Here is a 57,240-nt window from a genome sequence, read left to right as displayed (position 1 = left end):
TTTCGTCGTGGCTGGCCACCGCCAGGCGGGCACTCAGGTCGCCCGCGCCCAGGGCCTGGGCCTGACGCACCAGGTCGGCCAGCGGCCGCAGCTTGCGGCGCAGCAGCCACAGGGTGGCGCCCACCGCCAGCATCATGGCCAGCAGGCTGCCAATGGCCAACCTTGCGCCCACGCTCCAGGTCACGGCACGAATCTCGGCCTTGGGCATGCTTGCCAGTACTGTCCACGGGCCGTCGGCAAAGGGCATGGCCACGCTATAGAGGGTTTCGACCCCATCGTTCCAGAAGCGCCCTTCCCCTGCATGCGCAGCAAACCCGCCCAGTTGGTGGGCAGCCAGTGCCGTGTCGCTGACACCTGCCGGCGCCACCAACCAGTGTTGCTGTTCGTCCAGCAGCGCCAGCGACCCCGTCTGGCCGATACGGAAGCGCCGGAGGTTGTCGAACTGGGCGTTCTGCGCGTCCGTATAGTCGAAGCCGACGAACAGGACCGCGATGACCCGACCCGACACGTCACGCACCGGTGTGTACTGGGTCATATACGAGCGCTCGAACAGCACGGCACGCCCCACGTAGGGCTGCCCAGCCATCAGCCGCGCGTAGGCCGGGTGCTGGTGATCGAGCTGAGTGCCGATGGCGCGGCTGCCGTCCTGCTTGGTCAGCGATGTGCTGATACGAATGAAGTCCTCACCGCTGCGCACGAACACGGTGGCAACACCCGCCGTCATCTGGCGAAAGTCGTCAACCTCGCGAAAATCGTTGTTCAGCGCATGGTCCGCCAGGTACAGCGCCGGCGTGGCCACTCCGGCCACGCTGAGTGACTGGTCGGAGGCAAGCCGCAGCCCGCCGGCAAAGCGTTTTTCGAACAGGCCACTGAGGCGCTGGGTACTCTCGCGCAAGGTGCTGTGGAACGTGTCGAGCTGGTCGGCGAGCAGCCGTGCCTCGCTGGCCAGGTGTTCCTGGCGGGTGATCAGGTTGGCGCTGTCGAGCGAGCGCAGGGCAAACAGCGTACTGCCGGTAATGACGACCGCCAGCACGGCGGCCAGGGCAATACCGAGTTGCGAGGCAATTCGGGCACGGGGTTGGGACATGGAAGCTCCTGGCAATGGGGGCCGGATCATCCTGATCACGCTGCACCGTCGGCATGGGGAAGTGGAGCCATTCTGGTTGTGGCTCTCGACCCCACTGATTCGGCGGCGTCATCGATTACTTGAGTGCATCACAGGGATATTCTGCGCAAACGTTCAATCGCCGATGTTTGGCTCATTTGCCCCCAGTATCTGCACCTTGGGCAGGTCCATCGCACGGGCCTCGCCCTGCAGGAAGTCGCTGAGCCGGCGCAGACGCTCGCCACCGGGACGCGTGCGTGGCCACACCAGGTAGTAATTCAGGCCGCTGGCCACCGCCGTCGGCCAGGGCAGGCTCAGGCGCCGCTGGGCGACATCCTCGGCCACCATCAGCAAGTCCCCCATCGACACACCATACCCTCGCGCGGCAGCGATCATGCCCAGCTCGAGGGTATCGAACACCTGGCCGCCCTTGAGCGAGACCTGTTCGGTCAGCCCCATCTGCGCCAGCCAGCTGCGCCAGTCGCGCTTGTCGGGCGTGGGATGCAGCAGTTCGCAGGCCTTCAACTGCTCCACGTCCCAGGGCGTCTGATCAAGCAGCGCGGGCGCACCCACCGGTATCAGCAGTTCGGGGAACAGCGGGCTGACCTCCCAGTCCGGCGGAAAATGCCCGTCGCCCAACAGCACTGCGCAATCGAAGGGCTCATGGTTGAAATCCACATGGTCGACGTCCATCCAGGCACTGGTGAGCTGCACCTCGTTGCCCGGCTGCAAGTGGCGAAAACGGCTCAGGCGCGCCAGCAGCCAGCGCATGGTCAGGGTCGAAGGGGCCTTCATGCGGATCACCCCATCTTCGCTGTGCAGGGTGTTGCAGGCACGCTCAAGTGCGGCGAAACCCTCGCGCACACCGGGCAACAGCAGGCGCGCCGCCTCGCTCAACTGCAGGGTGCGGCCATTGCGCAGAAACAGCCGGCAGGCGAAGTGCTCCTCCAGCGTGCGGATGTGCCGGCTGACCGCACTCTGGGTTATCGATAACTCATCGGCGGCACGGGTGAAAGAACTGTGCCTGGCAGCGGCCTCAAACGCCCGCAAGGCGTAGAGAGGCGGTAAACGGCGTGACATGCGGGCGTGCTCCAGCAAGGAAATACGGGTTGGCACGGATCATACTCACATGAGTTTTAATCATGCCAATGATCGTTTTTATCCTTTTGTGCAATGGCCCGCAAAGGCCGAGAATCCACGGCTCACCCTTCCCTTTTCAGGAGCTGCATCATGCAGGCTGCGCCCGTTACCGAACTCAAGGCATTGCTACGGCTGGCCGGGCCGCTGATCGCCTCGCAGTTGGCGCACATGCTGATGCTGCTCACCGACACCCTGATGATGGCCAAAATCAGCCCCGAGGCCCTGGCTGGTGGCGGGCTGGGCGCGGCCAGCTATTCCTTCGTGTCGATCTTCTGCCTGGGAGTGATTGCCGCCGTCGGTACCCTGGTCGCGATTCGCCAGGGCGCGGGCGACAACCCCGGTGCCACGCGCCTGACCCAGGCCGGGCTATGGCTGGCCTGGGGCATGGCCATCGTCGCCGCGCTGGTACTGTGGAACCTGTCGCCGGTGCTGCTGATGCTGGGCCAGACACCGGGCAACGTGGCCTTTGCCAGCCAGTTCCTGCTGGTGCTGCCGCTGGCCCTGCCCGGCTACCTGAGCTTCATGGCGTTGCGCGGGTTCACCAGTGCACTGGGGCGTTCGACGCCGGTGATGGTGATCAGCCTGGTCGGCACCGTGGTCAATTTCCTGCTCAACTACGCCTTGATCGAAGGCATGTTCGGCCTGCCGAAGCTGGGCCTGATGGGCATCGGCCTGGTGACCGCGTTGGTGGCCAATGCCATGGCCATCGCACTGGCGCTGTACATCCGCCGCCACCCGGCCTACGCGGACTTCCCGATACGCCAGGGCCTGAGCCGCCCGCACCTGCCGGCGTTGCGCGAGCTGTGGCGCCTGGGCCTGCCGATTGGTGGCACCTACACCGTGGAGGTCGGGCTGTTTGCCTTCGCAGCGCTGTGCATCGGCACCATGGGCACCACCGACCTGGGCGCGCACCAGATCGCCCTGCAGATCGTCTCGACCGCGTTCATGATCCCGGCGGGCCTGTCATACGCGGTGACCATGCGTGTGGGCCTGCATTACGGCGCCGACCGCCTGCTGGCGGCGCGTCAGGCCGGGCGCGTGGGCATCGGTTTTGGCGCGGCGATGATGCTCGGTTTCTCGCTGCTGTTCTGGCTGATGCCCGAGGCGCTGGTGGGGCTGTTTCTGGACCGCCAGAACCCGGCCTTCGCCGATGTGATCCGGGTGGCGGTGAGCCTGTTGATGGTGGCGGCGTGGTTCGAGCTGTTCGACGGTATTCAGACCATCGCGATGGGCTCTATTCGCGGGCTCAAGGACGCCAAGACCACGTTCCTGGTGGGGTTGGCCGGGTACTGGCTGATCGGCGCACCGGCGGCGTGGGTGTTCGCGTTTCCCATGGGCGGCGGCGCGGTAGGCGTGTGGTGGGGGCTGGCGCTGGGGTTGGCGTGTGCGGCAATCGGGCTGACGGTGGCGTTCGAGTGGCGGATGCGGCGGTTGCTGGGCAGTTCGCAGATGGCACAGATTTCTGTACAACCTTGAGGGCCTGTTCGCCGTCAAGGCCGGCTCCTACCCTGTTTCGCGCATGCCGGCGACGGGGGCTACAGCGCCACTGCGCCCTGCCCCGCCCCCTGCACCAGATACTCGACCAGTTGCTCGATCGGCAACGGCCGGCTGATCAGAAAGCCCTGCACCTGGTCGCAGCCAAAGCTGCGCAGCAACGCCAGCTGTTCCTCGGTCTCCACGCCCTCGGCCACCACCTCCAGGTTCAGGTTGTGCGCCAGGTTGATCATGGCGTGCACCAGCTTGCGGTTCTCTTCGCGCTGCTCCATGCCACCGACAAAGCTGCGGTCGACCTTGAGCAGGGCGATCGGCAGGCTGTTCAGGTGCACGAACGACGAAAAGCCGGTGCCGAAGTCATCCAGCGAAAACCGCACCCCCAAGCGTCCCAGCGCGTCCATCGTCTGCTTGACCAGGTCGTTGCGCCGCATCACTGCGGTCTCGGTCAGCTCGAACTCCAGCCAGCCCGCATCCACCCCGTGCTCGACGATCAGCCGCCCCAGCGTGGCCAGCAGCTGGCTGTCCTGAAACTGGCGAAATGACAGGTTGACCGCCATGTGCAATGGCGCCAGCCCCTGCTCGCGCAGTGCCTGCATGTCGCGCAGGGCACGCGAGATCACCCAGTACCCCAGCGGCACGATCAGCCCGCTCTGCTCGGCCAGCGGCACGAATTCGCTCGGTGGCAGCAGGCCACGCTCGCTGTGGCGCCAGCGCACCAGTGCCTCCAGGCCGACGATGCGCCCGTCGCTCAGGTCCAGGCGTGGCTGGTAGTGCAGTTCCAGTTCGTCGCGGCGCAGGCCTCGGCGCAGCTCGCTTTCCAGGTCGGCCAGGCTGCGTGCGTTGCGGTTGATGCGCTCGTTGAAGATGTGAAAGGTGCAGCCCTGGGTGCTCTTGGCCTGCTGCATGGCGATGTGCGCGTGCCACATCAGCGGGTCGGCACCAGCCTGCGCACGGGCATGCGCCACGCCCAGGCTGCACCCCAGCAGCAGGCTTTCGCCGTCTATCCAGTAGGGTTCGGCCAGGGCCTCGGTGATGCGCTCGGCCATCCACTCGGCACGCTGCGGCTCGCGCCGGGTGTCGATCAGCAGGGCGAACTCGTCGCTGCCCAGGCGCGCCACCTGATCGCCTGCCTCGAGCTGGCGCTTGAGCCGGCTGACCACCTGCAGGATCAGGCGGTCACCGGCCTGGTGGCCGAGGGCATCGTTGGCGTGGCGGAAGTTGTCCAGGTCCAGGTGCCCGAGGGCCACACCGCGTCCGTCGTTTTCGGCCAGGCGCGCGGCCAGCAGGGTCTGGAAGCCCTGGCGGTTGGCAATGCCGGTCAGCGGGTCCTGCTCGGCCAGGCGCTGCAGGGTGGCTTCGAGCACACCTCGCTCGCGCACATGGCGCAGGCAGCGGCGCAGCATGTCGCCGCTCAACTGCTCGAACACCAGCCAGTCGCTCACACCCGGCGGCGCCTCGCTCGGCTCCTGCTCCAGCAGCAGCACCATGGGCAGGTCGCAACGCCCGGGCGCCGGCTGCAAGCCCGGGGTGGCCAGCACCAGCGCGTTGCGGTCGCGGGCGAACAGGCTGTCGACCGCGTCCCAGCCGGGTGCGGTCACCAGCACCGCGCCACCGCCCAGCGGCAGCAGGCATTCACCAAGGGCAACGGCCCAGTGCGGCCCGTCCGCCAGCAGAAGCAGACGCAACGGTTCGACAAGCGTAGACAAGCTGGCTCCTTAGCACGAGAACGCGGTCAATGACGATGTGGGCGGGATGCTCGATCCTGAACCATCAAATGTAAATGGTTTTCACTTTAACTCACGACATTCCTTCGTCCTGATCCCGCGGTATTTCGCCACGCATCCTGCGGGAAAGTATCAAAAGCGGCAAATTAAGATCGCGTGGTACGTCACACTGTCAGACGGTCGCGGCACAATTGCTCTGCGCCTGCTAAAATGCCCGGCTATTTTTCAGCGACCCCCGGTTAACGTCATGTCCCGACTCAACCCCCGGCAACAGGAAGCCGTGAGCTACGTCGGCGGCCCTCTTTTGGTGCTCGCCGGTGCTGGCTCCGGCAAGACCAGCGTGATCACGCGCAAGATCGCCCACCTGATCCAGAACTGCGGCATCCGTGCCCAGTACATCGTGGCCATGACCTTCACCAACAAGGCGGCGCGCGAGATGAAGGAGCGCGTGGGCACCCTGCTGCGCGGCGGCGAGGGGCGCGGCCTAACGGTATCGACCTTCCACAACCTTGGCCTGAACATCATTCGCAAGGAGCATGAACGGCTGGGCTTCAAGCCGGGTTTCTCGATTTTCGACGAAACCGACGTCAAGGCCCTGATGACCGACATCATGCAGAAGGAATACTCCGGGGACGATGGCGTCGACGAGATCAAGAACATGATCGGCGCCTGGAAGAACGACCTGATCCTGCCGCCCGAGGCCCTGGAGAACGCGCGCAACCCCAAGGAGCAGACCACCGCCATCGTGTATGCGCACTATCAGCGCACGCTCAAGGCGTTCAACGCGGTGGACTTCGACGACTTGATCCTGCTGCCGGTCAAGCTGTTCCAGGACCACCCCGACATTCTGCAGAAGTGGCAGAACAAGGTGCGCTACCTGTTGGTAGACGAATACCAGGACACCAACGCCAGCCAGTACCTGCTGGTGAAGATGCTGATCGGTACGCGCAACCAGTTCACCGTGGTGGGCGACGACGACCAGTCGATCTATGCCTGGCGCGGCGCGCGCCCTGAAAACCTGATGCTGCTCAAGGACGACTACCCGTCCCTGAAGGTGGTGATGCTGGAGCAGAACTACCGCTCCACCAGCCGCATCCTGCGCTGCGCCAACGTGCTGATCTCCAACAACCCCCACGCCTTCGAGAAGCAGCTGTGGAGCGAGATGGGCCACGGCGACGAGATCCGCGTGATCCGCTGCAAGAACGAGGAAGCCGAGGCCGAGCGCGTGGCCATGGAGATCCTCAGCCTGCACCTGCGTACCGACCGCCCGTACAGCGACTTCGCCATCCTCTACCGCGGCAACTACCAGGCCAAGCTGATCGAGCTGAAGTTGCAGCACCACCAGATCCCCTACCGCCTGTCGGGCGGCAACAGTTTCTTCGGGCGCCAGGAAGTAAAAGACCTGATGGCCTACTTCCGCCTGCTGGTGAACCCGGACGACGACAACGCCTACCTGCGCGTGATCAACGTGCCGCGCCGCGAAATCGGCTCCACCACCCTGGAAAAACTCGGCAACTACGCCACCGAACGCAAGGTGTCGATGTATGCCGCCAGCGAGGAGCTGGGCCTGGGCGAGCACCTGGACAGCCGCTTCACCGATCGCCTGCAGCGCTTCAAGCGCTGGATGGACAAGGTGCGCGAGCAGGTCGCGCTGGAAGACCCGATCGCCGCGCTGCGCAGCATGGTGACCGACATCGACTACGAGAACTGGATCCGTACCAACAGTTCCAGTGACAAGGCCGCGGACTTTCGCATGGGCAACGTCTGGTTCCTGATCGAGGCGTTGAAAAACACCCTCGAGAAGGACGAGGAAGGCGGCATGACCATCGAGGAAGCCATCGGCAAGCTGGTGTTGCGCGACATGCTCGAACGCCAGCAGGAAGAGGAAGAAGGCGCCGAGGGCGTGCAGATGATGACGCTGCATGCCTCCAAGGGCCTGGAGTTTCCCTACGTGTTCATCATGGGCATGGAAGAGGAAATCCTCCCGCACCGCTCCAGCATCGAGGCCGACACCATCGAGGAGGAGCGGCGCCTGGCCTACGTGGGCATCACCCGCGCACGCCAGACCCTGGCCTTCACCTTTGCCGCCAAGCGCAAGCAGTACGGCGAGATCATCGATTGCGCGCCAAGCCGCTTCCTCGATGAATTGCCCGATGACGACCTGGCCTGGGAAGGCCTGGACGATACACCCACGGAAGTCAAAGCCGTGCGTGGCAATACGGCCCTGGCCGATATCCGCGCCATGCTCAAACGATAGATAATCCACCTTTGCCCTGGCTTGTTGCCGGGGCCTTTTGGCTACATCGAGGAATTACACCAGTGGAAGCACTGCACCAGAAGATTCGCGAAGAAGGCATCGTGCTTTCCGATCAGGTTCTCAAAGTCGATGCGTTTCTCAACCATCAGATCGACCCTGCGCTGATGCAACTGATTGGCGACGAGTTCGCCCGTCTGTTCGCCGATGCGGGCGTGACCAAGATCGTCACCATCGAGGCCTCGGGGATTGCCCCGGCGGTGATGACCGGTTTGAAGCTGGGCGTGCCGGTGATCTTCGCCCGCAAGCACCAGTCGCTGACCCTGACCGAGAACCTGCTGGTGGCTTCGGTGTACTCGTTCACCAAGCAGACCGAGAACACCGTGGCGATTTCGCCGCGTCACCTCAACAGCAGCGACCGCGTGCTGGTGATCGACGACTTCCTGGCCAACGGCAAGGCGTCGCAGGCGCTGATCTCGATCATCAAGCAGGCCGGCGCAACCGTGGCCGGGCTGGGCATCGTGATCGAGAAGTCGTTCCAGGGCGGACGTGCCGAGCTGGACAGCCAGGGCTATCGCGTCGAATCGCTGGCCCGGGTGAAGTCGCTGGACGGTGGTGTGGTCAGCTTTATCGAGTAAGGCTTACCGACCGCTTCGCCAGCAAGGCTGGCTCCTACAGGTGCTCCACCGCCTGCAGGAGCCGGCCTTGCCGGCGAAAGCGCTCTACGCGGTAGCCTGCAAAGCCGCCAGCAGCAACCGCTGGTACAGGTCCTCCTTCAGCCCGTCCGGCTCGCTCAGGCCCATGCGCCGCAGATGCTCGGGATACCGCTCCGGCCCCGGCGCATCCAGTGCCGCCTTGCCCAGCTCCAGCGCCTCGCTCAACTTGAACTTGCTCTTGAGCCAGTTCAGCGCGCGCAGCAGGTCCTTCTCTTCAGCGGTGAAATCGCTGCCCAGCGGATACTCGGCAAACAACCGCGCATGCCGCCCACGCAATGCCTCAAGCCGCTGCGGCGTGTTCTGCGTGAAGCGCGCATCCAGCTCGAAATCCTGCGCCAGCTTGCCGGCCTTTTTCGCCTGCTCCATCAGCCCGGGCTGAAACCGCGAATCGCTGATCGCCAGCAACCGCGCAATCACCTCGGCGTCGGTCTGCCCGCGCAGGTCGGCAATGCCGTACTCGGTCACCACGATATCGCGCAGATGCCGCGGGATGGTGCAGTGCCCGTAGGTCCACAGCAGGTTGGAACTGACCTCCCCGCCGGCTTCGCGCCAGCTGCGCAGCAGCAGGATGGAACGCCCGCCTTCCAGCGCATGGGCCTGGGCGACGAAGTTGTACTGCCCGCCCACCCCGCTCAGTACGCGACCGTCCTCGAGCTGGTCGGCCACCCCCGCACCCATCAGGGTCATGGTGAACACCGTGTTGATGAAGCGTGCATCGCGGCGCTGTTCGCGCTTGAGGGCCTCGTCGCCGTACAGCTCGTTGATGAAGCTGATCGCGTGCATGGCAAAGGATTTGCGCTGCGCCAGCGGCATCTCGCGCAGGCGCTGGTAGAACGCCTGCGGCCCGAGGAAGAAACCGCCATGCACCAGCACCCCGTCGGCCACCGGCCGGCGCACCACGCCCGCCTCCGCCAGCGCGAGCAATCCGTTCACGAACATCTCGCTGCAGCCATACAGGCCCTGGGCAAACGGCGCAGTGCCGCCTTCACGCTCGATCAGCACCTGCCAGGGCGCCAGGTCGAGGTCGGCGAGCAGCGCCTGGTACTCCGGCGCATCCCCCTGGCGCGCCAGCAACGCGGCGGCCAGCGCATCGCCCATGGCGCCGATGCCGATCTGCAAGGTGCCGCCGTCGCGCACCAGGGTGCTGGCGTGCACGCCGATGAAGTGGTCCTGGGTGGTGACGGGCATGTTCGGCGTGGAGAACAGCCGAGTGGTTTCCGGGGCGTCGATCAACAGGTCGAAATCGTCCTGCGCCAGTTCGCTGTCGCCCGGCATGTAGGGCAGCTCGTCGTGCACGTGCCCCAGCATCAGGATGGTTTCGCCGGCTGCACGCCGGCGCGCGATCATCGGCAGCAGGTCGAGGGTGATGTCGGGGTTGCAGCTCAGGCTCAGGTGCCCGGGGCGCTCGGGGTGGGCGGCAACGATCTGCGCCACCAGGTTCAGGCCCTTGGCATTGATGTCGCGGGCCGCATGACTGTAGTTGCTGCTGACGTAGTCCTGCTGGGCCATGTGGCTGTGCAGCATGCTGCCCGGCTGCATGAAGAACTGCTCGACGCGGATGTTGGCCGGCAACCGGTCGCGGCGCAGGTCCTGCAGGTAGTCGAGTTCGGGGTAGTCGGCGAACACGCGCTCCACGAAGGGTTCGAGAAAGCGCCGCTGCAGGCCATCACCCAGGTCCGGGCGGCCCAGGCTCAGTGCGGTGTAGATTGTCAGTTGCCGCTCGGGCAGCTCACGCACCCGTGCATACAGCGCATTGACGAAGCGGTTGGGCTTGCCCAGGCCCAGTGGCAGGCCCATGTGGATGTGCGCCGGCAAACGCGCCAGCACTTCGTCCACGGCGATCTCGATCGAACAGCGGTGCGCCATCTCGGCCTCCTAGGCATCCGTGATTCCAGGGTTGGACCGAGCATGCCCCGCGTTTGCTGCAATGGCCAGCGTCAGAAACGACAAAGCCCGCACGTGGCGGGCCTTGTAGCTGCAGCGTCGGGCTTACTTGAGGCCGGACATCTTCTCGATGGCGGCCTTGAGGTCGTCATCCGAGCAGTCGGCACAGGTGCCTTTTGGCGGCATGGCGTTGATGCCGGTGATGGCCTTGGCCAGGATGCCGTCCAGGCCGCCCTGATGGTCGGCGCGCTCTTTCCAGGCGGCGGTATCGCCGATCTTCGGTGCGCCCAGCAGACCGCTGCCATGGCACGCGTTGCAGTGCTTGGCGATGACTTCATCCGGGGTCTTGGCACCGCCACCGCCGGCAGTGGCGGCCACTTCCATGCCCTTGCATTCCTGCCCTTGTACACACACCTGACCGACCGGCTCCAGCCGCTTGGCGATGTCGTCATTGGTCACAGCCTGGGCGTTGACGGCCCATAGGGCTACTACGGCTGCTGGTACGGCCAGCATTGTCTTGATTAGATTCACGCGTACACCCTCATGGTGGCTAGTCACGCCCGCGGCCACGGTTTCGCAGGCCGCGCAAGTATAGCGGGAACCCCGCCTCACCGAAACAACCCTAAAGACCAAAGGGGTTTAGCCGCGACAATCCGCCGCGCATTGGCGACGCGCGTGGGCTCAGAAGTTGGCCGGGGTGGCGGCACTGATCAGCCGGGCCGGCTCATCGTAGGGATTGCGGAATCGATGCGGCTTGGTGCTCTCGAAATAGTAGCTGTCGCCCGCCTCGAGGATGAAGGTTTCAAGCCCCACCACCAGTTCCAGGCGCCCTTCGAGCAGGATGCCGGTCTCTTCGCCGTCGTGGGTGAGCATCTCTTCGCCGGTGTCGGCACCGGGCGGGTAGATCTCGTTTAGAAAGGCAATGGCGCGGCTGGCGTGGGCCTTGCCGACCAGCTTCATGGTGACTGCGCCGTCGGATATATCGATCAGTTCGTTGGCCTTGTACACGATCTGGGTCGGGTTCTCGGGCTGCAGCTCTTCGGAAAAGAACTCCACCATCGACATCGGAATACCGCCCAGCACCTTGCGCAGCGAGCTGATCGAAGGGCTCACGCTGTTCTTCTCGATCATCGAGATGGTGCTGTTGGTCACGCCCGCCCGCTTGGCCAGCTCGCGTTGAGACAGGCCTTTGAGCTTGCGAATGGCTTGCAGTCGTTCACCGACGTCCAAGGCCTGGGCCCTCCTAAACGAACACGTGGGGTCGAAATTGAACGGTATCATCGCAACAGCGTTCAGTATTTACAACACTTCGACCCGCAGCCCGTCCGCTTTGGCGCCTCAATTGCCGCTGTACACCATCGGCACCCGACGCAGGTTGCAGAAGATCTGATACGGGATGGTGCCCGCCTGGATCGCCACGTCGCTGGCCAGCACGTGCTTGCCCCACAACTCCACCGGGCTGCCCAGCCCGGCCTCGGGCACATCGGTGAGGTCGATGCACAGCATGTCCATCGACACGCGGCCAATCAGCTGGCTGCGCTTGCCGGCCACCAGCACCGGGGTACCGGTGGGTGCCAGGCGCGGGTAGCCGTCGGCGTAGCCCATGGCGACCACGCCCACGCGGGTGGGGCGCGGGCTGATGAATTTCGCGCCGTAGCCCACCGGCTCGCCGGCCGGCAGTTCGCGCACGCAGATCACTTTGGATTCCAGGGTCATCACAGGCTGCAGGCGCTGAGCCTGGGCCTGCGGCACCTCGAAGGGCGTGGCGCCATACAGCATGATGCCCGGACGCACCCAGTCGCTGGGCACCTGCGGCCAGCCCAGCACCGCCGGCGAGTTGCGCAGGCTGACCTCGGCACTCAGGCCCTGGCGCGCGGCTTCGAACACCGCCACCTGCTCGCTGCTGGCCGTGCTGTCGAGTTCGTCGGCACGGGCGAAGTGGCTCATCAGCACGATGCGCGCCACCTTGCCGCTGGCCAGCAGACGCTGGTAGGCGCCGTGGTAGTCCTTGGGGTGCAGGCCGACGCGGTGCATGCCGGTGTCGAGCTTGAGCCACACGGTGATCGGGCGGGTCAGGCCGGCCTGTTCGATGGCTTCGAGCTGCCACAGCGAATGCACCACGCACCACAGGTCCTGCTCGGCAATCAGGGGCAGCTCGCTGGCTTCGAAAATGCCCTCGAGCAGCAGCACCGGGGCCTTGATGCCGGCAGCACGCAGCTCCAGCGCCTCTTCGATGCAAGCCACGGCGAACCCGTCGGCCTCGCCCTCCAGCGCCTGGGCGCAGCGCACCGCGCCGTGCCCGTAGGCGTCGGCCTTGATCACGGCCAGCGCCTTGGCGCCGGTCAGTTCGCGGGCGAGTTGATAGTTGTGGCGCAGCGCTTGGAGATCGATCAGGGCACGGGCGGGACGCATGACGGCAGCCTTCTGGCAGTCGGGTGAGTTGGGAAACGGATTACGGCAGGGCGGCGACGATCGAGATCTCGACCAGCATCTGCGGATTGCACAGCCGGGCCTGAACGGTGGCGCGGGCCGGGGCATTGCCTTTGACCAGCCACTGGTCCCACACCGTGTTCATGGCCTGGAACTGGGTGTCGATGTCGCTGAGGTAGATGGTCGCCGACAGCACGCGGCTCTTGTCGGTACCGGCCAGGTCCAGCAGCCGCTCGATGTTGGCCAGCACCTCGCGGGTCTGCTGGCCGACGTCGCCGTTCAGGTCATTACCCACCTGGCCCGACAGGTAGACGGTGCCGTTGTGGGTAACGATCTGGCTCATGCGCTCATTGGTGAGCTGGCGCTGGATTGACATGCTTTGCAGTCTCCTGACTGTTGCTGTAGCGGGAAATGTCGAGGCCTTCGGCGCTGATCTGCGGCTTCTTGCGCGCCATCAGGTCGGCCAGCAGGCGACCCGAACCGCACGCCATGGTCCAGCCGAGGGTGCCGTGGCCGGTGTTCAGGAACAGGTTGCGAAACGCCGTGGCGCCCACGATCGGCGTGCCGTCGGGGGTGGTCGGGCGCAGGCCGGTCCAGAAGCTGGCCTGGCTCAGGTCGCCGCCGCGAGGATAAAGGTCGTTGACGATCATCTCCAGCGTTTCGCGCCGACGCGGGTTGAGCGACAGGTCGAAACCGGCGATCTCGGCCATGCCGCCGACGCGGATGCGGTTGTCGAAGCGGGTGATCGCGACCTTGTAGGTCTCGTCGAGAATGGTCGAGGTCGGGGCCATGGCCGGGTCGGTGATCGGCACGGTCAGCGAGTAGCCCTTGAGCGGGTACACCGGGGCCTTGATGCCCAGCGGCTTGAGCAGTTGCGGCGAGTAGCTGCCCAGGGCCAGCACGTAGCGATCGGCGGTTTCCAGCTTGCCGTCGATCCATACGCCGTTGACCCGGTCGCCCGCGTGATCGAGGCGCTCGATGTTCTGCCCGAAGCGGAATTCCACGCCCAGGTCGCGCGCCATTTCGGCCAGGCGCGTGGTGAACAGCTGGCAGTCGCCGGTCTGGTCGTTGGGCAGGCGCAGGGCACCGGCGAGGATGTCGGTGACATTGGCCAGGGCAGGCTCCACGCGGGCAATGCCGTCGCGGTCGAGCAGCTCGTAGGGCACACCGGACTGTTCCAGCACGGCGATATCCTTGGCCGCGTTGTCCAGTTGCGCCTGGGTGCGGAACAGCTGGGTGGTGCCCAGGGTGCGGCCTTCGTAGGCAATGCCGGTTTCGGCACGCAGCTCGTCGAGGCAGTCGCGGCTGTACTCGGACAGGCGCACCATGCGCTCCTTGTTCACCGCATAGCGGTTGGCCGTGCAGTTGCGCAGCATCTGCGCCATCCACAGGTACTGGTCGATGTCGGCGGTGGCCTTGATGGCCAGCGGGGCGTGGCGCTCGAGCAGCCACTTGATGGCCTTGAGCGGCACACCGGGTGCAGCCCAGGGCGAGGCATAACCCGGCGATACCTGGCCAGCGTTGGCGAAGCTGGTTTCCATGGCCACCGCCGGCTGGCGATCGACCACCACCACTTCAAACCCCTGACGAGCCAGATAGTAGGCACTGGCGGTCCCGATGACGCCGCTACCAAGTACCAGAACGCGCATGTTGTTATCCCTCGAGGCGGCGTACCGCACACATTTGTTGTTTAAGGCATGGATGGGCGCAGTATAGGAAGGTAGAGGCAGTGCTTTTCACTATATAAAAGCCTATATTTGGCGAGAATTCTCGGCAGGGTCGGCTTTTACGGAGGGGCATCCACTATGAGAACCCAGCATCAAAGCAAACGTGAACTGGACAAGATCGACCGCAACATCCTGCGCATCCTGCAGACCGACGGGCGCATCTCGTTCACCGAACTGGGCGAGAAGGTCGGCCTGTCGACCACCCCGTGCACCGAGCGGGTCCGGCGTCTGGAGCGCGAAGGCATCATCATGGGCTACAACGCCCGGCTCAACCCGCAGCACCTCAAGGGCAGCCTGCTGGTGTTCGTCGAGATCAGCCTGGACTACAAGTCGGGGGACACTTTCGAAGAGTTTCGCCGCGCGGTGCTCAAGCTGCCCCACGTATTGGAATGCCACCTGGTATCGGGCGATTTCGACTACCTGGTGAAGGCGCGCATCTCGGAGATGGCCTCGTACCGCAAGCTGCTGGGCGACATCCTGCTCAAGCTGCCACACGTGCGCGAATCCAAGAGCTACATCGTGATGGAAGAGGTGAAGGAAAGCCTCAACCTGCCGATCCCGGACTGAGCCTTACACCAGCACCTGGCGGGTGCTGGCGATGTACTGGTGCACCAGGCGCTCGGCCTGCGGGTCGATCATCTCGGCAGGGCCGCGACCATTGGGGCACGGCAGGCGCGGGGTGGTGCCGAACAGGCGGCAGATCAGCGGCCGCTCCTCGTACACGGTGCAGCCCTCGGGGCCCAGGTGCACACAGTTGAGCTCATCCAGCGCGGCCTGTTGCTCGGCCGCGCTCTTGCGTGGCAGGCGCGCCATTTCCTCGCTGGAGGTGGTCACCGGGCCGCAGCAATCGTGGCAGCCCGGCACGCAGGCGAACGACGGGATCTGCTCACGCAGGAAGCGGATCTTGTGACTGTTGCAACTCATGGCAGACTCGTGGCGGGAAAGGCTGAAGCGCCATTTTGCCCCACGGTTGCCTGCCGATCAAAGCACCGCCTATGCTGTGTCAAATTTTCCACACAGCCCTACCAGGATCCTTCAAACGTGCATACCACTTCCTACTACGCTGCCCACAGCGCCGGGCAACCGGCGTACCCGCCCCTGCAAGGCGAGCTGAACTGTGATGTGTGCGTGGTGGGCGGCGGCTTTTCGGGCCTCAATACCGCCATCGAACTGGCCGAACGCGGCCTGAGCGTGGTGCTGCTCGAAGCGCACAAGATCGGTTGGGGCGCCAGTGGACGCAATGGCGGGCAGCTGATTCGCGGGGTCGGACACGGCCTGGACCAGTTCACCCCGGTGATCGGCAGCGAGGGAGTGCGCAGCCTCAAACTGATGGGCCTGGAGGCAGTGGACATCGTGCGCCAGCGCATCGAACGCCATGCCATCGACTGCGACCTGACCTGGGGCTATTGCGACCTGGCCAACAAGCCACGGGAATTCGAGGGCTTCAGCGAAGAGATCGACGAGCTGCGCGGACTGGGCTACACCCATGAGCTGCGCCTGGTGCAGCCCGACCAGATGCACACGGTGGTCGGCTCGCGTCGCTACGCCGGCGGCCTGGTGGACATGGGCTCGGGGCACCTGCACCCGCTGAACCTGGCGCTGGGCGAGGCCGAGGCCGCGCGCCAGCTGGGCGTGCAGGTGTTCGAGCATTCCCGTGTCACCCGCATCGAGCACGGCCCGCAGGTGCATGTGCACACCGCCAAGGGCTCGGTGCGGGCGAACACGCTGGTGCTGTGCTGCAATGCCTACATCAACGACCTGGACCGCGAGCTCAGTGGCAAGGTGCTGCCAGCCGGCAGCTACATCATCGCCACCGAACCGCTGAGCGAAGCCCTGGCCAACGAGTTGCTGCCGCAGAACATGGCGGTGTGCGACCAGCAGGTGACCGTGGACTACTATCGCCTCTCGGCCGACCGGCGCCTGCTGTTCGGTGGCGCCTGCCACTACTCGGGGCGCGATCCGCAGGACATCGGCGCCTACATGCGGCCCAAGATGCTCAAGGTGTTCCCGCAACTGGCCGACACCCGCATCGAATACCAGTGGGGCGGCATGATCGGCATCGGCGCCAACCGCCTGCCGCAGATCGGCCGCCTGCGCGACCGGCCCAACGTTTACTACGCCCAGGCCTATGCCGGCCACGGGCTCAACGCCACGCACCTGGCCGGGCGGCTGCTGGGCGAGGCGATCAGCGGCCAGCAGAGCGGGCGCTTCGACCTGTTCGCCCAGGTGCCGCACATCACCTTCCCTGGCGGCAAGCACCTGCGCTCGCCGCTGTTGGCGCTGGGCATGCTGTGGCACCGCCTCAAGGCACTGGCCTAGGGTCTCCAGAATGGCCTGAGACCTTCCTTCACGGCCTGTTCGCGGGTCAGGCCGATATCGCGCAGCTGCTCGGCATCGAGCTGCAGCAGCGCATGGCGTGAACGCCACCGCCGCATCATCACAGCCCAGCGACTCGGGCTGGCGGGCGCCTCATGTCGTGCCACCTCGCCTTTGGTGCACAGTGGCAGGCCTGCATCGCTCGCGCCGTTCATCGTTTCATTCCTCCAGGGTGGGTAACCGTGCAGCCATGATGCGCGGGTGCTGCAAGGCATTACAGATTCAACCGCCAGGTATTATTTCCATACAGATGTGTCGATAATGGCGCTGAATGCTGTATTTTTGCCCAATCTGTACCGGTTTCCAGCCGCTTTCCCGCCCAGGAGTACGCCTTGACCCTCTACGTCAACCTCGCCGAACTGATTGGCGCACGCATCGAGCAGGGCCTCTACCGCCCCGGCGACCGCCTGCCGTCGGTGCGGGCCCTGAGCGTCGAGCATGGCGTGAGCCTGAGTACCGTGCAGCAGGCGTATCGGGTGCTGGAAGACCACGGGCTGGCGGCGCCCAGGCCCAAGTCCGGCTATTTCGTGCCTGACCATCGCCCACTACCCGCCCTGCCCGACGTCAGCCGCCCGGCCCAGCGCCCTGTGGATATCTCGCAATGGGACCAGGTGTTCGAGCTGGTGCGCAGCGTGCCGCGCAAGGACGTGGTGCAACTGGGCCGCGGCATGCCCGATGTCGGCAGCCCCACCCTCAAGCCGTTGCTGCGCAGCCTGGCGCAGCTGAGCCGGCGCCAGGACATGCCCGGCCTGTACTACGACACCGTCGCCGGCACCGAAGCCCTGCGCGAGCAGGTGGCGCGGCTGATGCTCGATTCGGGCTGCAGCCTGAGCACGGCAGACCTGGTGATCACCACCGGCTGCCAGGAAGCCCTGTCGATCAGCGTGCGCGCGGTGTGCCAGCCGGGCGACATCGTCGCGGTCGAATCACCGAGCTTTCACGGCGCCATGCAGACCCTCAAGGGCCTGGGCATGAAAGCGTTGGAGATCCCCACCGATCCGCTCACCGGCATCAGCCTCGAAGCCCTGGAGCTGGCCCTGGAACAGTGGCCGATCAAGCTGATCCAGCTGACCCCCAGCTGCAACAATCCATTGGGCTACATCATGCCCGAGGCGCGCAAACGCGCCCTGCTGACCCTGGCCCAGCGCTTCGACGTGGCGATCCTGGAGGACGACGTGTATGGCGACCTGGCCTACACCTACCCGCGCCCACGCACCATCAAGTCGTTCGACGACGATGGCCGCGTGCTGCTGTGCAGCTCGTTCTCCAAGACCCTTGCGCCCGGCCTGCGGGTGGGCTGGGTGGCGCCGGGGCGCTACTTGGAGCGGGTGATGCACATGAAGTACATCAGCACCGGCTACACCGCCACCCAGCCGCAGTTGGCGATTGCCGACTTCATCGAGGGCGGCCACTACCAGCCGCACCTGCGCCGTGTGCGCGGCCAATACCAGCGCGCCCGCGATCAGATGATCGACTGGGTGAGCCGCTACTTCCCCGCCGGCACCCGCGCCAGCCGGCCCCAGGGCGGCTTCGTGCTGTGGGTGGAACTGCCGGAAAGTTTCGACACCTTGCGCCTGAACCGGGCTTTACTAGAGCAAGGTGTGCAGATTGCGGTGGGCAGCATCTTTTCGGCGTCGGGCAAGTTCCGCAACTGCCTGCGCATGAACTTTGCCGCCCGCGCCACTGCCGAAATCGAAGCGGCCGTGCGCAAGGTCGGCGAAACCGCCATTCGTCTACTGGCCGAGGATGAGCGCGGCGGGTAACGTTGCGCCGCCCCGCGTGGTCCAACCCCCAACTGCCTTCCTGCTCAAGGACATGCCCCTTTGACCAAACCCAGGGCCTTCGCGCTGTTACTGATGCTGGCGCTCACCCTTGCCGGGTGCGCCACCTCCAGCACGCCCCGTACCGTGACCCAGGCCCTGCCCGCCAGCGACTCGGCCTTTGGCCGTTCGGTGCAGCGCCAGGCCAGCGCCCATGAGGGGCGGTCCGGCTTTCGCCTGCTGCCCAACAGCACCGAGGCGTTCCACGCCCGCGCCGAGCTGATCCGTAACGCCCAGAGCAGCATCGACCTGCAGTACTACATCGTGCATGACGGGCTCAGCACCCGCGCGCTGGTGCACGAACTGCTGCAGGCTGCCGACCGTGGCGTGCGCGTGCGCATCCTGCTCGACGACACCACCAGCGACGGCCTGGACGAGGTCATCGCCACCCTGGCGGCGCACCCGAAGGTACAGATTCGCGTGTTCAACCCGCTGCACCTGGGGCGCAGCACCGGCGTGACCCGTGCCCTGGGCAGGCTGTTCAACCTGTCGCTGCAGCACCGGCGCATGCACAACAAGCTGTGGCTGGTGGACAACAGCATGGCCATCGTCGGCGGGCGCAACCTGGGTGACGAATACTTCGACGCCGAGCCCAACCTGAACTTCACCGACATCGACATGCTGGGCGTGGGGCCGGTGGCCGAACAGCTGGGGCACAGCTTCGACCAGTACTGGAACAGTGCCCTGAGCCGACCCATTGGCGACTTCATGTTCAGCACCCCGAACGCCGACGACCTGCGTGTGAGCCGCGAGCGCCTGGAGGCTTCGCTCAGCGAGGCCAGGGTCAAGCGCAAGGCACTGTACGACCGCCTGATGGCCTACAAGACCCACCCGCGCCTGGATTCGTGGCGCAACGAGTTGATCTGGGCACACAACCAGGCGCTGTGGGATGCGCCAAGCAAGGTGCTGGCCCAGGCCGAGCCAGACCCGCGGTTGCTGCTGACCCAGCAGTTGGCGCCCGACCTGAACGACGTGCACCATGAGCTGATCCTGGTATCGGCCTACTTCGTACCTGGCGAGACCGGCCTGCTGTACCTGACCAGCCATGCCGACGCCGGGGTGTCGGTGAGCCTGCTGACCAACTCGCTGGAGGCCACCGACGTGCCGGCGGTACACGGCGGCTATGCGCCGTACCGCAAGGCGCTGCTGGAACACGGGGTAAAACTGTACGAACTGCGCCGCCAGCCCGGCGACCCCAGCAGCGGGCGTATCCATCACTTCGGCAGTGCATCGGACTCGAGCCTGCACAGCAAGGCGATCGTGTTCGATCGGCAGAAGACCTTCATCGGCTCGTTCAACTTCGACCCGCGCTCGGTGCTGTGGAACACCGAGGTCGGCGTGCTGGTGGACAGCCCGCAACTGGCCGAATACACCCGCGACCTGGCGCTGCAGGGCATGGCGCCGGCGCTGAGCTACGAGCCGCGGCTGGTCGACGGCAAGCTGGTGTGGGTGACCGAGGACAATGGGCAGTTGCACACGTTGACGACAGAGCCAGGTGGGCTGTGGCGACGGTTCAATGCGTGGGTGAGCAAGGCGGTGGGGTTGGAGAGGATGTTGTAGGGTGAAATCTCCATGCTGTCGAACGCAGGTCGATGCTGCGCGAGCCGATCTGCGTGGAGTTAGCTCGTCAAGGGGTACCAGTGAGACCATGCCGCACGCTCTCGACACGAACCAAATCACAAGTAAATTTCAGTCGACTATTATCAACGCAGCGTATCTTTATAGCGACGGCCTCATCCACGACATCAAACGAAATTTCACAAATAACATTCTCATAGCCCCACTCGCTAAAATCGATACATTTACTCCCTATAAATGATAGTTCAATATAGACCGCATCATAATTTCTTGGCCACTTCACAGGGCTATTCTCAGCCTTTTCTCGAGTAACCAGCTTAATAGATAACCTTGGTTCATCCCGCCTGAAATTAACCTCTGTAATATCTGACCCTAGAAAATTTGGCATCCCTCCATATATCGTAGTCAATGCTTGCGGATTCATAACGTTAGGAAAATTCATTTACTTCTTATTCCGGCAACAAAAATAGTAGTGTTGTACCATCGCCTCAACAGATACCGGATTCGCTCTGGAGTCAGTGCAGTTTGCTTGCGGCATTGGATGCCTGGAACGGCTGCCTTACCCAATTATTCTTACATGCAAATTCTTGTAGAAGTCCCAATGAATCACTAATTTTCTGTCAACCGACAAAAATAATGTATCAACAAAATCCAGTTCATCCACAAAGTCTAGCCACTCGTAAATACCTGTTTTCAACAAGGGGATTGCATTATCCATATGCATAACAAAAAAATCATGGGATGACTGAAAACCTATAGCTTCCAAAATTGAAATTAATTCTCTTTTAAGATCGCTTCGCGAGACACTTTCATATGTTGTTTTGTTTTCTACACGATTCCAGTCAATGGAGGAACAGCTAATGGGGAAGTTGTCATTTATAACTTTAAAAACATCTACCTCTTCGTGATCGCTACATGCGTGCAACTCGATAAACTCTTGACATTTTTTTGAGAAACTCATGGATTAAATCTCTTTACTATTTTGGTCACAGTTTTTCCTGAAGCATCAAAGCAAATGGTTCGCTCATTTTTCTTTCCATTGAACGCATTGATGTGAGCTTTATGTCTTTCATCATATTCCACCCGAAAACCTCGATACTCTCCAGGAACTACTCTTCCGTTAAACGGTTGCGATCCAAATTTTGCTGGGTTCGGAACGCTACCTTTAGCTGTGATATGCGTGAAGCTAAGGGCATCATTCATTGCCTGATTGTAATCATCGTATATTTCATCACACTGTAGTTTTTCTTTTTTATTTTCTTGATCAGTGCATAAATTACATTTTTTCGTCAAGCCAAGTGGATCAACCCAATGTATTGGGCTGGGTGCGTATTGATATACGTTCAAACCGCCTGAAAACCCGATCGGGTCCTTCCCAATAAACCGCCCAACCCTCGGATCATAGTACCGATACCGGTTGTAGTGCAGCGCAGTCTCACGGTCGTGATACTGCCCCTGAAACCGTATCGGATTGCTCAGCCCGATCTGCCTCGCCCAAGCCGACCGCTCCTCATGCACCTCCCCCCACGCCTTGTACTGCCCCGCCCACGCCACCGCCCCATGGTGGTCGGTCAGCTCCATTGGCGTGCCCAGGTGATCGCACTGGTACCACGCAAGCGCATCAAACGCCTGCGGCGGCATGTGCGTTTGCCACAGCGGGTCCTGGTCGAAGTCGTAACTGCGCTGGCTCCAGTCCGGCTGCTTGTGCAGCCGCACCGGCCCCCTGCGCAGGGCCTGGGCCACCGGCACAAAGCTGCCCGGCTCATACAGGTAATGCACCGTGCGGCCCGTATCGCCTTCATCACGCGGCGGGGCGCTTTCCCACGCCAGTGTGTCGCCGTCCCAGCCAAACAGCGTGAAGCCACAGTCCAGCTCACGCTGGCGCTTGGCCCGTTCAAGCTGATTCCAACCCGTGCCGGCCTGCGGCTTGTTCGAGTAATGCGCAACCGAGTGTTTGTGCAGTCGCCGGCCGAGGGCGTCATAGCTGTACTCGACCTTGAGCTTGTCGTCGCTGTAGCTCTGCAGCCGGTCGAACAGGTCCCAGGCGAACTGCGCACGCACGCCGTTGTGCAGCCGTTCGGCCAGGTTGCCGCGCGCGTCGTAGGTGTAATGGGTGCCGGCGTACTCGCGCAGGAGGTTGTCCATCAACCTGTTGCGTTTCGGGGCCTGGTCCAGCGGGCGGTTGAGCTGCTGCGTCTTCTCGTCCAGCAGGTTACCCGCCGGGTCGAAGGCGAATGTCTCCACCCCCAGGCGACTGCTGGCCTGCAACAGGCGACCGACAGGGTCGTACTGGTAGGCCAACTGACCACGTCGGCTGTCGTGAATGTCGGTGAGTTGCCCGGCGCCATCGTACTGGTACTGACGCTTGAGCAACGTGGACTTGCCGTCGTGGCTGCCTAGCAGTTGCTCCTGCAGCCGTCCGGCCGGGTCCCAGGCCTGGGTCTGCATCAGCTTGTTGCCCTGATGGCGCGCCACTTCACGGTGCAGGTCATCGCGCTCGTAGCTGAGCATGTCGTGCTGGTCGAGCTTCATGCCCAGCAGGTGGCCGCTGCCGTAGGTCAGCCAGCTGACCGTATGGCCATCGGGGCGTACGGTCGCGATGCGCTGGTTGAGCACGTCGTACTCGTGCGTCCACACCGCCACCACCGGCTGCTGCAACCCCAGGTAATGCTGATGCTCGCGGGTCAGATTGCCCGCCTCGTCATGGAACCACTGCAACTGGCTTGCCGCGTTGATCGCCTGGATCAGCCTGCCGTTGCCGTCATAGGCAAAGCGCTCGGTCTGGGACTGATCGTCCAGCCTGGCGGTACGCTCGGCCAGCCGACCCATGGGGTCGAAACGCAGGTCGATGCGGCGCTGGCCGACCTGGGTCGAGGCCAGGCGACCGCTGTACGGGTCGTATTGATAACGGGTGGTCAGGCCATCGAAGCCGGTCTCCTGCAACAGGCGACCGACCGGGTCGTACACGAAGCTCGCCTGGCTGGTGTTTTCGTTTTCCAGGCCAATCAGCCGGCCCAGTTTGTCCCAGCGATAGCGCAGGGTGTGCTCGTTGGCGTCGACGCGCTCGGCCAGAAGCCCGGCGTCGGAATAGGTCCAGGTGGTGCAGCGGTCGAGCGCGTCGAGGTACGCCAGCAGACGGCCTTCGGCATCACGTTCGAAGCGCTCTTCGGTGTTGTCGGGGTGGGTGACCCTGGACAGTTGCCCGGCCTTGTACTCATAGGCGGTCTTGTTGCCCGCTGCGTCGGCGAACTGCACCAGCTGGCCGAAGTCGTTGTAGGCCCACTGGCTGGCTTTGCCGGAGCAGTCGGTGTATTCGAGCAACTGCCCGGCGTCGTTGTAGGCCAGCGCCTTCTGGTTGCCGTTGGCGTCCTTGATCGCACTTACCAGGCCGCTTGGGGTGTAGGCAAATTCGGTCTTGTTGCCCAGCGGGTCGACCGTCTCTACCAGGTTGCCGCGCTCGTCGTAGTCGCGCAGCCAAAGGCCACCCTCGGCATCGCGGATCTTAATCAGCTGGTCATGGTCGTCGTAGGCGTAGTGCAGCGTGCTGTGGTCGGGACGGATGTGCTGCAGCAGGTTGCTGCGCTCATCAAAGCTGTAGCGGTCCTGGCTACCGTCGGGGTGCACGTGGCGGATGACGTTCTTGCGCTCATCCCGGAACAGCCACTCCGAATTGCCGTCCGGATGACGGATGCGGTAGGTGTAGCCCTGGATGTCGTAGTAGTGCCAGGTTTCCTGGCCATGGGCGTCGGTCACATAGGTGAGGCGGATACGCTCATCCCACTCCAGGCGCACTTCGAAGCTACCGTCATCTGCCCACTCATGGATGGCCCTGGCATGCGGGCCGTTGCCGTCCCACTCCAGGTTGAAACCGCGCCCGGTGCGGTCGGTGTAACGGGTGATCAGATGATGCTGGTACTCATAGTGCCAGGCGGCACCGTTTTCATCCTGAGCCGCCACCAGGTCACCCGCGCCGTCATAGTGATAGGCGCACAGTTGGCGCAGCGGCTTGCCGTCGACCACGTGCCAGAGACCCTGGATATGCCCGTGCGCGTCGAGCCGCGTTCCCAGTTGCAGGTGTACCTTGCTGGGGTCGTCGTCCTGGTAGGTGTTGATGTCGGACAGCACCGGCTGGCCGTTGTGGCGATGCTCGTAGTGCAGCATGGCGCCCGCGCCGCTGCGTAGCTGAATGTGCGTCAGATAGAAGCGATCGCCATGGCGCGCATAGGTCTCCCGGCGATCCAGGCCACGCAGCAGTACCAGTTGCTGTTCGCCGGTGCGCACCAGGGTGAGGTACTCGACAGCGTCGTAGTGGGGCTTGCCCTTTTCGGGCATTGGAAAATCGTGACTGCGCCCATCGAAGTCAAGCAGCACCAGGCCCTGGCCGACCACGTCGATGCAGGTGGTGAACTCGGTGAGCCAACGGGCACCGAGGCTGGCGTTGTCGAGGCGCTCGAGACGCGAATTGTAAGTACGGGTCCAGATGACGGGAAACGGGCCTGGCAGGCTGAAGTCGGTGTGGTCCAGCGACTCGCTGCCAAGGGCGAAGTTGATACGGTTGCAACTGCTGGCACAGGTGCCGTTCTTGCTGTCGTTGGCCGCTTGTTTGGCCGACGCCTGCCGGGTAATGGCCTCGGTCTCGCCCTTGGCATCCTGATGCCTGGCCTGGGTGGTCTTGTCGCCCTTGACCGTGCTGCCGAGTGCCTTGGGATTGCGCTTGTGCCAGAGCACACTGCTGTTGTGCAGGATAAGGCGCATGCTCTCGATGGATTGCGGGTTGGCTGCACTGGTCATGCTCATCAGTTGCGTACGCATCTGTGGCGCCAGGCTACGCAGGGCCCGGGTACGGGCCAGCACTTCATGCTGTACCCCCTCGGGCACGGCATTGCGCATGATCATGTTGGCGGCGCCCTTGCCCATCGCGGCGTAGGCATCGCTGAGGGCGGCGAAGGCGTTTTCGAAGACCACCGAGGGGTCGGAACGCAACGCGTTCTTTGCTGCAATGGCGCTGCGCCCGGCAGCCTCCAGATTCTCGGCGCTGTCGAGCTTGCCGGTAATCACGGCATCGATCGCGTTGGCGGTGTTGTTGACCAGCTTCTCACCGACGTCGGCGCACTCCTTGAGGATCGCCTCCAACTGCCCTTCTGCGTCAGCGAGAAAGGCATCGATTTCGCCAAGCAAGGTGGCATTGAGGTGGCCGACGATGATCTCGATCAACGAGTCGCCGAGCATCTGCTTGCCTTCCTGACGGGCCAGCACCAGCATCGGCCGCAGGCTCTTGCGCGCAGCCGCCATGGTCGGTGGCGTGGGAATCACGCCGATCAGGTTGATGCCCAGGCTGACCCAGTCGAGCGGGTCGGGCTTGTCGCTGGAGGCCAGGTTGACAACGTCGCCGACCGCATCGACCAGGGCGATGATGTTGCCGATGACCGGCAGCACCTCAGCCACCTCCTTGAGGCGCTCGAGGTTGACGTAGCCACCGCTGATATCCCGCAGCCAGGCGTCGAACACGGCGGCGCCGCTACTCACGTCCTCGATGCCGATCTGATCCAGGGGAACGACTGCGGCCTGTGGTGGCCGTTGTTTGGCGGGGGTGTTGTCGCTCATGAGATCAGTTCACCTGGCAGCAGATCGGTAACGGTATTCAGGCCTGGAGCCTTGAGGTCGGTCAGTGAGAGGGCCGGCAGCGTGGGCAGGCTGGCCCTAAAGCCCTTGAGTGCAGTGCCCGCCTGGTCGGCCACGCCCAGGGCGGCCGAGGCAGCAGGCAGGGCAGAGCTGGCGGCACTGACCAGTTGCCTGGCACTGCCAAAAAGGCTGCCCTTGCCATCGTTGGGCAGCACCAGCTTGTCGACCAGCGTTGCCACTACCGTGGGCGAGTGGCTGGGGTCAGGTAGCTGCAACGGCCAGTTGACCAAACCGATGTAGCTGCTCGGTGTCCACGGCGGGGTCGGGTCGCGTCCGAACCTGACCGACGCCGGCCCCGGTGCCACACCGGATACGGCATTGAACCCCTGGCCATCGAGGCTGCCCTTGAGCACCGTGCCCAGTGCATCGGTCACTTCGTAATCGCCGGCCTGGATGCCCTTGGCATTGGCGTACAGGTTGAACAGCTCCAGGTTGCCCTTGCCCGGTTTGGGCGGCTCCGGGAAAGTCCCGGCCAGGCTCTTGGGCGCTGTGTGTGCAAACGTCGACGCGTGCGCGGTATACGGCCCGGTAGTCACGTGGGTGATGCCACTGGCGTTGTAGGTGGTGGCACTGCCGCCGCCCTGTACCACCAGTTCGGTCTTGGCGGTGAGGGTGATGCGGTCGGCATTGGCGGTGATGTCGAGCTTGGCCAGCAGGTTGATGTTGTCTTTCAGCGCTTTGATATCGATGTCGCCCGACGCCGCCACCAACCGCCAGCCCATGTTCTGCACGAACAGCCGCATGCCCTGGCTGGCACTGGCCAGCAGCCGCTTGCCGATCGACAGGCTCGTATGCCCAGTGCTGCTCAACGCCAGGTGCTCGCCGGTCGCGACATGGGTCGAGCGCGGCGTGGTCAGGGCGATGCCCGCCGGGCTGGCCAGCACCAGGTGCGGTTCGCTGAACTCGGGAAACTCGTTGGCGCTCTGGTTGGTCGGGCCGCTGCCGACAATGCCCTGGTGCTGGGCATGCAGGGCCTTGGCCACCTCGTCCTGATCGCCCGAATCCTGCGCCTGCACCTCGCGCGCCTGCTGGCCGAAGCCGTCCTGCTGTTCGCTGGCGGTGGCCAGGCGTTCGGCGGTCTCGGGCAGGTCCTTGTGGTGCTTGGCTTCGTGATGCCGGGGCTCGGTGGTCAGCAGCAGGCCCGCCGCCGCACGCACGGCGCCATGCCGGTCGGTGCGCAGCTCGAAACCCTCGCCCCGCGGCTGGCCGCCCGAGGGGCGCGGGTGGGTCAGGTAGCCCAGGTTGATCGCGCTGGCGCCGTGGTCGCTGCGCAACGCGATGCTGATCTCGCTGGTGGTGTCGTCGATGCGCAGCTCGTTGCTGCGGCTGCCCTTGTATTCCTTGCTCTTGACCGTGGCCAGGGTCTTGAAGTCGGGCAGCCGGTACGGCGGCAGGTTGGCGCCGTGGTACAGGCAACCGGTGATCAGCGGCTGGTCGGGGTCGCCTTCCAGAAAGGTGATCAGCACCTCCATGCCCACACGCGGCAGCGAGATGGCGCCGAAGCTGCTCTGGCTGGCCCAGCTGGAGGCCACGCGCATCCAGCAGGTGGTCTTGTCGTCCGACTGGCCTTCGCGATCCCAGAAGAACTGCACCTTGACCCGGCCGTACTCGTCGCAATAGATCTCCTCGCCTTCGGGGCCGGTCACTACCGCACGTTGCGCACCCAGCACTTTGGGCTTGGGATGCCTCAGCGGCGGACGGTACGGCACGTCCCACGGCGTGGCGCAGAAGCGGTTGCGATAGCCCTGGTGGAAGTCGTCCTTGAGGTCGGTGACGTCGCTGCTGATCACCTCCTCGAGCACCTGCGGCTGCTTGCCTTCGTGGATGATTTCGGTGAGCAGCCACAGGTCGTTCCACGCCGGGTTGGCATGCTCGGTCAGGCTCAGAAAATGCCCGCTGACCAGGCTCGGCTGGTCGCTGCGGCCCTCGGCCAGGCGGTAGTCGCTGCGGTGGCGCTCCAGGGCGCGGGTGGCCAGGTGCTTGCCGCGCGCGCGGTCGCTGAAGCGCGCCGGGTAGTCGTAGTCTTCCAGGTCCGGCGCGGCGCCGCTGTCGGCGTCGCTTTCAAGCTGGATGCGCGGTTTGGTGAAGTCGTAGTCGCGCCGCGTGGTGCGGCTGGTGCGCGTGGCCAGGCGCAGGCCGAAGCGCTTGATCACCGGCACGTCGGCCACCAGCCCGGTGTCCTGCTGGTAGGCCACCGGGGCCAGCGTGGGGAATACGGTCTGGTCGTCGCCGAACACCAGCGCATGGCCCTGCGGGCTGTGCTGGAAGTGGTAGTGGATGCCCTCCTCCTCGCACAGGCGCTGGATGAAGTGCAGGTCGGACTCGTCGTACTGCACGCAGTACACCCGCTCGGGGTACACCGCGCCCAGCACGAAGCGGTGGTCGCTGGCGAGGATGCCGTGCTCCTCGAGCACCTGGGCGATGATCTGCGGCACCGTCTTGTGCTGGAAGATGCGCTGGTTGATGCGGTGTGCCAGGTAGGCCAGCTGCGGGCGCAGCACCAGCCGGTAGCGCGACAGGCGCCGCCCGGCTTCGCCCTGCGCGGCGCTGTAGACCAGCCCGTGAATGCCGCTTCCGCTGGGCGACAGCTGCAGGAAGGCGAGCGTGTGCAGGAGGGATTCGAGGTTCAGCGACGCCCGTTCACTGACCAGCTCCAGTTCGAATTCGAACGGCTGGCTGAGCGCTTCGCGCCCGCTGAACGACAGCACCTGAAAGTCGCTGTCGACCCCGTCCAGGGTCAGGGTGAAATGGGGCTGGTTGGCCGCTGAGAACATCCGATGTTCCTCCCGCTGCAAAAACTGGGGTGACAGGCTGCCCCGGCCGGCCATGCTGGCTGGCCGGGGCAGTGAACTAACGCAGGCTTAGCCGGCGACCGGGGTGCGCCAGTCGTCCGAGCCGGAGGTACCGGACACTTCGTGGGTCCAGGTGATCTTGCGGTAGGTGAAGTGCACGTCTTCGAGGTGGGTGAAGTGCGCGTTGGCCGGGTCCTGGCAGTTGTGCATGTAGTCCTTGATGTCGACGATGATCGCGTCTTCGAGCTTGGTGGTGAAATAGTGCTCCTGGGTGCCGGCCGCCGAGGTGCGGTACCAGTGGATGACGATTTCGGTCAGGCGCTCGCCGGAGGTCAGCGCGGCCAGCAGCAGGGGCGAGGCCTTGTCGAAGACCTTGGTGATGACCACCGGCTTGTGCACGCGCTGGCCGGTCGGCTGACCGGACTGCGGGTCGCGCGGGATGATCACTTCGTGGTTGAAGCCCTGGACCATGACCTGGTCTTCGTGGCCTTCCTGGTAGGTGTTGCCGACCGAATCGGCGGTGAAGGCACCGGCGGTGATCAGGCCTTGTTTGGTGCCGGTGACGGACATGTAGGCAGGTGTTGCCATGGGGGTTTGCTCCTTGCAAAAAATGAAGCCGAACAGGCGAAAAATGCCGTGCGACTGCAAGGAGACAGTTCAAGACCCGTGCCAACTGAAATTTAGTTGTTTTTAATCAGTAGCTTGCGTTTTTGCTGTACGTTTTTTGAGCACTTTTACGCGAGAAAACCCGAAAAAGTGCGCAACTTCTTGCGCAGTACTGTGCAAGAAGTTGCGCAGTTGGCTGCAGGACACGTTAATTATGGCCTGCAGCAATGTATGCACAGGGTTATCCACATTTTGGTGCGCAAGAAGTTGCGCAGTTGGGTGAAAGATGAAATCCCCCGAGAAGAGCGCTCCTCGAGGGGATTCAACCGGTACAAAGCGGCCCTAGGCCGTGGCAGGCTCGAAGGCATTCGGCCGCATCGCCAACAGCACCAGCCCGAACGCGCCCGCCGCCATCAGCAGCGGCAACGCATGCCCGCTCACCCACTGGCTACCGGCCCCAGCAGCCAATGGCCCGATCAGGCAGCCGATGCCCCACAGCTGCGCCACGTGGGCGTTGGCGCGCACCAGCGCATCATCGCGATAGCGTTCGCCGATCAGGATCAGCGACAGGGTGAACAGGCCACCGGCACTGGCGCCGAACAGCACCCACAATGGCCAGATCGCCGGCGTGTGCATCAGCACCGGAATGGCCAGGCTCGACACCAGCAGGGTCATGGCGCAGCCGGTGAACAGCGTACGGCGAGACATGTAGTCGGCCAGCGCCCCGATCGGCAGTTGCAGCACCGCATCGCCCACCACCACGGTACTGACCATGAACAGCGCCAGCTCGGTGGTGAAGCCCTGCTGCAGGCAGTACACCGGCAACAGGGTGAGGATCATCGCCTCGAACGCGGCGAACAGCGCAATGGCCCAGGCGATTACCGGTAAGCGCCGGCAGAAGCCCACCAGGTCACGCAGGCCCACACCACAGGCTTCAGCGCTGGGCGCCCCGCTGCGACCGATCAGCACCAGCGGTGCCACCACCAGCAACCCGGCCCCGATCCAGAAGCCCAGGTCATCCTCCGAACCCAGCACGCCCAGCAGCAGCGGCCCGGCCAGCTGGCTGAGGGCATAGCTGCTGCCATACAGCGCCACCAGGCGGCCACGCCATTGCTCGACCACCAGCTGGTTGATCCAGCTTTCACCAAGGATGAACACGATGGTCAGGATCACCCCGATCAGCAGGCGCAACGCCAGCCACACCGGATAGCTGGGCAGCAGCGCCAGCAGGCCGATGGACAACGCACCGGCCAGCAGGCACAGGCGCATCAGCGTGGCGGTGCCGAAATACGCCGCCAGGCGGCTGGACAGGCTGGCGCCAACCAGCACGCCAATTGCCGGCATCGCCGCCATCACACCAATGGCAAAGCTGCCATAGCCCCAGCTCTCCAGACGCAGCGATACCAACGGCATGCTCACGCCCAGGGCAAGGCCGACGCTCAGAACCGACGACAGCACGGCGAAGTAGGTAGCCCAACGCATGTGTACTTCCTCGCAGAATGATGGATCGCCACAAGCAACACAGCCGGGCCTGCGCTAACGCAGGGCCCGGCTGTGGCGCGGATCGCTCGGGGCGCGGCACCAGGCCGCACCCATGGCCTTACAGCTTGATCCAGGTGGCCTTGAGCTCGGTGTACTTGTCCAGTGCGTGCAGCGACTTGTCACGGCCGTTGCCCGACTGCTTGAATCCACCGAACGGCGCAGTCATGTCGCCACCGTCGTACTGGTTGACCCACACGCTGCCGGCACGCAGGGCCTTGGCGGTCTTGTGCGCCTTGCTGATGTCGGCGGTCCATACACCTGCGGCCAGGCCGTAAGGGGTGTCGTTGGCGATCTGGATGGCTTCTTCGACGCTGTCGAAGGTGATCACCGACAGTACCGGGCCGAAGATCTCTTCCTTGGCGATACGCATGGCGTTGCTCACGCCGTCGAAGATGGTCGGTTCGACATAGGTGCCGCCGGTTTCTTCGAGGATGCGCTTGCCGCCCACCAGCAGCTTGGCGCCATCGGTGTGGCCAGCCTCGATGTAGGACAGCACGGTGTTCATCTGCTGGGTGTCGACCAGGGCACCAACGGTGGTGGCCGGGTCCAGCGGGTTGCCAGGCTTCCAGGCCTTGAGGGCCTCCAGTACCAGCGGCAGGAACTTGTCCTTGATCGAGCGCTCGACCAGCAGACGCGAACCTGCGGTGCACACTTCGCCCTGGTTGAAGGCGATGGCACTGGCCGCGGCGGCGGCAGCGGCGTTCAGGTCCGGGGCATCGGCGAACACGATGTTCGGGCTCTTGCCGCCGGCTTCCAGCCACACGCGCTTCATGTTCGATTCGCCGGCGTAGATCATCAACTGCTTGGCGATCTTGGTCGAGCCGGTGAACACCAGGGTATCGACGTCCATGTGCAGGGCCAGAGCCTTGCCGACGGTGTGGCCGTAGCCAGGCAGCACGTTCAGCACGCCGGCCGGGATACCGGCCTCGATGGCCAACTGGGCGATGCGGATGGCGGTCAGCGGGGACTTCTCGGACGGCTTGAGCACCACCGAGTTACCGGTGGCCAGCGCCGGGCCGAGTTTCCAGCTGGCCATCAGCAGGGGGAAGTTCCACGGCACGATGGCCGCCACCACACCCACAGGCTCGCGGGTTACCAGGCCTAGCTGGTCGTGCGGGGTGGCCGCGACTTCGTCGTAGATCTTGTCGATGGCTTCGCCGTTCCAGCTCAGTGCCTGGGCAGCGCCCGGCACGTCGATGTTCAGCGAGTCGTTGATCGGCTTGCCCATGTCGAGGGTTTCGAGCAGGGCCAGCTCCTCGACGTTCTGCTTGAGCAGCGCGGCGAAACGGATCAGGGTAGCCTTGCGCTTGGCCGGGGCCAGGCGTGACCACACGCCGGACTCGAAGGTGGCGCGGGCGTTTTCCACGGCGCGCTGGGCGTCGGCCTCGTCGCAGCTGGCGACCTGCGCCAGAAGGCGTCCGTCAACCGGGCTCAGGCACTCGAACGTGGCGTTGGAAACGGCGGCGGTGTATTCACCATTGATGAAAGCACGGCCTTCGATCTTGAGTTGCTGGGCACGCTGTTCCCAGTCCGCACGAGTCAGGGTGGTCATACGAAACTCCTCCTGTTGTTGAAATGCAGCGCCGCACGAGGGGCCAGGGCGCTGTCAGAATACGGCCGGAGCGATTGTCGCTCTACGGCACTCGACACCCTAAACTCTGGCACCTGAATTATCAATATATTTGACAATATATGGCCAAATGCCTAGTGATGTGCACTTTATTTAACAATCAGGGGACCCAAACATGAATATCCAGCAGATTGTCGACTTCGCACAGGTACTGACCGAGGCCGAGCGCTACCGCCCGGCTGCCGAAAAAGTGCTCAAGGGCGACCCGGAGCAGGCGGTCTACAACCATTACGCCAGCCCTTGCGGGCAATTCGCCGCTGGCGTGTGGGAGGGAGCGCCCGGGCAATGGACCGTCAATTACACTGAACACGAATACTGCGAGATCGTGCACGGCGTATCGGTGCTGCGCGACGAAGAAGGCAACGCCAGGACCCTGCGCACCGGTGACCGCTTCGTGATCCCGGCCGGCTTCAAGGGTACCTGGGAGGTGCTGGAGACCTGCCGCAAGATCTACGTGATGTTCGAGCCCAAGGCATAGGCCATAGATAGATACCGCCGCGCCAGCCCTCCCTGGCGCGAGCATGGCGAGGTCCTTATCCGGACCCACCTGAACTCAAGGAGCCTCACCATGCAAAAGGATCAACCGGTCGTCTGCCCCATCGAAGCGTTGCAGCTGAGCAACGACGAAGTGCTCACCTGCATCGGCCGCCTGGTCGGCACCCGCTACGTGCCGACCGTGAAGGCCTACATCAGCGAACTGACCGGGCGCCAGCGCGTGGTCGGCATCGGCGAGATGTCGACCCGCGAAATGGACCCGCAACGCGTGAACATCAGCGGCAACGAGGCGGGCCTGATCAGCGGTTTCCATTTCGGCTGAACAGAAAATCGCCATAAAAAAAGGCCCGCATCGTGAGATGCGGGCCTTTTTTCGTAAGCCGGGATCAATTACTTGATCTTGGCTTCCTTGTAGATCACGTGCTTGCGAACAACCGGATCGAATTTTTTGATTTCGATTTTGTCCGGAGTGGTGCGCTTGTTCTTGTCGGTGGTGTAGAAGTGGCCGGTATTAGCGGTCGACACCAGACGGATCAATTCACGCATGATTTTCTCCCTTAGACCTTGGCGCCGTTACGGCGAATTTCGACCAGAACGGCATCGATGCCGCGCTTGTCGATGATACGCATGCCTTTGGCAGAAACGCGCAGACGCACGAAACGCTTCTCCGACTCGACCCAGAAGCGGTGATGCTGCAGGTTCGGCAGGAAACGACGACGGGTTTTGTTATTCGCGTGGGAAATGTTATTCCCGGTTACCGGACCCTTACCGGTAACTTGACAGACTCTCGACATGCCTCAGCCCTCTAAAACCACATGCCCAACCCGGCATGGGTTGGCCGCTTAATCTCTCAGTCTTTGGCGCCAGGCGCCGTGTTTCTTCAGGGTCTTATCGGCAAGATCTGCAGATGCGACAAACCGAGCCCCTAGAAAAGAGCGCTGCTTTATACCAGAAAGGCCGGGGTACAACAACATTTGATGTGATCGCACGATGCATGAATCAACCCAGGCCGCCCGGATGCAGGGCTTCCAGCGACAAAACCGCTCGTCGCAATATTCCTTGAAAAAGGAGTTGGCCATTTACGGCCTTGCGCACTAGGGTAGGAGTTTTCCAGACTGCACGGGCAGATGGGCCATTGATCAGCCAAGGAGTCACCATGCGTCGTGCCGCTTTACCCCTGTTGCTCGCAGCGCTGCTAAGCCCCGCACTGGCCCAGGCAGGCGCCTTGAGCGTATGTACCGAGGCCAGCCCCGAAGGCTTTGACGTGGTGCAGTATAACGCGCTGACCACCACCAATGCTTCTGCCGATGTGCTCATGAACCGGCTGGTGGAATTCGACGCCACCAGCGGCAAGGTGGTGCCGAGCCTGGCCGAAAGCTGGACGGTATCGGCCGACGGCCTGGTCTACGACTTGAAGCTGCGCCCGGGGGTGAAGTTTCACAGTACGCCGTACTTCAAGCCCAGCCGCGTGCTGAACGCCGACGACGTGCTGTTCAGCTTCCAGCGCATGCTCTACCCCGCCCACTCCTGGCACAAGATCACCCAGAGCGGCTACCCGCATGCCCAGTCGTTGCAACTGCCTAGCCTGATCAAGCAGGTGGAGGCACCCGATCCGCTGAGCGTGCGCTTTACCCTCGACCATCCGGACGCGACCTTCCTCGCCACCCTGAGCATGGGCTTCGCCTCGATCTATTCGGCCGAATACGCCGATCAGTTGCTCAAGGCCGGCACCCCGGAGAAGCTCAACAGCCAGCCGATCGGCACCGGCCCGTTCGTGTTCCAGCGTTTCCAGAAGGACGCGGTGATCCGCTACCGCGCCAATGCCGACTATTTTGCCGGCAAGCCGAGCGTCGACCCGCTGATTTTCGCGATCACCCCCGACGCCAACGTGCGCCTGCAGAAACTGCGGCGCAACGAGTGCCAGATCGCCCTGTCGCCCAAGCCGCTGGACGTTGCGGCAGCCGCCGAAGACGCAAACCTGAAGGTCGAGAAGACCGAGGCGTTCATGACCGCGTTCGTCGCGATCAACAGCCAGCACCCGCCGCTGGACAAGGTCGAGGTACGGCAGGCGATCAACCTGGCGTTCGACAAGACCAGCTACCTCAAGGCCGTGTTCGAAGGCACCGCAGTCGCCGCTGAAGGCCCCCTGCCACCGAACACCTGGAGCTACGCCAAGGACTTGCCGGGTTACCCGACCGACGCGACCAAAGCCAAGGCGCTGCTGGTCAAGGCCGGGTTGCCGGACGGCTTCAGCACCACAATCTGGACGCGCCCTTCGGGAAGCCTGCTCAACCCCAACCCGAGCCTGGGGGCACAACTGCTGCAGGCAGACCTGGCGAAGGTCGGCATCAAGGCCGAGATTCGCGTGATCGAATGGGGCGAGCTGATCCGTCGTGCCAAGGCCGGTGAGCACGATTTGCTGTTCATGGGCTGGGCCGGCGACAACGGCGACCCCGACAACTTCCTCAGCCCGCAGTTTGCCTGCCCGGCAGTCGAGTCGGGGACCAACTTCGCGCGGTACTGCGACAAGCGCCTGGACCAGTTGATCAGTGCCGGCAAGACCACCAACGACCAGAGCGTGCGCAGCCGCCTGTACCAGCAGGCCCAGGGGCTGATCCAGCAGCAGGCACTGTGGCTGCCACTGGCGCACCCCACGGCAGCGGTGCTGATGCGCAAGGATGTGGAGGGCTACACGGTCAGCCCGTTCGGCCGGCAGGACTTTGCCACGGTGAAGACCGCACGCTGAATGACTCGCGCCTGCAGGCTCCTGACAGCGTCCTCTGGTAGCCCGAAGGACACTGCAGCAGCCTGCAGCGCGTGTTCAGGCCGCCAGGTGACTCTCGCCATCGACTTACGATGGTTGCCCAGCGAACCGCACCGTACGGATAGCCGCATTGGATATTGAATACTGGATCGAAGCGGCTATCGCCGGCCTCACCGTGGCACTGATACTCGGCCCGGTGGTCTTCGGCGCACTGCTTCTCTACATTGCTACCCAGCGATTGGCCGAAGCACTCGAGCACCTTCACAACTCGCCGCTGGTTGACGCTCATCGGTACAGCCTCAACCTGGGCCTGCGCCAGCGATTCAGGGCAGTGGGCGACATTGCCGGCCTGTTGGCCTACCCCGATTGCCCGGTCGAGTTCGGGGGCCTGAGCGCAGAGGACATCAAGCGCTTCCCCGGCAACCTCAGAACGCTGCTGGTTCTTAGCCACCACCTCAGGCTGGCAATGCTGGCCGTTCTGGTGCTGCTGGCCCTTGCCCTGCAGGTGCTCAAAGCCGTTCAGCACCAGGGCGAGCCGACGGAGTTCGGGCTCGGCGGGTATTCACCCTATTGGCTGCCCCTTGCGCTGCAACTGCCTTGCATCGCCGGCCTGGGGTGGGTCGCCACCCAGTACGCACAGGCTGGCATGCGCTACATGACCAGTGCATCCCGGTACCTTGCCAACTGCAAGGCGGTGGTGAATCGACAGCGCCCGGTGATGTACAACACCGTGTTTGGCAGAATCGTGTTTACCGTATGCATCGCTGCGCTTCTGGCTCATGCGAAGCTCTTCATCAGAACAGGATCGCTGCAGGCCGCAGACGTGGAGTCCTTTCCAGCCACGATCAGAACCGAGCTTGTGGTGCGTCACTACCTGCTGCTGGCTTCGGTTGTCGGGCTGGCTGCGTCGTTTGTTGCAACAAAGCTGATCGACTAGTACCGCCCACGCACAGCAGCGTCAGGCAGCGAACAAGCCCCGCTCCACCATCGACAATGGCTCCCCATCGCCGATGATGATGTGATCCAGCACCCGCACCTCGATCAGGCCCAGGGCTTTCTGCAAGCGCAGGGTCAGATTGATATCTGCCTGGCTTGGCTCGGAAACACCTGACGGATGATTGTGGCAAAGGATCAATGCTGCGGCATTTCTGGCCAGCGCCCGCTTGATGACTTCCCGAGGGTAGACGTTGGCACTGCTGATGGACCCGCGGAACAACGCCTCGAACCCTAGAGGACGGTGCTTGTTGTCCAGGTACAGACAGCCGAACACCTCGCTTTCTTCATGACGCAGCATCGATTTCAGGTAACGCCGGACCGCCCCCGGGCTCTGCAACGCCGGGTCGCGGATGATGGTTTCGGCCAAGTGCCGGCGCCCAATCTCCATCACCGCCTGCAGTTGCGCATACTTCGCCGGGCCCAGCCCCAGCTCGCGCTGAAACGTCGGCTGATCGGCCTCCAGCAGTTGCCGCAAGCCGCCAAACTGCTGCAACAGGTGGCGCGCCAGGTCCACCGCGCTCTTGCCTGCCACACCGGTGCGCAGGAACACCGCCAGCAACTCGGCGTCCGACAGGCTCCCGGCCCCTCGCTCCAGCAACTTCTCCCGCGGGCGTTCCGCCGACGGCCAATCCCTGATACCCATAGCTGTCCCTCTGTCTGTGTGTGGCTGCTCCCCATTTCAGCCCTGTGCTATCGTAGCCCCCTCTTTTTACGCGACGATTCGGCCTGGGGAGGCGTCGTCGCCGCGTGCAAACACTGATCAAAGAAAGGCAAGCCTATGCAGCGGCTGTATCGGAAACGCATCGTTCTTGGCGTCGGCGGCGGCATTGCTGCCTACAAGAGCGCCGAGCTGGTTCGCCGACTCCTGGAGCACGGCGCGCAAGTGCGCGTCGTCATGACCCACGGCGGGGCCGAATTCATCACCCCGCTGACCATGCAGGCCCTGTCCGGGCACCCCGTGCACATGGACCTGCTCGACCCTGCCGCCGAAGCGGCGATGGGCCATATCGAACTGGCCAAGTGGGCCGACCTGGTGCTGATCGCACCTGCCACCGCCGACCTGATCGCGCGCCTGGCGCAAGGCGTTGCCAACGATCTGCTGACCACCCTGGTACTGGCTACCGACGCCACCGTGGCGCTGGCACCGGCCATGAATCAGGCCATGTGGCGCGACCCGGCCACCCAGGCCAACCTGCAGCTGCTGCAAAGCCGCGACATCCAGGTGTTCGGCCCGGCCTCCGGCAGCCAGGCCTGTGGCGACGTGGGCCTTGGCCGCATGCTCGAAGCCACCGACCTGGCCTGGTGCGCCGCCGAAACCTTCAAGCGCCAGTCGCTGACCGGCAAGCACGTGCTGATTACCGCAGGCCCGACCCAGGAAAACATCGACCCGGTGCGCTACATCACCAATCATAGCTCGGGCAAGATGGGCTTTGCCCTGGCCGAAGCGGCGGTGGAAGCCGGTGCTCGGGTAACCCTGGTGACAGGGCCGGTGCACCTGCCCACACCCGACCGGGTGACCCGTATCGACGTGGTGAGCGCGCGGGACATGCTCGCCGCGTGCGAAGCGGCGATCCCGTGCGATGTGTTCATCGCATCGGCTGCGGTTGCGGACTACCGCCCCGAAGTCGTCGCCCCGCAAAAGCTCAAGAAAGACCCTACGACAGGTGACGGCCTGCTGCTGCAGATGGTGCGCAACCCGGACATTCTGGCCACCATCGCCACCCGCCCCGACCGCCCGTTCAGCGTCGGCTTTGCCGCCGAGACCGAACACCTGCTCGATTACGCCGCGCGCAAGCTCAAGGACAAGAACCTCGACCTGATCGTCGCCAATGACGTGGCCAACCCCAGCATCGGCTTCAACAGCGAGGAGAACGCCTGCAGCGTGATCGATCGCCAACTTCAAGCAACACTCTTTGCACAGACCAGCAAGGGCAAGATCGCCCGTCAGCTGGTAGCCTTCATCGCCGAACGTCTCAACCAGGTTTAACTCTGCATGCACGCCTTACAAGCCAAGATTCTCGATCCGCGCCTTGGCAGCGAATTCCCGCTGCCGCAATACGCCACCCCCGGTTCTGCCGGCCTCGACCTGCGCGCCATGCTCAAGGAAGAGACCGTCCTGGAGCCGGGCCAGACCATACTGATCCCTACCGGCCTGTCGATCTACGTCGGCGACCCGGGCCTGGCCGCGCTGATCCTTCCGCGCTCGGGCCTTGGCCACAAGCACGGCATCGTGCTGGGCAATCTGGTCGGCCTGATCGATTCGGACTACCAGGGCGAGCTGATGGTGTCGTGCTGGAACCGCGGCCAGACCCCTTTCACCATCGCCATCGGCGAGCGCATTGCGCAACTGGTGCTGGTACCGGTGGTACAGGCGCACTTCGACATCGTCGAAACCTTCGACGAAACCCAGCGTGGCGCTGGCGGCTTCGGCCATTCGGGCAGCCATTGAACAACGCGCGAGCCCTGCTGCCAGGCCTGTATTGGGGCCTGGCCGGCATGCTCGTCGCCGGGCTCGCGGTGTGGCTGACGCTGGTAATCCCTCTGCAACGCGAGCAACGTAACCTGCAGACGTATTTTCCGGCCTTCGGGCTGGTCGTTGCGCTCGACCAGCAGATCGCCCGTCTGGTGTCCGAGGTCGACACCGTGGCCCGCCATCCGGCCCTGCTTGCCGCCGCCAAGGCGGCTGACGCCCGCCAAGCGCGCCAGGTGCTGGACGACTTCAGCTACCTCGAAGGGTTGGTCAACAGTCGGTTGCTCACGCCCGGCCAGGCCAGGCGCGAGAGCCTCCACGACCGCTCACTCAGCCCGCCATTGCTGGACATGATCGTGCGAGCCGAACGCGGGGTACCACCGAACCTGGAGGCCCACCCGACCAACGGGCAACTGCATATCCACAGTGTCACGCCCATTCGAGGCGGTGCGACAGGCCCGGTGCAGGCCGTGCTGCTCATGACTTTCGAGCTGCAGCGTGTAAGTGCTGCTCTGAAAATAGACATGCCGGAAATCGGCAAGGCCAGCCTCGTGCAAGGCGTGTTCGACGACCCTCAGGCCGTACTGGCCAGCGCAGGCGAAAGTGATAGCCCGGCAATAACCCCGATAGGGACCTTCAACGATGCATGGAGCCTGCACTTTCAGCCCGGGTCGATCTTCCAGAGGTGATCGACGGATGAATCGCCCGGCTCAAGAACTCTATGTCGAAAATGCCGTCAAAGCCGGACATCTTTAGCCGCGCGGCGCGCCGGATGCCTGCAGCGCATGCCGACCGTCGACCCAACATAGCCCCTTCCAATTGGAGTTTCCCCAGGTGAGCAACATGGAACGCATGACCCCGAACCTCCCCGCCAGCATCTTCCGCGCCTACGATATCCGAGGTGTGGTCGGCGAAGGCCTCACCGCCGAAACCGCCTACTGGATCGGCCGCACCATCGGTGCACAGAGCCTGGCCCAGGGCGAGCCGCATGTATCGGTTGGCCGAGACGGTCGCCTGTCCGGCCCGATGCTGGTCGAGCAACTGATCAAGGGCCTGGTCGAGGCCGGCTGCAAGGTCAGCGACGTCGGCCTGGTACCCACGCCCGCCCTGTACTACGCCGCCAACGTGCTGGCCGGCAAGTCCGGGGTGATGCTCACCGGCAGCCACAACCCGCCGAACTACAACGGCTTCAAGATCGTCATCGCCGGCGACACCCTGGCCAATGAGCAGATCCAGGCCCTCCTGATCCGCCTGCAGACCAACGACCTCACCCGCGGCGAAGGCAGCGTCGAGAAGGTCGAGATCCTGGACCGCTACTTCACCCAGATCACCGGCGACATCAAGCTGGCGAAGAAGCTCAAGGTGGTGGTGGACTGCGGAAACGGCGCCGCCGGGGTGATCGCCCCGCAGCTGATCGAGGCGCTGGGCTGCGAGATGATCCCGCTGTTCTGCGAGGTCGACGGCAACTTCCCCAACCACCACCCCGACCCGGGCAAGCCGGAAAACCTGGTGGACCTGATCGCCAAGGTCAAGGAAAGCGGCGCCGACCTGGGCCTGGCCTTCGACGGTGACGGCGACCGTGTCGGCGTAGTGACCAACACTGGCAACATCGTCTACCCCGATCGCCTGCTGATGCTGTTCGCCCAGGACGTGCTGGCGCGCAACCCGGGCGCCGAGATCATCTTCGACGTCAAATGCACCCGCCGCCTGACCCCGCTGATCGAACAGTACGGCGGCCGCGCGCTGATGTGGAAGACAGGTCATTCGTTGATCAAGAAGAAGATGAAGCAGACTGGCGCCCTGCTGGCCGGCGAGATGAGCGGGCACATCTTCATCAAGGAGCGCTGGTACGGTTTCGACGACGGCATCTACAGCGCCGCGCGCCTGCTGGAGATTCTGAGCAAGGCCGATAGCGATGCCGAAACGCTGTTCGCGGCGTTCCCGAACGATATTTGTACCCCTGAAATCAACATTGATGTGACGGACGAGGGTAAATTCAGCATCATTGAGGCACTGCAACGCGACGCCGACTGGGGCCAAGACGCCAACCTGACCACCATCGATGGTGTACGGGTCGACTACCCCAACGGCTGGGGCCTGGTTCGCGCCTCCAACACCACGCCGGTGCTGGTACTGCGCTTCGAGGCCGACAGCGAAGCCGAGCTGCAGCGAATCAAGGACGTGTTCCTTGCCCAGCTCAAGCGCGCAGCCCCTGATCTGCAACCAACGTTCTGACCGACCCCTTGTTCCAACTGGAGCCCTGCATGACCCTTGATCGTGATGCCGCCACCCATGTCGCCCAGGTACTGTCCGAAGCGCTGCCCTACATCCGCCGCTTTGTCGGCAAGACGCTGGTGATCAAGTACGGCGGCAACGCGATGGAGAGCGAAGAGCTCAAGACCGGCTTCGCCCGCGACGTGGTGCTGATGAAGGCAGTCGGCATCAACCCGGTGGTGGTGCACGGCGGCGGCCCGCAGATCGGCGACCTGCTCAAGCGCCTGTCCATCGAAAGCCGGTTTGTCGATGGCATGCGCGTCACTGATGCGCAGACCATGGACGTGGTGGAGATGGTGCTCGGCGGCCAGGTGAACAAGGACATCGTCAACCTGATCAACCGTCATGGCGGCAGCGCCATCGGTCTGACCGGCAAGGACGCCGAGCTGATTCGCGCCAGGAAGCTCACCGTCACCCGCCAGACGCCAGAGATGACCAGCCCTGAAATCATCGACATCGGTCATGTGGGCGAAGTGGTCGGGGTGAACACCGACCTGCTGAACATGCTGGTCAAGGGCGACTTCATCCCGGTGATCGCGCCAATCGGCGTGGGCGCCAACGGCGAGTCGTACAACATCAACGCGGACCTGGTGGCAGGCAAGGTGGCCGAAGCGCTCAAGGCCGAGAAGCTGATGCTGCTGACCAACATCGCCGGCCTGATGGACAAGCAGGGCACCGTGCTCACCGGCCTGACCACCGAGCAGGTTGACGAACTGATCGCGGACGGCACCATCTACGGCGGCATGCTGCCCAAGATCCGTTGCGCACTGGAAGCAGTACAGGGCGGCGTGCACAGCTCGCACATCATCGACGGCCGCGTGCCGAATGCGGTGCTGCTGGAAATTTTCACCGACAGTGGCGTGGGTACCCTGATTACCAATCACGAACCGCGCTGAGGCATCCGCCGGCAAGGCCGGCTCCTACAGGAGCGGGCCACCACAGGTACAAAAAAGGCGACCCGCGGGTCGCCTTTTTGTTTGCCTCAGATACCGTACTGGGCCCGGTAGGCCTCGACGGCCGGCAAGTGCTGCTTGAGCGCCGGGTCATCGGCGAGGAACTGCAGCACCTGGGTCAGCGATACGATGCTGACCACCGGAATGCCGAAGTCACGCTCCACTTCCTGGATCGCCGACAGGTCGCCGTTGCCACGCTCCTGGCGATTCATCGCGATCAGTACGCCCGCCGCCCTAGCCTGCTGGCCCTGGATGATCTGCATCACCTCGCGGATGGCCGTGCCGGCAGTGATCACGTCGTCGATGATCAGCACGTCGCCTGCCAGTGGCGAGCCCACCAGGCTGCCACCCTCGCCGTGTGCCTTGGCTTCCTTGCGGTTGAAGCACCACGGCACATCCAGCCCATGGTGCTCGGCCAGTTGCACCGCCGTCGCGGCAGCCAGGGGGATGCCCTTGTAGGCCGGGCCGAACAGCACGTCGAACGGGATCTTGCTGTCGACGATCGCCGCCGCATAGAACCGACCGAGCTGAGCCAGGGCAGCGCCACTGTTGAACAGGCCGGCGTTGAAGAAATACGGGCTGATGCGGCCCGACTTGAGGGTGAACTCACCGAAGCGCAGAACCCCACGATCGATGGCAAAACGAATGAATTCGCGCTGATACGGCTGCATGAAGAGTCCCGGCTACCACAGATTTAGCTAAATGAGTACAGCTCGGGTATCATACACGCACGAGATTTTTGGGGCCATTTATGCGGATCATCAGTGTGAACGTTAATGGCATTCAGGCTGCAGTCGAGCGTGGTTTGCTCAGCTGGCTACAAGCCCAGAATGCCGACGTCATCTGCCTTCAGGATACCCGCGCCTCGGCCTTTGAACTCGACGACCCAGCTTTCCAGCTCGATGGCTACTTCCTTTATGCCTGCGATGCAGAAGTTCCAGCCCAAGGCGGCGTGGCACTCTACTCGCGTTTGCAGCCCAAGGCAGTCATCAGCGGCCTGGGCTTCGAGACAGCCGATCGCTACGGGCGTTACCTGCAGGCCGATTTCGACAAAGTCAGTATTGCCACCTTGCTGTTGCCTTCGGGCATGAACGGTGACGAAGACCTCAACCAGAAATTCAAGTTGATGGACGACTTCGGCAAATACCTGGACAAGCAGCGCCGCAAGCGTCGCGAGTACATCTACTGCGGCTCGCTGTATGTGGCGCAGCAGAAGCTCGACGTGAAGAACTGGCGCGACGGCCAGCAGTCGCCAGGTTTCCTGGCGCCAGAGCGGGCCTGGATGGACGAGATCGTCGGCAACATGGGCTATGTGGATGCGTTGCGCGAAGTCAGCCGTGAGGGCGACCAGTACAGCTGGTGGCCGGACAACGAGCAGGCCGAGATGCTCAACCTGGGCTGGCGTTTCGACTACCAGCTGCTGACCCCGGGCCTGCGCCGCTTCGTACGAAGCGCTCGCCTGCCGCGTCAGCCACGCTTCTCCCAGCATGCGCCACTGATCGTGGACTATGACTGGACGCTGACGATCTGATCGCTCAGCCACAAAAAAGCCGACTGCGTGTCGGCTTTTTCGTATCTGGTGTCCCGTCCTGAATAAGGTTTACACCTCCCATCCCGAATTTCCGGAGAGTCAGATGGAACAAGGTGTAAAGCGCACACAGCGTGATTACTCACTGTCTTTTAAATTGGCGGTGGTTGATCAGATTGAAAAAGGCGAACTGACCTACAAGCAGGCCCAGGTGCGGTATGGCATCCAGGGACGGTCGACGGTTCTGGTATGGTTGCGTAAGCACGGTCGGCAGGATTGGAGCCAGGGGGCTTCGATCCGCGACGAGAGGAGCTGCGCGATGTCTGACCCCAAAACGCTCACTCCAGAGCAGCGGATCAAAGAGCTTGAGCAGCAGCTTGAGCTGATGAGCCAGAAGGCCCAGTTCTTTGAAACGGTCGTTGATGTTCTGAAAAATGACTATGGTGTCTCGGTCGTAAAAAAGCGATCCGGCAAGTCCTCTCGCAAGGTCAAGTCGCAGGACTGAGCATTGCCAGGGCTTGTCAGTTTCTAGGCATCAGTCGACAGGCTTACTACAAGCGCAACCGAGCTGCTGATGGCAAAGAGCGCCAGGCAGATCGGGTGGTTCAGTTTGTTCAGCAAGTCCGGCTGCGCCAGCCCCGTCTGGGTACCCGTAAGCTGCACTATTTGCTGCATTGCCAACCTGACAAACGATTCCAGGTCGGCCGAGATAGGCTGTTTCAGGTCTTGGGAGAGCGCCGTTTGCTGGTACTGCCCAAGCGGGCATACCACAAGACAACACAGAGCTTTCATCGCTTCTACCGCCATCCCAACTTAATCAAGCCCGGTCCAAGCCAAGTCGTCCCGACAAGGCCGGAGCACGTCTGGGTTGCCGACATTACTTATCTGCCCGCACGCAACGGCCCGCTGTACCTGAGCCTGGTAACGGACGCGTACTCCAGGAAAATTGTTGGTCACCACGTCCATGAAAGCCTGCATGCCGAGTCAGTAGCGCAAGCCTTCAAGCAGGCCTTACGAAAGCGACGTCATCGCCAGCCATTAGTCCACCATTCGGATCGAGGCATCCAATATTGCTCGGCGCTATACCAGTCACTGCACCAACGGCACGGCGTTCAGTGCTCCATGACTGATGGGTATGACTGCTACCAGAACGCGCTGGCTGAGCGAATCAACGGAATCCTCAAGATGGAGCTGCTGTTGAGCAGCCCTGAAGATCTGGAGCAAGCGAGGCAGATGGTTGATGAGGCAGTGCAGATCTACAACACAGAACGGCCCCATATGGCCCTGAAAAACAAAACGCCCGATGCGGTGCATCAGGCGTTTTGAGGCCTATCGGCCTACCTGAACAGGTGTAAACCTATTTCAGGACTAGACATGGCCTTTGGGCCCTTTCGCCGGCAAGGCCGGCTCCTACCGGGTCAACGCAACCGCCGTAGGAGCCGGTCTTGCCGACGAAGCATGTCAGGTCAGCACACGCCAGGCCCACGGATAACGAAAGGCCTTGCCCTGCTTGACCTTGACCGCCGCAATGACGATCAGTACCGCCACCCCCAGCGAGATGATGGTCAGCGCAAGCTTGGCCATCGGTACGGTAAACCCCACCACGCACACCATGCCCAGCAGGGTCATGGTCAGCTGGAAGTTCACCGCCTCCTTGCCCTGGGCGTCGACGTACGGGTCGATGCCGCGCTTGAACCACCACAAGGCCAGCGGCGCGATCAGGTTGGCGAACGGCACCACCATGCCGGCAGCCGCCGCCAGGTGGCACAACATGCCCCAATGACGGGCTGCATCACCGGGCATCGGCGCGTTGGACGGCTCGGCCATGACGACTCCCGATCAGTCCGCCAGCGCGGCCTGCTGCAGTTGGAACAGGTCGGTCATGCCCTTCTGCGCCAGCGCCAGCATGGCGTTGAGCTCTTCAGGCTGGAACGGAGCCCCTTCGGCGGTGCCCTGGACTTCGATGAAACCACCGGCGCTGGTCATCACCACGTTCAGGTCGGTTTCGGCCGCCGAATCTTCCGGGTAGTCCAGGTCGAGCACCGGCACGCCCTGGTACATGCCGACCGATACGGCCGCAATCATGTGCTTGACCGGGTCGCCGCCCTTCAGGCCGCCACGCTTCTTGACCACGCGCAGGGCGTCGACCAGCGCAACCATGGCACCGGTGATCGACGCGGTACGGGTACCGCCATCGGCCTGGATCACGTCGCAGTCGACGTACAGGGTGATGTCGCCCAGCTTGCTCATGTCCAGCGCGGCGCGCAGCGAGCGGCCGATCAGGCGCTGGATTTCGAGGGTACGACCACCCTGCTTGCCGCGGCTGGCTTCGCGCTGGTTGCGCTCGCCGGTGGCGCGCGGCAGCATGCCGTACTCGGCGGTCAGCCAGCCCTGGCCCTGGCCTTTGAGGAAGCGCGGTACGCCGTTCTCGACGCTGACCGTGCAGATGACTTTGGTGTCTCCGAACTCGACCAGTACAGACCCCTCGGCGTGTTTGGTGTAGTTGCGGGTGATGCGGATCGAGCGCAGCTGATCGGCAACGCGACCACTTGGACGTTTCATTTGGGCTACCTGTACTGGATATGAATCTGCCCGGCATTATAGGGCTACAGGGCCCTCGGTGGACATGCCTGCGGCCAAATGCACGGCCAGCCGATCATCGGCGCACCACGCCACAAGCCCCGATCTGGCCGCGCCGCCCGGTATTTGCGGCGCCCTGCCCGCTGCTTTGTAGCATCAGCGCATTGGGAGCCGGCGCCGCACTGCGTTACAATCCTGCGCCTTTGCAGGCTGTCGGCTTGCTCCCTAATCTGCGAGGTACTTCCCATGGTGCACAGCATGACCGCCTTCGCCCGCGTCGAGCAGGCCGGGACCCAGGGCACACTGATCTGGGAACTGCGCTCGGTCAATCATCGCTACCTCGAGCCGCACCTGCGCCTGCCCGAAGCCCTGCGCGACCTCGAAGGCGCGGTGCGCGAGTCCCTGCGCCAGGGCCTGTCGCGCGGCAAGGTCGAATGTACCCTGCGCTTCAATGAAGAGAACGCCGGCAAGCCGCTGCAGGTCGACCGCGAGCGTGCCGCTCAGCTGGTCGCCGCCGCCGAGACCGTGGCCGGCCTGATCAAGCAGCCCGGCCCCCTCAACCCGCTCGAGGTGTTGGCCTGGCCGGGCGTGCTGGTGGCCGATGCCAGCGACCCGCAGGCGCTCAATGCCGAGGCCATGGGCCTGTTCGAACAGGCCCTCAAGGAGCTCAAGAACGGCCGCAACCGCGAAGGCGCGGAACTCGCCCGACTGATCAACGAGCGCCTCGACAGCATGAGCGAGGAAGTCACCACCCTGCGCGCCCTGGTGCCGCAGATGCTCGCCGCCCAGCGCCAGAAGGTGCTGGACCGCTTTGCCGACATGCAGGCCGAACTCGACCCGCAGCGTCTGGAGCAGGAGATGGTGATGCTGGCGCAGAAGAGCGATGTGGCCGAAGAACTCGACCGCCTCAGCACGCATGTCACCGAAGTGCGCCGCGTGCTCACGTCGGGCGGCGCCGCCGGCCGGCGCCTGGATTTCCTGATGCAGGAACTCAACCGCGAAGCCAACACCCTGGGCTCCAAAGCCTTTGACACACGCAGCACCCAAGCGGCGGTCAACCTCAAGGTTCTGATCGAGCAGATGCGTGAACAAGTACAGAACATCGAGTAAGGCCACCCCTACCATGACCCACAGCAGCGGCACCCTTTTCATCGTCTCGGCCCCTTCGGGCGCCGGCAAGACCAGCCTGGTCAAGGCGCTCACCGACGACCTCAACCACATTCGCGTGTCGGTCTCGCACACCACGCGGGCCATGCGTCCGGGCGAGCATGACGGGGTGAACTACCACTTCGTCGACCGCGCCGAGTTCGACCGCATGATCGCCCAGGGCGACTTCCTGGAGCAGGCCGAAGTCTTCGGCAACTGCTACGGCACCTCGCGCAGCGCACTGCAGCAGACCCTTGACCAGGGCCATGACCTGATCCTGGAAATCGACTGGCAGGGTGCACAGCAGGTGCGCAAGCTGATGCCCGAGGCGCGTTCGATCTTCATCCTGCCGCCCAGCCAGCAGGCCCTGCGCCAGCGCCTGACCAACCGCGGCACCGACAGTGACGAGATCATCGAAGGGCGCATGCGCGAGGCGGTCAGCGAGATGGTGCATTACGACGAATACGAGTTCGTCATCATCAACGACGACTTCGCCACGGCACTGGACGACCTCAAGGCGGTGTTCCGTGCCAACCGCCTGCAGCGCGGCCAGCAGCAGCAACGTCACAGCGAACTGCTCAGGCAACTGCTTGCCTGAGCAGCGTGCCCCGGCCGCTTAACCGCGGCCGGGCACCGTTGCGTGACGGCGCAGGGTCATGCCCAGGAAGAACGCCGGCGCACGCAGGCGCGACAGCATCATCAGCACCAGGCCCAGCAGGGTGATGATCATCGCGATCACGAACACCAGCCCCAACCCGCCTACATGCGAACCGCTGCCGAACGACGGCGAAGCACTGTCATAGGCTGTCTGCAGGAAAATCACCGAAAGAATGCCGCCGCCCAGCAACGGGCACAGGCCGCGCATCAGGAAGTGACGCAGGCTGTCGGTGAGGCTGTGGCGGAAGTACCACACGCAGGCGAACGCGGTCAGCGAGTAGTAGAAGCAGATCATCATGCCCAGGGCAGTGATGGTGTCGGCCAGCACGTTCTCGCTCAGGGTACGCATGGTGACGTAGAACACGCCTGCGGCCACGCCGGCACAGATGGTGGCATAACGCGGGGTTTTCGAACGCGGGCAGACGCTCGCGAAACGCTCCGGCACTGCGCCGTAGTACCCCATCGCCAGCAGCGTGCGCGCCGGCGAAACGAAGGTCGACTGCAACGAGGCCGCGGTGCTGGCCAGCACCGCGATCGACATCAGGATCGCCAGTGGCCCCATCACCGGGCCGGCCAGGTGGGCGAAGACGTTTTCCTGGATACGCGGGTTGCCCAGGCCCAGGCCGATATCGCTGATGCCGGCAAACTGCAGGGTGGCAATTGCGGTCACCAGGTACAGGCCCAGAATCAGCAGCACGGTCAGGGTCGCTGCCTTGCCCGGTACGTCATCGCTGCCCACCGATTCTTCGCTGATGCTCAGGCACACATCCCAGCCCCAGAAGATGAAGATCGACAGCGACAGGCCGGCGGTGAAGGCCGAGAACGACTCCACCCCGAACGGGTTGAACCAGTCCATCTCGAAGGTCAGCGGCGGCGCCTCCGACGACCCGCCGAATGCGGCCATGGCAAAACCCAGCAGCACGATCAGTTGCAGCGCCACCAGGCCGTACTGCACGGTCATGGTGGTGGCGATGCCGCGACAGCAGATCCACACGGCCATGGCGATGAACACGCAACAGGTGGTCACATTGACCAGCAGGTTGTCGGCCAGCGCCGCCACCTCGTGCTTGCCGGTGATCTGCCCGAGGAACAGATAGAAGAAGTCCACCGCCACACCGGCGAGGTTCGACAGCACGATGGTGGTGGCGGTGACCAGCCCCCAGCCACCGATCCAGCCGATCATCGGGCCGAAGGCACGTACCGACCAGGTGAACGAGGTGCCGCTGTCGGGTTCGGCGGCATTCAGCTCGCGATAACCCAGCGCCACCAGCAACATGGGCAGGAAACCGACGATGAACACCGCCGGCAGGTGGGCACCGACTTCGCGTACGGTCGGGCCGAGGGCGCCGGTGAGGGTATACACCGGCGCAATAGTGGAAATGCCCAGCACGATGCTGGCCAGCAGTCCGAGCCGGCCCTTGGCCAGCCCTTTGGATCGCCCGCCCACACCTGGGGACAGGCCTGCTTTGTGTTCGCTCATGAGTAGTTGCCGTCACTATTGGTATTGTTTTCCGGGCCCCCCGTGGGGTGCCCGCTATCACTCAATGAAACTTGTTGCAGTGCATCGCCGGCTCAGCCGGGTGACCTCATAGGGCCTTCTCCCGGCGCAGCGCATGGGCGATGCAGGCTTCGCGAAACGCCTCGAACAGGCGCAGCGACACCGGGTTTTCGGCAAAGCGGTATTCCGGGTGCCATTGCACACCGACCACAAAGCCTGGGGCGTCATCCATGGACACGGCTTCGATCAGTCCATCGGGAGCCAGGGCTTCGGCGCGCAGGCCGGCGGCCAGGCGATCGATGCCCTGGCTGTGCAGCGAGTTGACCATGAAGCGGGCAGGCAGCCCCATCTGCTCGAATTTCCCCCCGGGCTGGCATGTCACCAGGTGGCGGGGGCTGTATTGCTCTTCCAGCGGCGCATCCTGCGACTCGCGATGGTCCAGGTAGCCTGGCAGCTCCTGCACACGCTGGTGCAAGGTGCCGCCCAGGCTGACGTTGAGTTCCTGGAAGCCCCGGCACACGCAGAACACCGGCACACCCCTGGCAATCGCGGCCTGCAGCAGCGGCAGGGTCAGCCGGTCACGAAACACGTCGTGGCGGGTGCCTTCCACGCTGGGGGCGCCATTGTAATGATGCGGCTCGACATTAGAAGGCGAACCGGTAAAAAGAATGCCATCCAGATGCTCCAGCACAAGGTTCGGGTCGCTTGCGACGTCCCGGGCCGGGAGAATCAGCGGCAATCCGGCAAAACCGGCCGCCTCGACATACTTGTCGCCCACGGTATGCGACGAGTTCTTGCCCAGTTGCTGGCGGCAAGCACTCACACCAATCAGGGGCAGCCGCCCTGCGCGCTCGTTCATCGGTTAAGCCTCCGTTGCAGCTTTATCCAGCCATCACACCGTATGCAGGTACCAGTTGTATTCGAGGTCGGAGATCGACACTTCGAACTCCGCCATCTCGCTTTCCTTGCAGGCCACGAAGATGTCGATGTAGTCGGGGCTGATGTACTGGTTCAGCACCTCGCTGTCATCGAGCTCGCGCAGCGCATCGCGCAGGTTGTTCGGCAGGCTCTGCTCCAGTTGCTCGTAGGAGTTGCCCTCGACCGGCTCGCCCGGGTCGACCTTGTTGGTCAGGCCGTGGTGAATGCCAGCCAGGATCGAAGCCATCATCAGGTACGGGTTGGCATCGGCGCCGGCCACGCGGTGCTCGATACGCACGGCATCGCTGCTGCCGGTAGGCACGCGCACGGCCACGGTACGGTTGTCCAGGCCCCAGCTCGGGGCATTGGGCACGTAGAACTGCGCGCCGAAACGGCGGTAGGAGTTCACGTTGGGGCACAGGAAGGCCATCGATGCCGGCATGGTTTCGAGCACGCCGCCGATGGCGTGGCGCAGGGTTTCGCTGTTTTCGGGGTCGTCGGTTGCGAAGATGTTCTTGCCGGTCTTCTTGTCCAGCAGCGAGATGTGCACGTGCAGGCCGTTGCCTGCCTGGCCAGGGTACGGCTTGGCCATGAAGGTGGAGTCCATCTCATGGTCGTAGGCGATGTTCTTGATCAGGCGCTTGAGCAGCACTGCGTAGTCGCAGGCCTTCATCGCGTCAGCCACGTGGTGCAGGTTGACCTCGAACTGCGCCGGGGCGCTTTCCTTGACGATGGCATCGGCCGGGATGCCTTGCTCCTTGGCCGCTTCGAGCATGTCCTGCAGGCAGTCGACATACTCGTCCAGGTCATCGATCAGGTACACCTGGGTCGATTGCGGGCGTTTGCCCGAGATCGGCGAGCGCGGCGGCTGCGGGCGACCGTTCAGGTTGTCCTGGTCGATCAGGTAGAACTCCAGCTCGAACGCGGCGCAGATATCCAGGCCCAGCGCGTCGAACTTCTCCACCACGCCGCGCAGCACTTCGCGCGGGTCGGCGAAGAATGGCGTGCCGTCCAGTTCATGCATGGTCATCAGCAGCTGCGCGGTGGGGCGCTTCTGCCAGGGCTCGAAGCTCAGGGTGCCGGGGATCGGGTAGCAGATACGGTCGGCGTCGCCGATGTCCAGGCCCAGGCCAGTGCTTTCGACGGTGGAACCGTTGATGTCCAGGGCGAACAGCGAAGCCGGCAGGTTGATGCCTTTTTCGTAGACCTTGACCAGGCTCGCACGCTCGATGCGCTTGCCACGCACCACGCCGTTCATGTCTGCAATCAGCAGATCGACAAATTGCACCTCAGGGTGGGCCTTGAGAAATTCACCCATCTCGTCGAGAGGGATGGCGCACGGGGAGACCGACGTCATGGCTAGGCATCCTTTGATTTTTTATCGGGCGGCAATGGAGGAGGTGTTACTGCGCTATCGGGAGCGGCGATGGTTTCATTTGTTCTTTTTAAGGTTCCCATCGTGGGGAATGCCGAACGCCGCGGCATTGCACGGTCGTTCCAGGTTCTGACAACGTCGCGGGTTGATTCACGACTGCCGCCTCACTATAGAATGGCCCCCACGCAACAGACATTGGCATTTAGGCAAGCAAAGAGTGCACCCATGCAATATCAGATCAGTCACGCCGACCTTTCCCTGGTGCTCGCGCTGGTACGCGGACGCTCCCTGGCCAAGGCTGCAGACCTGCTGCGGGTCGATGTGTCGACGGTGTTCCGCTCGATCCGGCGCATGGAGGCCGCACTGGGCACCGCGCTGTTCGTGAAGAGCCGCAAGGGCTACATCCCCACCGGCACCGCCCAGGCCCTGGCCGAGCAGGCCGAACGCGCCGAGCAGGCGCTGGATGCGGCGCGGGTGGCGCTGGAGCACGGCGAACAGGTGGTCAGCGGCACGGTGCGCCTGACCTGTACCGATGCGGTGCTGCACAGCCTGCTGCTGCCGGCCCTGGCCGACTTCATGCCGGCATACCCGGCCCTGTCACTGGAGCTGGCGACCTCCAACACCTTCGCCAACCTCAGCCGGCGCGACGCCGACCTGGCGCTGCGCCTGACCAATTCGCCACCCGAGCACCTTGTGGGGCGCTGCCTGGGGGCGGCCTCGTATGTGGTGTGCGGGCGCGAGGAGTACCGCGAGCGGCTGGCCGAGGCCCCGGCCAGCGTGCCCTGGATTGCCCCCGACGACTCCATGCAGGACCACGCCACAGTGGTGTGGCGCAGTCAGCAGCTGCCGGGGGTGATGCCGCGCTATCGCTGCAGCGGAATCGCGGCGATTGCACAACTGGTGGCGGCCGGGCTGGGGGTGGCTGCCCTGCCCGACTACATGGCCGACACCTTGCCGGGGGTGGAACAGTTGAGCGGTGCCCTGCCCGGGTGCAATACCGAGCTGTGGCTGCTGACCCGCCCCGATTGCCGTGCGCTGCGTTCGGTGCAGACCCTGTTCGACGAATTGACCCCGCGTTTGCGCGGGATGCTGGGGCGCCAGGAGGGTCAGGCCTGACTTTCGGGCCCCTTCGCCGGCAAGGCCGGCTCCCACGGGGCAGGTGCGCAGTTCTGCAGGCGCCGACCTGCCGGCCAAGCATTTGAATCCACTCCCACAAGACAGTTGTGCTAGAGCCTCACAACTGGTTATTGTCGGCTTACACAGGTCTCGACGTGAAATCAGCGCTTCCCTAAAGGCTGGTGATTTTTTAAACTATCGAGTCCGCTCGCCCATTCGGGCTGAACACCGCATTTGCTACTGAGGAAGACCATGGCCCGCGTAACCGTTGAAGATTGTCTAGAACACGTGGATAACCGCTTTGAGCTGGTCATGCTGTCTACCAAGCGTGCCCGCCAACTGGCCACCGGCGGCAAAGAGCCGAAAGTGGCGTGGGAAAACGACAAGCCGACCGTCGTCGCCCTGCGCGAAATCGCCGAAGGCATCTGCACCCCAGAATTCATGGCCGAACAGGACATCGTCCACGAAGACCCGGTCTTCGCTGCATTCGGTGAGGACGAGGCCAACGAGGCCGTCTAAGTCCATGCCTGGTCGACGTTGTACGGCGCAGGGCCCACTTTCTCGGCAGGAGCTAACATCGTGCCGAGCATAGACGCCCTCGCCGATCGCCTCTCGACCTACCTCGGCGCCGACCAGGTCAACCTGGTACGCCGGGCGTATTTCTACGCCGAACAAGCCCACGACGGCCAGCGCCGTCGCAGCGGCGAGCCATACGTCACGCACCCGCTGGCGGTGGCAAGCATTCTTGCCGACATGCACATGGACCATCAGAGCCTGATGGCCGCCATGCTGCATGACGTGATCGAAGACACCGGCATCGCCAAGGAAGCCCTCAGTTCCCAATTCGGCGAAACCGTCGCCGAACTGGTCGATGGCGTCAGCAAGCTGACCCAGATGAACTTCGAGACCAAGGCCGAAGCCCAGGCCGAAAACTTCCAGAAGATGGCCATGGCCATGGCCCGCGACATTCGCGTGATCCTGGTCAAGCTGGCCGACCGCCTGCACAACATGCGCACCCTGGAAGTGCTGTCGGGCGAAAAACGCCGGCGCATCGCCAAGGAAACCCTCGAGATCTACGCCCCCATCGCCAACCGCCTGGGCATGCACACTGTGCGCGTGGAGTTCGAGGACCTGGGCTTCAAGGCCATGTACCCGATGCGCTCGGCGCGTATCTACCAGGCAGTCAAGCGTGCCCGCGGCAACCGCAAGGAGCTGGTCAACAAGATCGAGGAATCGCTCAGCCACTGCCTGGCCGTGGACGGTATCGAAGGCGAGGTCAGCGGGCGGCAGAAGCACATCTACGGCATCTACAAGAAGATGCGCGGCAAGCGCCGCGCCTTCAACGAGATCATGGACGTGTACGCCTTCCGCATCGTGGTCGACAAGGTCGACACCTGCTATCGCGTGCTCGGCGCCGTGCACAACCTGTACAAGCCGCTGCCGGGGCGCTTCAAGGACTACATCGCGATCCCCAAGGCCAACGGCTACCAGTCGCTGCATACCACCCTGTTCGGCATGCACGGCGTGCCCATCGAGATCCAGATCCGCACCCGCGAGATGGAAGAGATGGCCAACAACGGCATCGCGGCGCACTGGCTGTACAAGTCCAGTGACGACGAGCAGCCCAAGGGCACCCATGCCCGGGCGCGCCAGTGGGTCAAGGGCGTGCTGGAAATGCAGCAGCGCGCGGGCAATTCGCTAGAATTCATCGAAAGCGTGAAGATCGACCTGTTCCCGGACGAGGTCTACGTGTTCACGCCCAAGGGCCGCATCATGGAGCTGCCAAAGGGCTCCACGGCGGTCGACTTTGCCTACGCGGTGCATACCGACGTCGGCAACAGCTGCATCGCGTGCCGCATCAACCGCCGCCTGGCACCGCTGTCCGAACCGCTGCAGAGCGGCTCGACGGTCGAGATCGTCAGCGCCCCGGGCGCACGACCGAACCCTGCCTGGCTGAACTTCGTGGTCACCGGCAAGGCGCGCACCCATATCCGCCATGCCCTGAAGCTGCAGCGCCGCTCCGAATCGATCAACCTGGGCGAGCGCCTGCTCAACAAGGTGCTCAACGGTTTCGACAGCGCGCTGGACAAGATCCCCCAGGAGCGCATCCAGGCCATGCTGGCCGAGTATCGCCTCGAAGTGATCGAAGACCTGCTCGAAGACATCGGCCTGGGCAACCGCATGGCCTACGTAGTGGCGCGCCGCCTGCTCTCCAGCGAAGGCGAGCAATTGCCCAACCCCGAGGGTCCGCTGGCCATTCGCGGCACCGAGGGCCTGGTGCTCAGCTACGCCAAGTGCTGCACGCCGATTCCGGGCGACCCGATCGTCGGGCACCTGTCGGCGGGCAAGGGCATGGTGGTGCACCTGGAGAACTGCCGCAACATCAGCGAAATTCGCCACAACCCGGAAAAATGCATCCAGCTGTCCTGGGCCAAGGATGTCACCGGCGAATTCAATGTCGAGCTGCGCGTCGAGCTGGAGCACCAGCGCGGCCTGATTGCCCTGCTGGCCAGCAGCGTCAACGCCGCCGACGGCAACATCGAGAAGATCAGCATGGACGAACGTGATGGCCGCATCAGCGTGGTCCAGCTGGTGGTCAGCGTGCACGACCGTGTGCACCTGGCCCGCGTGATCAAGAAACTGCGTGCCTTGACCGGGGTGATTCGCATCACCCGCATGCGCACGTAGCCCTCCCCCTGCAAGGAGTCACCATGACCAAGACCGTCATCACCAGCGACAAGGCCCCAGCGGCCATCGGCACCTACTCCCAGGCGATCAAGGCCGGCAATACCGTATACATGTCGGGCCAGATCCCGCTGGACCCGAAAACCATGGAACTGGTCGAAGGCTTCGAAGCCCAGACCGTACAGGTGTTCGAAAACCTCAAAGCCGTGGCCGAAGCTGCCGGCGGCTCGTTCAAGGACATCGTCAAGCTGAACATCTTCCTGACCGACCTGAGCCACTTCGCCAAGGTCAACGAAGTCATGGGCCGCTACTTCGAACAGCCCTACCCTGCCCGCGCCGCCATCGGCGTCGCTGCGCTGCCACGCGGCTCGCAGGTTGAAATGGACGCGATCCTGGTCCTCGAGTAATACCTCGCGCGGCGGGCCGGCCGGCTCGCCGCCGCACTGTTCTGGAAGGACCCCGCCATGCGCCACGCGCTTGCCCTGGCTCTGGCCGCCGCACTGTTGAGCGGTTGCGCCAGCCACAAACCCGAAGACTACAACGGCATCTGGATCAACCAGCAGGCCATCGATGCTGCCGCCAAAGGTGTGAGCCTGCGCAAGGCGCTGCAGGACAGCGGCGGCAACCTGGAATGGAAGGTCAACGTCGCGGCCGAACAGGCCAGCTACACCAACGGTTTCGAGATCGTCGAAGGCCAGCTCAAGGCCGGCGGAAAACAGCGGGACGTGGTATTCCCGGGGAATGAGATACAGACGTTGAGCCTGGATGGCGACGAACTGGTGCAGCACGCCACCCCGATGGCGCCGCAGCACAGCTTCCAGAAGGCCAGCTCTCCCGCCCCAATGGAAGCCCGCACCGGGACCACCTTCGAGCAGGCGCTGTACGGCGCCTACCTGAAGGGTGACTGGAAGGTGATCGAGGGCCCTGGTCAGGGCAATGTGGTGCGCTTCGGCGACACGGGCAGCGTCGAGGGCCTGCCCAATCTGGACCGCTACGCACTGTGCCTGGCCGGCGACTGCGCCAGCATGAGCGGCGAGTACGACAGCCTGTGGCTGGAGCGCAACCAGCAGGGTAACCCGTGGATCTTCAAGCGTGATGGCAAGACGCTGGAAATCCTGCGTGCCCTCAACAGCGCCCAGCCAGACGAGATGCCGCAGCTGTATCCCGGCGCCCGGCAATGGCTGCTCGAGCGCGACTGATCGGGTGAGCCCTCAGGTTTGCGCCGCCAGAATCGCCGCGTAGCCTTCCTTGTAGCTCGGGTACTGTGGCACCCAGCCCAGTGCCC

The 57,240-nt window shown here is 63.6% G+C and carries 52 protein-coding genes and 1 pseudogene (2 of these 53 running past the window's edge); 25 read left to right on the top strand and 28 right to left on the bottom strand.

Features of this window, described 5'->3' with window-relative positions; translation table 11 throughout:
• Together V9K84_RS22625 and V9K84_RS22620 are read right to left on the bottom strand one after the other, a co-directional pair.
• A protein-coding gene (locus V9K84_RS22625; protein ID WP_058541724.1) for a methyl-accepting chemotaxis protein crosses the window boundary here: on the bottom strand, positions 1-1,087 show its 5' portion. The gene continues 899 nt to the left of window position 1, outside the view; the window shows 1,087 of its 1,986 coding nt (coding positions 1-1,087); its start codon is at positions 1,085-1,087; its stop codon lies beyond the left edge, outside the window.
• Between the two features lie 153 nt (positions 1,088-1,240).
• Complete coding sequence (locus V9K84_RS22620) at positions 1,241-2,185, bottom strand: LysR substrate-binding domain-containing protein (RefSeq protein WP_043863339.1); 945 nt, start codon at positions 2,183-2,185, stop codon at positions 1,241-1,243.
• Between the two features lie 150 nt (positions 2,186-2,335).
• On the opposite strand from V9K84_RS22620, the gene V9K84_RS22615 reads away from it, so the two are divergent.
• Entirely contained in the window at positions 2,336-3,721 is a 1,386-nt protein-coding gene (locus tag V9K84_RS22615) for a NorM family multidrug efflux MATE transporter (RefSeq protein WP_088514605.1), read from the top strand.
• Between the two features lie 59 nt (positions 3,722-3,780).
• Here the strand turns inward: V9K84_RS22615 and V9K84_RS22610 are convergent, their stop codons facing one another.
• The gene (locus V9K84_RS22610; RefSeq protein WP_043863337.1) at positions 3,781-5,445 is read right to left on the bottom strand and encodes a bifunctional diguanylate cyclase/phosphodiesterase; all 1,665 of its coding nucleotides are present in this window, start codon (positions 5,443-5,445) and stop codon (positions 3,781-3,783) included.
• Positions 5,446-5,710: 265 nt separating this feature from the next.
• Here V9K84_RS22610 and rep point away from each other — a divergent pair, with 265 nt between their 5' ends.
• Positions 5,711-7,720 carry a DNA helicase Rep gene (gene rep / locus V9K84_RS22605; protein ID WP_088514604.1) on the top strand — a complete coding sequence of 670 codons (2,010 nt, stop codon included), beginning with the start codon at positions 5,711-5,713 and terminating at the stop codon, positions 7,718-7,720.
• A 62-nt stretch (positions 7,721-7,782) separates the two neighbouring features.
• Positions 7,783-8,355: a xanthine phosphoribosyltransferase gene (locus tag V9K84_RS22600; RefSeq protein ID WP_043863335.1), complete on the top strand. Its 573-nt coding sequence runs from the start codon at positions 7,783-7,785 to the stop codon at positions 8,353-8,355.
• 84 nt (positions 8,356-8,439) lie between these two features.
• Here the strand turns inward: V9K84_RS22600 and V9K84_RS22595 are convergent, their stop codons facing one another.
• The 6 genes from V9K84_RS22595 to dadA all read right to left on the bottom strand — a co-directional run bounded on the left by V9K84_RS22595 (position 8,440) and on the right by dadA (position 14,396).
• Positions 8,440-10,299, bottom strand: a complete 1,860-nt coding sequence (locus V9K84_RS22595; RefSeq protein WP_088514603.1) for an acetyl-CoA hydrolase/transferase C-terminal domain-containing protein — start codon at positions 10,297-10,299, stop codon at positions 8,440-8,442.
• Between the two features lie 123 nt (positions 10,300-10,422).
• Complete coding sequence (locus V9K84_RS22590) at positions 10,423-10,830, bottom strand: c-type cytochrome (protein WP_043863333.1); 408 nt, start codon at positions 10,828-10,830, stop codon at positions 10,423-10,425.
• A 168-nt stretch (positions 10,831-10,998) separates the two neighbouring features.
• Positions 10,999-11,547, bottom strand: a complete 549-nt coding sequence (locus V9K84_RS22585) for a cupin domain-containing protein (RefSeq protein ID WP_043863332.1) — start codon at positions 11,545-11,547, stop codon at positions 10,999-11,001.
• Between the two features lie 108 nt (positions 11,548-11,655).
• On the bottom strand, positions 11,656-12,729 hold the full coding sequence (gene alr / locus V9K84_RS22580) for an alanine racemase (RefSeq protein ID WP_088514602.1): 1,074 nt from the start codon (positions 12,727-12,729) through the stop codon (positions 11,656-11,658).
• A gap of 40 nt (positions 12,730-12,769) precedes the next feature.
• Positions 12,770-13,123 carry a RidA family protein gene (locus tag V9K84_RS22575; protein WP_088514601.1) on the bottom strand — a complete coding sequence of 118 codons (354 nt, stop codon included), beginning with the start codon at positions 13,121-13,123 and terminating at the stop codon, positions 12,770-12,772.
• Positions 13,095-14,396: a D-amino acid dehydrogenase gene (gene dadA / locus V9K84_RS22570; protein WP_043863329.1), complete on the bottom strand. Its 1,302-nt coding sequence runs from the start codon at positions 14,394-14,396 to the stop codon at positions 13,095-13,097. Before dadA ends, V9K84_RS22575 begins: the two co-directional genes overlap by 29 nt.
• A gap of 156 nt (positions 14,397-14,552) precedes the next feature.
• Here dadA and dadR point away from each other — a divergent pair, with 156 nt between their 5' ends.
• Positions 14,553-15,041 (top strand): transcriptional regulator DadR, encoded by a 489-nt coding sequence (gene dadR / locus V9K84_RS22565; protein ID WP_042121505.1) that lies wholly within the window; start codon positions 14,553-14,555, stop codon positions 15,039-15,041.
• A gap of 3 nt (positions 15,042-15,044) precedes the next feature.
• On the opposite strand, the gene V9K84_RS22560 is transcribed toward dadR, so the two are convergent.
• On the bottom strand, positions 15,045-15,398 hold the full coding sequence (locus V9K84_RS22560; RefSeq protein ID WP_043863328.1) for a YkgJ family cysteine cluster protein: 354 nt from the start codon (positions 15,396-15,398) through the stop codon (positions 15,045-15,047).
• A 117-nt stretch (positions 15,399-15,515) separates the two neighbouring features.
• Between V9K84_RS22560 and V9K84_RS22555 the strand changes: the two genes are divergently transcribed.
• Positions 15,516-16,793, top strand: a complete 1,278-nt coding sequence (locus V9K84_RS22555) for an FAD-binding oxidoreductase (RefSeq protein ID WP_043863327.1) — start codon at positions 15,516-15,518, stop codon at positions 16,791-16,793.
• Here the strand turns inward: V9K84_RS22555 and V9K84_RS22550 are convergent.
• Entirely contained in the window at positions 16,790-17,005 is a 216-nt protein-coding gene (locus tag V9K84_RS22550; RefSeq protein WP_078480636.1) for a DUF1127 domain-containing protein, read from the bottom strand. The two genes, V9K84_RS22555 and V9K84_RS22550, sit on opposite strands and share 4 nt — an antisense overlap.
• Before the next feature lie 177 nt (positions 17,006-17,182).
• Here V9K84_RS22550 and V9K84_RS22545 point away from each other — a divergent pair, with 177 nt between their 5' ends.
• The gene (locus V9K84_RS22545; RefSeq protein WP_043863325.1) at positions 17,183-18,613 is read left to right on the top strand and encodes a PLP-dependent aminotransferase family protein; all 1,431 of its coding nucleotides are present in this window, start codon (positions 17,183-17,185) and stop codon (positions 18,611-18,613) included.
• 93 nt (positions 18,614-18,706) lie between these two features.
• Positions 18,707-20,230: a phospholipase D family protein gene (locus V9K84_RS22540; protein ID WP_058541849.1), complete on the top strand. Its 1,524-nt coding sequence runs from the start codon at positions 18,707-18,709 to the stop codon at positions 20,228-20,230.
• 67 nt (positions 20,231-20,297) lie between these two features.
• Here the strand turns inward: V9K84_RS22540 and V9K84_RS22535 are convergent, their stop codons facing one another.
• The 7 genes from V9K84_RS22535 to V9K84_RS22505 all read right to left on the bottom strand — a co-directional run bounded on the left by V9K84_RS22535 (position 20,298) and on the right by V9K84_RS22505 (position 32,422).
• On the bottom strand, positions 20,298-20,690 hold the full coding sequence (locus tag V9K84_RS22535; protein ID WP_088514600.1) for an immunity 50 family protein: 393 nt from the start codon (positions 20,688-20,690) through the stop codon (positions 20,298-20,300).
• A 117-nt stretch (positions 20,691-20,807) separates the two neighbouring features.
• Entirely contained in the window at positions 20,808-21,209 is a 402-nt protein-coding gene (locus V9K84_RS22530) for a hypothetical protein (protein ID WP_143516632.1), read from the bottom strand.
• A complete protein-coding gene (locus V9K84_RS22525; RefSeq protein ID WP_338792631.1) occupies positions 21,206-25,852 on the bottom strand; it encodes an RHS repeat-associated core domain-containing protein in 4,647 nt (1,548 codons plus the stop codon). Before V9K84_RS22525 ends, V9K84_RS22530 begins: the two co-directional genes overlap by 4 nt.
• On the bottom strand, positions 25,849-28,704 hold the full coding sequence (gene tssI / locus V9K84_RS22520) for a type VI secretion system tip protein TssI/VgrG (protein ID WP_338792629.1): 2,856 nt from the start codon (positions 28,702-28,704) through the stop codon (positions 25,849-25,851). Before tssI ends, V9K84_RS22525 begins: the two co-directional genes overlap by 4 nt.
• Positions 28,705-28,791: 87 nt before the next feature.
• A complete protein-coding gene (locus V9K84_RS22515; protein WP_043859617.1) occupies positions 28,792-29,310 on the bottom strand; it encodes an Hcp family type VI secretion system effector in 519 nt (172 codons plus the stop codon).
• A gap of 360 nt (positions 29,311-29,670) precedes the next feature.
• Positions 29,671-30,810, bottom strand: a complete 1,140-nt coding sequence (locus V9K84_RS22510; protein WP_043859849.1) for an MFS transporter — start codon at positions 30,808-30,810, stop codon at positions 29,671-29,673.
• Positions 30,811-30,928: 118 nt separating this feature from the next.
• A complete protein-coding gene (locus V9K84_RS22505) occupies positions 30,929-32,422 on the bottom strand; it encodes an aldehyde dehydrogenase (RefSeq protein ID WP_043859850.1) in 1,494 nt (497 codons plus the stop codon).
• A 193-nt stretch (positions 32,423-32,615) separates the two neighbouring features.
• Here V9K84_RS22505 and V9K84_RS22500 point away from each other — a divergent pair, with 193 nt between their 5' ends.
• A complete protein-coding gene (locus tag V9K84_RS22500) occupies positions 32,616-32,978 on the top strand; it encodes a cupin domain-containing protein (RefSeq protein ID WP_088513827.1) in 363 nt (120 codons plus the stop codon).
• 135 nt (positions 32,979-33,113) lie between these two features.
• Positions 33,114-33,317 (top strand): hypothetical protein, encoded by a 204-nt coding sequence (locus tag V9K84_RS22495; protein WP_054916677.1) that lies wholly within the window; start codon positions 33,114-33,116, stop codon positions 33,315-33,317.
• Between the two features lie 68 nt (positions 33,318-33,385).
• Here the strand turns inward: V9K84_RS22495 and rpmG are convergent, their stop codons facing one another.
• Together rpmG and rpmB are read right to left on the bottom strand one after the other, a co-directional pair.
• Positions 33,386-33,541 (bottom strand): 50S ribosomal protein L33, encoded by a 156-nt coding sequence (rpmG, locus tag V9K84_RS22490; RefSeq protein ID WP_010225867.1) that lies wholly within the window; start codon positions 33,539-33,541, stop codon positions 33,386-33,388.
• 11 nt (positions 33,542-33,552) lie between these two features.
• Positions 33,553-33,789 (bottom strand): 50S ribosomal protein L28, encoded by a 237-nt coding sequence (gene rpmB / locus V9K84_RS22485; RefSeq protein ID WP_043859852.1) that lies wholly within the window; start codon positions 33,787-33,789, stop codon positions 33,553-33,555.
• A gap of 362 nt (positions 33,790-34,151) precedes the next feature.
• Between rpmB and V9K84_RS22480 the strand changes: the two genes are divergently transcribed.
• Positions 34,152-35,741 (top strand): ABC transporter substrate-binding protein, encoded by a 1,590-nt coding sequence (locus V9K84_RS22480; RefSeq protein WP_088513826.1) that lies wholly within the window; start codon positions 34,152-34,154, stop codon positions 35,739-35,741.
• Positions 35,742-35,889: 148 nt separating this feature from the next.
• Complete coding sequence (locus tag V9K84_RS22475) at positions 35,890-36,696, top strand: hypothetical protein (RefSeq protein WP_054916673.1); 807 nt, start codon at positions 35,890-35,892, stop codon at positions 36,694-36,696.
• A 21-nt stretch (positions 36,697-36,717) separates the two neighbouring features.
• Here the strand turns inward: V9K84_RS22475 and radC are convergent, their stop codons facing one another.
• Positions 36,718-37,398 (bottom strand): DNA repair protein RadC, encoded by a 681-nt coding sequence (gene radC / locus V9K84_RS22470; RefSeq protein WP_043859855.1) that lies wholly within the window; start codon positions 37,396-37,398, stop codon positions 36,718-36,720.
• 135 nt (positions 37,399-37,533) lie between these two features.
• On the opposite strand from radC, the gene coaBC reads away from it, so the two are divergent.
• The 5 genes and pseudogenes from coaBC (at position 37,534) to argB (ending at position 42,395) form a co-directional block, all read left to right on the top strand.
• Positions 37,534-38,742 (top strand): bifunctional phosphopantothenoylcysteine decarboxylase/phosphopantothenate--cysteine ligase CoaBC, encoded by a 1,209-nt coding sequence (gene coaBC, locus V9K84_RS22465; protein ID WP_058541939.1) that lies wholly within the window; start codon positions 37,534-37,536, stop codon positions 38,740-38,742.
• Between the two features lie 6 nt (positions 38,743-38,748).
• Complete coding sequence (gene dut, locus V9K84_RS22460) at positions 38,749-39,204, top strand: dUTP diphosphatase (protein WP_043859857.1); 456 nt, start codon at positions 38,749-38,751, stop codon at positions 39,202-39,204.
• Positions 39,201-39,914 carry a hypothetical protein gene (locus tag V9K84_RS22455; RefSeq protein WP_088513825.1) on the top strand — a complete coding sequence of 238 codons (714 nt, stop codon included), beginning with the start codon at positions 39,201-39,203 and terminating at the stop codon, positions 39,912-39,914. The genes dut and V9K84_RS22455 overlap by 4 nt, the downstream gene beginning before the upstream one ends.
• 175 nt (positions 39,915-40,089) lie before the next feature.
• A pseudogene (locus V9K84_RS22450) lies at positions 40,090-41,460 on the top strand (phosphomannomutase/phosphoglucomutase); the annotation flags it as partial.
• A gap of 29 nt (positions 41,461-41,489) precedes the next feature.
• Positions 41,490-42,395, top strand: coding sequence for an acetylglutamate kinase (gene argB / locus V9K84_RS22445; RefSeq protein WP_043859860.1), 906 nt, complete (start codon positions 41,490-41,492; stop codon positions 42,393-42,395).
• 86 nt (positions 42,396-42,481) lie between these two features.
• Here argB and pyrE read toward each other — a convergent pair whose 3' ends face one another.
• A complete protein-coding gene (gene pyrE, locus V9K84_RS22440) occupies positions 42,482-43,123 on the bottom strand; it encodes an orotate phosphoribosyltransferase (protein WP_043859861.1) in 642 nt (213 codons plus the stop codon).
• Positions 43,124-43,203: 80 nt separating this feature from the next.
• Between pyrE and V9K84_RS22435 the strand changes: the two genes are divergently transcribed.
• The gene (locus tag V9K84_RS22435) at positions 43,204-43,983 is read left to right on the top strand and encodes an exodeoxyribonuclease III (protein WP_043859862.1); all 780 of its coding nucleotides are present in this window, start codon (positions 43,204-43,206) and stop codon (positions 43,981-43,983) included.
• 103 nt (positions 43,984-44,086) lie between these two features.
• A protein-coding gene (locus V9K84_RS22430; protein WP_338790690.1) for an IS3 family transposase occupies positions 44,087-45,306 on the top strand; the annotation gives its coding sequence in 2 pieces (ribosomal slippage) (positions 44,087-44,435 and positions 44,435-45,306; 1,221 coding nt in all).
• A 135-nt stretch (positions 45,307-45,441) separates the two neighbouring features.
• Here the strand turns inward: V9K84_RS22430 and V9K84_RS22425 are convergent.
• Positions 45,442-45,807, bottom strand: coding sequence for a DUF4870 domain-containing protein (locus V9K84_RS22425; protein WP_043861577.1), 366 nt, complete (start codon positions 45,805-45,807; stop codon positions 45,442-45,444).
• 12 nt (positions 45,808-45,819) lie between these two features.
• On the bottom strand, positions 45,820-46,542 hold the full coding sequence (gene rph / locus V9K84_RS22420) for a ribonuclease PH (RefSeq protein ID WP_043861576.1): 723 nt from the start codon (positions 46,540-46,542) through the stop codon (positions 45,820-45,822).
• 264 nt (positions 46,543-46,806) lie between these two features.
• Between rph and V9K84_RS22415 the strand changes: the two genes are divergently transcribed.
• Together V9K84_RS22415 and gmk are read left to right on the top strand one after the other, a co-directional pair.
• Positions 46,807-47,670 (top strand): YicC/YloC family endoribonuclease, encoded by an 864-nt coding sequence (locus tag V9K84_RS22415; RefSeq protein WP_043861575.1) that lies wholly within the window; start codon positions 46,807-46,809, stop codon positions 47,668-47,670.
• A gap of 13 nt (positions 47,671-47,683) precedes the next feature.
• The gene (gmk, locus tag V9K84_RS22410) at positions 47,684-48,304 is read left to right on the top strand and encodes a guanylate kinase (protein WP_043861574.1); all 621 of its coding nucleotides are present in this window, start codon (positions 47,684-47,686) and stop codon (positions 48,302-48,304) included.
• An 18-nt stretch (positions 48,305-48,322) separates the two neighbouring features.
• On the opposite strand, the gene V9K84_RS22405 is transcribed toward gmk, so the two are convergent.
• From V9K84_RS22405 to V9K84_RS22395, 3 genes are all read right to left on the bottom strand, one after another.
• On the bottom strand, positions 48,323-49,843 hold the full coding sequence (locus tag V9K84_RS22405; protein ID WP_043861573.1) for an APC family permease: 1,521 nt from the start codon (positions 49,841-49,843) through the stop codon (positions 48,323-48,325).
• Between the two features lie 106 nt (positions 49,844-49,949).
• A complete protein-coding gene (locus tag V9K84_RS22400; protein WP_054916675.1) occupies positions 49,950-50,720 on the bottom strand; it encodes a gamma-glutamyl-gamma-aminobutyrate hydrolase family protein in 771 nt (256 codons plus the stop codon).
• Between the two features lie 33 nt (positions 50,721-50,753).
• Entirely contained in the window at positions 50,754-52,136 is a 1,383-nt protein-coding gene (locus V9K84_RS22395; protein WP_043861571.1) for a glutamine synthetase family protein, read from the bottom strand.
• A 243-nt stretch (positions 52,137-52,379) separates the two neighbouring features.
• Here V9K84_RS22395 and V9K84_RS22390 point away from each other — a divergent pair, with 243 nt between their 5' ends.
• The 5 genes from V9K84_RS22390 (at position 52,380) to V9K84_RS22370 (ending at position 57,154) form a co-directional block, all read left to right on the top strand.
• Positions 52,380-53,270, top strand: coding sequence for a LysR family transcriptional regulator (locus V9K84_RS22390; RefSeq protein WP_054916676.1), 891 nt, complete (start codon positions 52,380-52,382; stop codon positions 53,268-53,270).
• A gap of 252 nt (positions 53,271-53,522) precedes the next feature.
• A complete protein-coding gene (gene rpoZ / locus V9K84_RS22385; RefSeq protein WP_043861569.1) occupies positions 53,523-53,789 on the top strand; it encodes a DNA-directed RNA polymerase subunit omega in 267 nt (88 codons plus the stop codon).
• 60 nt (positions 53,790-53,849) lie between these two features.
• On the top strand, positions 53,850-55,958 hold the full coding sequence (gene spoT, locus V9K84_RS22380) for a bifunctional GTP diphosphokinase/guanosine-3',5'-bis pyrophosphate 3'-pyrophosphohydrolase (RefSeq protein ID WP_043861568.1): 2,109 nt from the start codon (positions 53,850-53,852) through the stop codon (positions 55,956-55,958).
• Positions 55,959-55,981: 23 nt separating this feature from the next.
• Positions 55,982-56,362, top strand: a complete 381-nt coding sequence (locus tag V9K84_RS22375) for a RidA family protein (RefSeq protein WP_043861567.1) — start codon at positions 55,982-55,984, stop codon at positions 56,360-56,362.
• Between the two features lie 57 nt (positions 56,363-56,419).
• Positions 56,420-57,154 (top strand): hypothetical protein, encoded by a 735-nt coding sequence (locus tag V9K84_RS22370; protein WP_088513978.1) that lies wholly within the window; start codon positions 56,420-56,422, stop codon positions 57,152-57,154.
• A 12-nt stretch (positions 57,155-57,166) separates the two neighbouring features.
• On the opposite strand, the gene V9K84_RS22365 is transcribed toward V9K84_RS22370, so the two are convergent.
• Positions 57,167-57,240 carry the final stretch of an SDR family oxidoreductase gene (locus tag V9K84_RS22365; protein ID WP_088513977.1) on the bottom strand. Its footprint extends 784 nt past the window's final position, so only the last 74 of its 858 coding nucleotides appear in the window; its start codon lies off the right edge, out of view; it ends in the stop codon at positions 57,167-57,169.

Source organism: Pseudomonas sp. AE27 (assembly GCF_037113495.1).
In the GTDB taxonomy this organism is placed as follows: Bacteria; Pseudomonadota; Gammaproteobacteria; order Pseudomonadales; family Pseudomonadaceae; genus Aquipseudomonas; species Aquipseudomonas palmensis.
This window is presented reverse-complemented; position numbering and strand designations above follow the sequence as displayed.

Bases quoted from the DNA above. Each gene is read 5' to 3' on its own strand.
- V9K84_RS22395 (WP_043861571.1), bottom strand. From the start codon at position 52,136: ATGACGTCGGTCTCCCCGTGCGCCATCCCTCTCGACGAGATGGGTGAA.
- V9K84_RS22510 (WP_043859849.1), bottom strand. From the start codon at position 30,810: ATGCGTTGGGCTACCTACTTCGCCGTGCTGTCGTCGGTTCTGAGCGTC.
- tssI (WP_338792629.1), bottom strand. From the start codon at position 28,704: ATGTTCTCAGCGGCCAACCAGCCCCATTTCACCCTGACCCTGGACGGG.
- V9K84_RS22535 (WP_088514600.1), bottom strand. From the start codon at position 20,690: ATGAATTTTCCTAACGTTATGAATCCGCAAGCATTGACTACGATATAT.
- V9K84_RS22540 (WP_058541849.1), top strand. From the start codon at position 18,707: ATGCTGGCGCTCACCCTTGCCGGGTGCGCCACCTCCAGCACGCCCCGT.
- V9K84_RS22505 (WP_043859850.1), bottom strand. From the start codon at position 32,422: ATGACCACCCTGACTCGTGCGGACTGGGAACAGCGTGCCCAGCAACTC.
- pyrE (WP_043859861.1), bottom strand. From the start codon at position 43,123: ATGCAGCCGTATCAGCGCGAATTCATTCGTTTTGCCATCGATCGTGGG.
- rep (WP_088514604.1), top strand. From the start codon at position 5,711: ATGTCCCGACTCAACCCCCGGCAACAGGAAGCCGTGAGCTACGTCGGC.
- radC (WP_043859855.1), bottom strand. From the start codon at position 37,398: ATGGGTATCAGGGATTGGCCGTCGGCGGAACGCCCGCGGGAGAAGTTG.
- V9K84_RS22415 (WP_043861575.1), top strand. From the start codon at position 46,807: ATGGTGCACAGCATGACCGCCTTCGCCCGCGTCGAGCAGGCCGGGACC.
- V9K84_RS22620 (WP_043863339.1), bottom strand. From the start codon at position 2,185: ATGTCACGCCGTTTACCGCCTCTCTACGCCTTGCGGGCGTTTGAGGCC.
- V9K84_RS22590 (WP_043863333.1), bottom strand. From the start codon at position 10,830: ATGCTGGCCGTACCAGCAGCCGTAGTAGCCCTATGGGCCGTCAACGCC.
- rpoZ (WP_043861569.1), top strand. From the start codon at position 53,523: ATGGCCCGCGTAACCGTTGAAGATTGTCTAGAACACGTGGATAACCGC.
- V9K84_RS22370 (WP_088513978.1), top strand. From the start codon at position 56,420: ATGCGCCACGCGCTTGCCCTGGCTCTGGCCGCCGCACTGTTGAGCGGT.
- V9K84_RS22530 (WP_143516632.1), bottom strand. From the start codon at position 21,209: ATGAGTTTCTCAAAAAAATGTCAAGAGTTTATCGAGTTGCACGCATGT.
- V9K84_RS22500 (WP_088513827.1), top strand. From the start codon at position 32,616: ATGAATATCCAGCAGATTGTCGACTTCGCACAGGTACTGACCGAGGCC.
- argB (WP_043859860.1), top strand. From the start codon at position 41,490: ATGACCCTTGATCGTGATGCCGCCACCCATGTCGCCCAGGTACTGTCC.
- V9K84_RS22480 (WP_088513826.1), top strand. From the start codon at position 34,152: ATGCGTCGTGCCGCTTTACCCCTGTTGCTCGCAGCGCTGCTAAGCCCC.
- V9K84_RS22560 (WP_043863328.1), bottom strand. From the start codon at position 15,398: ATGAGTTGCAACAGTCACAAGATCCGCTTCCTGCGTGAGCAGATCCCG.
- V9K84_RS22595 (WP_088514603.1), bottom strand. From the start codon at position 10,299: ATGGCGCACCGCTGTTCGATCGAGATCGCCGTGGACGAAGTGCTGGCG.
- V9K84_RS22575 (WP_088514601.1), bottom strand. From the start codon at position 13,123: ATGTCAATCCAGCGCCAGCTCACCAATGAGCGCATGAGCCAGATCGTT.
- dut (WP_043859857.1), top strand. From the start codon at position 38,749: ATGCACGCCTTACAAGCCAAGATTCTCGATCCGCGCCTTGGCAGCGAA.
- V9K84_RS22515 (WP_043859617.1), bottom strand. From the start codon at position 29,310: ATGGCAACACCTGCCTACATGTCCGTCACCGGCACCAAACAAGGCCTG.
- V9K84_RS22375 (WP_043861567.1), top strand. From the start codon at position 55,982: ATGACCAAGACCGTCATCACCAGCGACAAGGCCCCAGCGGCCATCGGC.
- dadR (WP_042121505.1), top strand. From the start codon at position 14,553: ATGAGAACCCAGCATCAAAGCAAACGTGAACTGGACAAGATCGACCGC.
- rph (WP_043861576.1), bottom strand. From the start codon at position 46,542: ATGAAACGTCCAAGTGGTCGCGTTGCCGATCAGCTGCGCTCGATCCGC.
- V9K84_RS22425 (WP_043861577.1), bottom strand. From the start codon at position 45,807: ATGGCCGAGCCGTCCAACGCGCCGATGCCCGGTGATGCAGCCCGTCAT.
- V9K84_RS22615 (WP_088514605.1), top strand. From the start codon at position 2,336: ATGCAGGCTGCGCCCGTTACCGAACTCAAGGCATTGCTACGGCTGGCC.
- V9K84_RS22400 (WP_054916675.1), bottom strand. From the start codon at position 50,720: ATGAACGAGCGCGCAGGGCGGCTGCCCCTGATTGGTGTGAGTGCTTGC.
- rpmB (WP_043859852.1), bottom strand. From the start codon at position 33,789: ATGTCGAGAGTCTGTCAAGTTACCGGTAAGGGTCCGGTAACCGGGAAT.
- dadA (WP_043863329.1), bottom strand. From the start codon at position 14,396: ATGCGCGTTCTGGTACTTGGTAGCGGCGTCATCGGGACCGCCAGTGCC.
- V9K84_RS22405 (WP_043861573.1), bottom strand. From the start codon at position 49,843: ATGAGCGAACACAAAGCAGGCCTGTCCCCAGGTGTGGGCGGGCGATCC.
- coaBC (WP_058541939.1), top strand. From the start codon at position 37,534: ATGCAGCGGCTGTATCGGAAACGCATCGTTCTTGGCGTCGGCGGCGGC.
- V9K84_RS22390 (WP_054916676.1), top strand. From the start codon at position 52,380: ATGCAATATCAGATCAGTCACGCCGACCTTTCCCTGGTGCTCGCGCTG.
- V9K84_RS22550 (WP_078480636.1), bottom strand. From the start codon at position 17,005: ATGAACGGCGCGAGCGATGCAGGCCTGCCACTGTGCACCAAAGGCGAG.
- V9K84_RS22435 (WP_043859862.1), top strand. From the start codon at position 43,204: ATGCGGATCATCAGTGTGAACGTTAATGGCATTCAGGCTGCAGTCGAG.
- alr (WP_088514602.1), bottom strand. From the start codon at position 12,729: ATGCGTCCCGCCCGTGCCCTGATCGATCTCCAAGCGCTGCGCCACAAC.
- rpmG (WP_010225867.1), bottom strand. From the start codon at position 33,541: ATGCGTGAATTGATCCGTCTGGTGTCGACCGCTAATACCGGCCACTTC.
- V9K84_RS22525 (WP_338792631.1), bottom strand. From the start codon at position 25,852: ATGAGCGACAACACCCCCGCCAAACAACGGCCACCACAGGCCGCAGTC.
- gmk (WP_043861574.1), top strand. From the start codon at position 47,684: ATGACCCACAGCAGCGGCACCCTTTTCATCGTCTCGGCCCCTTCGGGC.